The following is a 57,671-nucleotide window of genomic DNA, read 5'->3' on the forward strand; positions in this document are numbered from 1 at the left end:
TACAATATCCGTGGCATGGGCAAATCCCACATCGGCAAGCCCGTTAAGAAAGACCCAGTCCGCACGCGCCGTATCGTTTTTATCGCCGAATCCGTGTGCAGCAAAAAAGCTGTCGTCATCCCATTCGTTGGGACCCACGCGTAACCGGGCAAATAAATTGTAATGTCCCGAGTCCTCAAAGGTTACCTGGTAGGTTATCATACTGCTGGTGTCTTCCGGACTGGTTTGACCCAAATAATCGCTTGTCGTGGTCACATAGGTTATGGTATCGCTCTGTTGAACTGAAAAACTGCTGCCGATGATACCGGATTCTGCTTCAACCACAACAGGCGTTTTACCAAAATTAACATCCGTGATCTGCAGATTATCCAGATAAATGGCATTTCCTGCATTTGCTGCATAACTGAAATGAATAGGCGCCCGGATATAGGTTTGATTGTCACTGACTGTAAACTGCATGGTAAATTTCTTCCATTGGGTGGTAAGCGTTGCGGGGCGAATGACATTGTATTCCGAATAGGAATAATTGCCTACCGTAAAATTCACCTGCGCGCCGGCTTTTTCAGCTTTTGCCCATACCGAGTAATTATAAGTTGCGCCCTGAGTGACCGGAATACTATCGGCAACAACCTGGATATCCCATTGATTACTACCCAGACCGTTCACGGTCGTTTTCAAGGCGTGATTTCCTTCTGCAACCGGTTCGTTCACAATCTCGAAAACAGGCGGAGTTATATCGTCTCCGAAAATCATTAACCATCCTGGTGTACCGGTTTCAGTCATGCCACCGACATCCGAATTTTCAAAACCACCATTGGTCACAAGTTGAGCCGATACCGGGCCCGATATAAAAATAAGAATGGAAAAAATCAGAGCAATTGCCAATCGATTGCAGCCATGATACATGGGAGACTCCTGTTTGAGTTTATGAGATAGTTTTGATGTTCAGATTTATCTTTTTTGCATTTGTATTTTAATCTGTGCTATTTGAGATTTGATTTCATTTCCTCACCTGAATACAGGATCGTTTTACCGACTGATGTTGCCATACCGGCGCCTTTGTTTTTGTTGACCACTACAATATTAAACATACGCTCATCCAGCATGCCGGGAAAGGACCCTTTTCTTTTATAAATGGTCAATACGTTTTTTGAATCATTCCAGTTGAAGGTTATCGTAGAATAAGCGCCTTTTTCGTAATTATAATTATCGTATCTCTGATCAAACATATCATTTTATTGAATCGTTATTGTGGTTATCTTTAAATCGTTATCAGCTGAACTATGACCATAATACACCATGTACTTTCCCGGGTTGACCGCCATTTTAAGCTGATTCCAGTCGTAAAATTCAAAAGAACAAGGCGGCAGGTCTATCGTTACTTGCCGTGTTTTGCCGGCTTTAACAAATACTCGCTGGAACCCCCTCAGAGTTTTCAGAGGACCGTCGGGATCATTCTCTTTTCGTACATAAATTTGTACAATCTCGGTACCGTCACGGTGGCCGCAATTCGTTACGGGAATTGTCAATCGAATGGTTTCATCAGCGGTGATCGACGTTTTGTTTGAACAAGCAGCACCAATTTCAAATCGGGTATAGCATAGTCCGTATCCAAACGGAAAAAGTGCATTGTCCATATAACGATAAGTCCGTCCTTGCATTGAATAATCTTCAAAACCAGGGAGCTGCTCTGAATTTTTATAAAATGTGACGGGCAGTTTTCCCGATGGATTGTAATCGCCAAAAAGCACATCGGCCACAGCTTGTCCGCCCGATTCACCGGCGTACCAGGCCTGAAGAATGGCGTCACAGGTTTCAGTTTCGGGTTTAAGTGCGACGGCTGAACCGGAACAATTTACGAAAACAACTTTTTTACCCGCCTGTTTGAGTGCTTTTAAACAATTGCGTTGCACAGGCGGGAGTTCGATATGGGTGCGGTCGCCCCCTTTGAATCCAGGATAGGAAACCGGCATTTCTTCACCCTCGAGCTGCCCGGAGAGGCCGCCTGCAAACACCACCAAATTGATACCCTCAAGTTTTTTTAAAAGATGAGTGTAATCTACATCTACTTCTTTACCAAAATTAAATTCGAGGTTTGCCTGCCAATTGTGCATCTGGGCGTAACGGATTTCGATCTTGTATGTTTTCCCGGCTTTGACCTCGAATGGATGTCGTGACGGCAGTGTCCGCCAATTGTCATATTTTGTCAAGGATTCGCCATTTACCAGCAATTCAAAGTGTCCTGTCGCTCCGCCTTTAAATACAATTTCTTCATCTTTTTCGGGTACAAATTCGGTTTCGTATTTGGCCGAGAACCCTTCGAGCTTAACCCCCGGCGCAAATTCGTGTTGCCCAGCCGTGGTTAATTGAATTGGATTTACAATTTGCTGCGTGGTAACAATGTCACCGGTGAGTTCAGGGTTGTTCCAGTAGGTCGCCTTGAAGCCTTTTCGGCCTTTGAACGAACACTGATCAAAATAGCTTTGCGTCACTTTGTCCTCAACCAGATCACAGCCTTTATCATATAGAATCTTGTCGGATGCAAGCTTTGAGGAAATCCCGTCGAGAATGCTAATCGTCCGTATCGGTGTGCCGTTGTAATTTCCCCACAACATGGGTTCATCATCGGCATTGGGTCCGATCACAGCCAGCTTTTCGATCGATTTCTGTAGAGGGAGAATCTCGTTTTTATTCTGCAGAAGCGTCATCGATTCCCGGGCCATCGTCAGGGCAAGGTTCCGGTGCTCCTCGTTATTCACCACCGACATGGGAATGTGGGCCCAGGGCACAATCGAATCGTCGTCCATTTCCCCCAGATCAAATCGTCCGGTCAACACCCGCATCAAACTTTTATCTATTTTTTCTTCTTTGATCAGATCTCTTTTAACCGCTTCTGATAAGGTTTTAAAAGGATAATTTTCCCAAACGCATTCGATATCCGTTCCGGCAAGAACAGCCTTGGACGCGGCATGGACCGCATCGGATGACACATGATGACTGTTGAAAAAGTCGGTAATGGCGCCGCAGTCGGAAACAACAAGGTACTCATATCCCCACTCATCACGCAGAATACGTTGCAGCAGCCGTGTATTGCCACAACAGGGATCGTCATCCAGACGCTGATAGGCGCACATCACCTGGCGGACATCGGCCTGTTGTACCAGAGCTTTAAAGGCCGGCAGATAGGTTTCATATAAATCGCGAGGATTAATAGTATTGAGATTAATTTCATGCCGACTCCATTCGGGCCCGGAATGAACCGCATAATGCTTGGCGCAGGCCAATAATTTTCTGTATTTTGCATCCTGGGACCTTGCAGACCTTTGACAACCGAAACGCCCATTCGCGACATCAAGTAGGGATCTTCGCCGTATGTCTCCTGGCCGCGTCCCCAGCGGGGATCACGAAAAATATTAATATTGGGCGTCCACACCGAAAGACTCAGAAAGCGGCGATTTTCCAATCCCTTGCGTCGGGATTCATTGTACTTGGCTCGGATTTCATCGGAAACCGCATCGAAAATACGATAAACCAGTTCATCATCGAATGAGGCCGCCATACCAATAGGCTCTGGAAATACCGTAACACTGTCATTATTGGCGAGACCGTGCAGAGCCTCACTCCACCAATTGAACGTCTTGATGCCCAAACGCGGAATGGCATCCGACTGGTCACACATTAAAGAAACCTTTTCGTCAAGCGTTAAGCGCGAAATCAAATCTCTGGCCCGCTCTTTGGAATCCAGGTTGGGGTCCTGAAAAGGATATTGCTGTTGTCCCCATAGACTCGTGATTAAAAACAAAATCGTTATTACTTTTCTCATATGATAAAATTTCCTATAATAATGAACAGTTAATTTTACAGCTCAATATGTGTTTTATTCTTTTACCTCTTTAAAAATCATTTTGTCAAGATTAAAGTAATCGCCATCAACGACCAGTTTCAATACATGCTGACCAGCATCCAGCTTTACGGTCTTTTTTACTGGTTTCCAATTTTGATAACCGGCAGTATTCGGGATTGAAATAATCCCCGTTTTGTTTACCCCATCACATTCAAGATGCAGCTTTCCACTTTCGGAAGCGGACGCGATATAGAACGAAATCCGATATGTCGCGGTTTGATTCACAGTAACTGTATAGGCCAGCCATTCTCCGGCACGAGTCCAGCCCAACGCATAGCCGCCTGCAGAGCAATTATCAATATCCACACCTTCATGATAACGATATTGTCCGCCTTCATTTATCTCATCGGTATCGTAATACGCATCGCCGGAACAGCCGGTATCGTAATCTTCAGCTTCAATGGTTCCCGGAATAGTATGTGGTTTGAAAGCTTTTTGCTCAATTTCGCAGACTTCTAACAGCTTCCATCCGAAAGAGAAACCATCCTCGGAATTGACCAACTCGACTCTTTCACCTTCGGTCAAGTCATTATTTATCGCTAGTACATACGAAGGAAATTGTTTGTAAAAGATGGCAAGTAATCCATTATACGAATGTTCGATTTTCCATAATTGACTGTCTTTGTCGGAAACATCTGAAATAAATAGTTCATGACTGGATGATCCGGAAACACGACACGCCAATACTTTTTCATGGTTCTGACGGTTCAGAATTCTATAAAATCCTTTTCCCAATGCTTCCAATTTCCATTGGTTGGCATGATCTTTTCTTTTACCTGCCAGTCTCAAATCCGAACCAAGAATCAAACGACCTGTATTTTCACCTGGAACAATATAATAATGCGGAGTACAATTGACATCTGCATAAAGGTCAATAGGCGGAATCGTGCGGTCAAAGCTGAGTTTCAAAACATAGGCCGGTTCTTTAAAAGGGCGTTCGGGCAATCTAACCTCCAACCCTTCCGTATTCTGATTATAATCTAATGTTAGGTATTTTCCAGCTTTGCCATTGATGAGTTCGACCGAATTCAGGTTCTTAATGTCAATTCTGTCAGAAGATAATGATTTAAGTATAACATTTTTTTGATCTCGTTCCCAGCCAAGCAGAATGGCGTAAAGTGTCGTATTATCTTTGGACCGTGTATAGCGAACATCTTGTGCACTCCCTTCCGCCGGAGCGGTAAATACACCGTGACCCGACCCCATTTTTGTCGGACCTTCTCCATATTTTTGCCACGCCCGTGTGCTATACACCGCTTCGCCGTATTTTTTAAGCCATGAACCCATTGCAAGCAAAAGGTCTTTTTGTTCCTGGGGGATTGTCCCATCTGCTTTGGGTGATATATTCAACAGTAAATTGCCGTTTTTGCTTATTCTGTCAATAAAACCATGAAGCACTTGTTTTTTCGGAATAATATCCAATCCCCTCGGTGTAGCACCAGCTTGAGGAACTGATCGCATCATCGGTAAGCCAGTAATTTTCAGTTATATCGACGGGTCCGCCGCGTTCATAATCGAGAACAGCGCAATCGGGATTCAGACCATCCTTGTAGGTAGCCACCACATTTTTATTCCATTCGGCTGACTGATTGTAATAGTAAGATAAGAACTGGAGAAGAACAGATTGAGAGATCACATGCAGATTAAAATCCTGCCAGATAATATCGGGTTTATATTGACTTATTATTTCCTTATGTTTACTCAGCCACATGGCTTCATTCGCCTCTTTTCCCTGCTGTCCGTAAAGCTTTTGGAGTTTTGGATCGTCTGTTTGCGGTACCGCTTGATAAAATCCGGTAATGTTGTACGCATGGTGCATGGAGAGGATAACCCTCATATCTTGCTTGCGGATGGCATCCGTCAATAAACCAACCAGATCCAGTTTCGGTCCCATGTCCTTGGCGTTCCATGGATTCACCTCGCTGGCCCACATGGAAAACCCGTCGTGGTGCTCAGCCACCGGACCGGCAAATTTTGCTCCGGCATCCGCAAAGAGCTGAGCCCATTCGTCAGGATCGAATGATCCGCCGTTTGATTTGAGCCTGGGCGAGAACTGAACAAAATTTCCCTGCTTGTCCTTGTCACCGGTAATAAAGTGATCGTATGGCCACTGAGAAACATCGCCATAAACTTTTGTGTGGTGTTTGTTTTCCGCTGATCCTTTTATATACATATTCCGGGGATACCATTCGTTGGCATAGGCAGGAACAGAATAAACACCCCAATGGAAATAGATACCGAACTTGGCGTCCTTGAACCATTCCGGAACAGGATTGGCTTTCTCAAGAGATTCAAACGTGGGCTCATAAACATATTTTTGGGGTTGAGACAAGATTTCAGAATATCCTGCTTTAACGATCACAATAAATGCAAACACGAGAAAAAAAATATAACTTTTCAAAAGTAGTTACTCCTAATTTCTAATTGATATGGACAAGCCATTTTTCATGCTACAATTACAGAATATTTAGGATATAGAAAATTTTGTCTGCTCATATCTTTAATATTCAACAATTTGTTCTGTCCATCTGGGGCCGTCGATATAAAGTCTGCCATTTTTATAGTACACCGGTTCATATCCCATTTGAGGGGTTAATTCCCATGATTTAAAGGTTTGACTGTACGGATAAGGCCGTTTTTCATACATCATGTAATGACAGGAACTCCAAATTTGGCCATCCGGTCCTTCGAACAAGGCATTATGCCCGGTTTCACAATAAGGGTCTTCCGTGTCCTCAAACTTTAAATGATCATATCCCCCACTCATGGCCAATTCACGACGATATCCTTTTTTTCGGGTGCCAAAGATCGGTTCCCGTGATACCAGTTCCCAGGGACCAAGCGGTTTTTTGGATTTCAGCAAGCCCACCTCATATCCTCGGGTCCAGGTTGAAAAGAACATAAAGTAGGTATCATCGCGTTTTATGACAAAAGGCCCTTCTATTCCTCCCATCATCCACTCGGGATAACCGGGTTCACGTTTGTCAAGAAACTTATCAATAGGCGTTGTCAGTGTTCCGGTTTTTAAATCTATTTTTGCCTGAAAAAGACCATTACCGCTGCAATAAAAATAAACCTGTCCATCGTCGTCTTTAAAAAGGGTCGCGTCGTTATTGTATTGACCCGTCAACGGTCCGTTTACCAGTATATAAGGACCGGTGACCTCATCGGACGAAAAAAGCCAAACACTGTGCGCACTCATGCCTTTGGGGTCTTGTTCGGTGACTTTGCCGCTATTGATCGTCAGCCAATATTTGTTTTGTATATAGTGAATCTCAGGGGCCCAGAAACGACCGTTGTAAGGACAATCTTCCGGTAGTTTACCCGCATCGATCAACCAGGAATGGTGCTCCCAGTGTAACAAATCATCAGAAACCAACAGCCGTACTCCCGGATTGGGTCCAGTCCAAACAGGCCTGGATGTTCCCGTGCAATACCACTTTTCTCCTACTTTAATAATACAATAATCGCGCATTGAGATGGATGTGTTCCTGGTAATTGGATTTGTATATCGGAAAGTATGTGTCGTATGATCCTCTGACAATGTTCCAGTATTTGAGTTGACCTGTGCAAAACAGGCAGAGGCCATCAAGATTGATAAAAATAACCATAATTTATAATACATGACAATTAATTCTCCACAATATGTGACGGTTTAACATATGGACGTGCATGCTGAGCCGGGCTTGCTGATAGGCACCGTCATTAATGATCATTTTAGAGTACAACTTTCAGGTTCATCTGTCGAATATTTAAAACAATAAAACATAAACTCGGCTCATTATATACTCTTATTATTATCCAATGGAATAAAAAAATCGGCACTTTGGCAGGATAATATCCGGCGGATGAGCCGAAAACGGAAAATTACAGCAATCCCGATGGAATATGCTTTGGCCAATCCGTCAAAGTCAGTCTGACAAAACGACACCTTACCGGAGTTATGTCCTCAAAAATCATATGACACAGAACGGTATTTTTTATTTGATCAAGCGCCGTCCTGTACGTCTCACCGTCTGTGAACATATCGTTCTTGTATTGATAAACAAAATTCAAAGATTCATCACCTGAGACCGCCACCCTCTCCGGCGTCCGCCGTTGGACATCAGACGGACACCATCGACGGTGAACAACTGCGCCACATCAAAACGTGTATCCGGTGAAAGCTCAATCGTCAAAACCGGTTGAAAATCTGCCGGGGCGGGTTGCCACCAGGTACCGCTGGGGTTGTCCACGGCATAGGCCGTGTCACGCCCCGGCTGATGAGAGGAGGATGATGAGAGAGCGTTCATTTTTTTGATCGTCACCGATATCGAACCGCTGTTGCCTCGCTCAGGATCGCAGACCGCTCCCGGAGCCCATTGCGGCGTTTCGATAACCTCGATCTCTATATATTTCCGTTCTGATCAAAGATAAAACGATTCATTCACATAGATTAAATGACTGATAAATAAAAGTCATAAACTTAATCCTGAAACAAAAGCGGCGCCAATTCGTTCAGACTGCGCCGCCAGCTTTGCCATTCATGAGCCGTATTCGGAGATACATAGAAATGCGCATTAATACCTGCGTCCTTGATCGCTTTGGTATTTTCCCGGGGATCGCCTCCCCAGCCGCGTCCGCGGTCCAGTTCACGGCTGCCATAGCTGACAAATACGAGTTTGACTTTTTCTTTAAAATCCGGCGTATTTTCGACATCCTCCGGACTGATACTTCCGCCACTGAACAGACCGATATGGGAGAAAAGATCGAGATTTTTCAAAGTGATTAATCGGGTTTCAAAGCCGCCCATCGAAAGACCAGCCATAGCGCGATGGGACTGATCGGCAAGCGTGCGGAAATTCGAATCAATATACGGTATCAACTCGTCGATGAGAACCGTTTGAAACGGTTTGATATCGAAATTTCGCAAACCACCCATCTTGACTTCATTCGTCATGCCATAGGCCATGACAATGATAAAAGGATTGGCCTTGTCCTCCGCGATCAAGTTATCCATAATGAGATTAACTTTGCCCTGATTGGGCCAGCTGGTTTCATTCTCACCCCAGCCGTGCTGCAGGTACAATACCGGATATCGTTTGGTCAGATCCTGGTCATAACCAGGCGGGGTGTAGACAAAAGCTCGGCGTACAGTATCGGTGCTTTCCGAGTAAAAAAGAATCTTTCGAATTTGACCGTGCGGCACATTCTTGAGGGCGTAAAATTCCTGATCATGGGCCGGAATTTCAATGCCGCTGCCCCAGCGCATGGCGCCATAAAAGTACAAGCTGTTGGGATCGGGAACCGCGGCCCCGTCAATCCAAAGCTGATAGTAGTGAAACCCTTCGTCCTGCGGATTCGAGTCCCCGATCCAGACGCCATTTTCATCCTGAGTCAGGTCGTATTTGACAGCACTGATATCCAATTGAACTCGCCTGGCTTCCGGCGCCAAAATTCTGGCACGCACCCGGCCTTCAGAATTAACTTTGGGAAATTCCTTACCCGGCTGATTGGTAGAGGCAGGTTTAAAGTCTTCGACCGCGCCGGAATCAGCAGCATTCATTGGAACAGGACAAATTCCGTAGGTTATGAAAATCGCCAATAGTAGAAAAACATAAAAATTCTTCATGTGTGGGTCTCCCTTGATGGTTTGATCTGAAAACGCTTGATGCAAAAATAAATCACATTCATCTCGCTGTAAGCTCGGGGATAATCAGATCAATTTTGACTCTAATTCGAAAGTTAGTTCTTTAGCGCAATGGTCACAACGGACTTTGCCGGCAAGTCAACTTTAAGTACATTATTTTGCACGCTAAAAGACGAGAACTCCTGAATATTCACTTTTTCGGGTTTTCCAAAATCATTATAATCATTTTTATTCGGCGCCGCGATAATCTCACCGGCGAAATCGGACCATTGATTCGAACCTCGCAAATCAATCTCTATGCTTCTGTCATTGTGCAGATCTATGTTGCAAAGAGATATGTGGATAACTCCGTTTTGATCTTTGGAAGCGGAGGCGCTTATGCTCGGCAAGGACATACCGTCGTATGAATAATCTTTGCAAACCACATCAATCGGTAAAAGCGTGGCATCATGATGCACTTTGTACATTTTGAAAACGTAAAAAGTCGGAGTTTTTACGATCTGTTCCTCTTTGGTGAGCAGCATGGCCTGCAGAACATTGATCATCTGGGCAATATTTGCCATCTTGATCCGTCTGGCGTGGTTGTTATAAATATTAAGATAAAGAGCGGCGGTTACAGCATCGCGCAGCGTGTTCTGTTGATACAAAAAGCCCGGATTCGTTCCCGGCTCAACATCGAACCAGTTTCCCCATTCATCTGCCATGATGCCGATTTTATTTTCCGGATCATATTCATCCATTAATGCAATGTGTTTTTCAAGACGCTCTTCCATGATCAACGTATTTTTCATGGTATAGAACCAGTCGTTTTCATCGAACTGTGTGGCGGAACTTTTGTCATCCCAGCCATGACAAAACGTATAGTAATGAAAAGAGTATCCCTGAATTAAATTTGTATAATTTTGTGTCTTTTTTAGAATGGTTTCCGTCCATTCAAAATCCGGATCTGTTCCGCCGCTGGCGACCCGAAACGGACGCCCGGAACGCATATATGTGGAAAATCTTTTATACAAATCCGCATAATAATCCGGAGTCATATGGCCGCCGCAGCCCCAGCTCTCATTACCGACTGCCCAGTATTTCACATTCCAGGGCTCTGCTCTTCCGTTTTGCTTTCGCAATTCCGTCATTGGACTTTTTGCATCGGAATTTACATATTCCACCCAATCCGCGGCTTCCTGAACCGTCCCGCTGCCCACATTCACACAAATGAACGGCTCGGCACCGATCAGTTCGCAAAAATCCAAAAATTCGTGCGTTCCAAAACTGTTATCCTCGGTTACACCACCCCAATGCGTATTCACGATGGAAGGTCGTTCCTCCTTTGGCCCGATACCGTCTTTCCAGTGATATGTGTCCGCAAAACATCCGCCTGGCCACCGCACAACGCTGGGACCAATTTCCTTAAGCGCTTCTACAACATCATTCCTAATACCGCGTGTATTTGGAATATCAGAATCTTCCCCAACATAAATCCCACCATAAATACATCGACCCAAATGTTCGGCAAAATGACCATAAATAAATTTGCTGATAGTTTCTTTACCAAGATCAGCATTCACAACAATCCGATTTGTTTTTTTATTTTGGCTATCCTCAGCATTCAGTAAACCTGTAGCCAATGCGAATACTACCAAAAACAAACACTTGATAAATTTCATTTTCTTCTCCTGGTTTATTTCTGAGTTCAAGTAACAAGTGCAACAGTATTTCTGGCATCATTCAGTGCATAGCACTAATCGAACTTACGGCCAAAATATTGAAATCTATTCAATTAAATTCACTTTAAAAGTATACATTTTTTCATATCTGTAAAAAGTTCTCCACTCTTGCTAACAACCTGAATGTTATAAAAATAAATTCCTGTACTCAGGTTTTCCGCGTTCCACCTCATTTCATGATATCCGGAAGATTTAAATTCATCCAGTAGCGTAAAGATCTCCTGGCCAAGCATATTATATATTTTTATGCTCACCTGGCCATCAACCGATAATTGATATCCGATTCGTGTTTCCATATTAAACGGATTGGGATAATTATTATACAGATTGAATTCCACAGGTACCTCTGCAACTTTTTCAACTGTAACAGTTGCTAAATCCAAACTATCCAAATAGTGCCGCATCCATTCCAATGCAGGACGCTCCGTGCCATCTTGATTAAGCAGGTAAGCACCCTGATCATCGCGCCACAATCCACGTCTCCAGCCCCACAAGGTAATTCCTTCGACTCCTGGATGTTCATAAAGAGCCGGAAAAATGCGCTGATAACTTGAAAGTTGTATGGCATCGGATGGGCCATCAATATCCAACTCTGTAACTTGAACAGGCAATCCTGTCGTTGCTAAAGAATCAAGATTCCGTTTCATAATGACCGTTGATGCATTGGTCGAAAAAGCGTGCCCCTGAACACCTATAATATCAACCAATTCTTCTCTTTGAAGTAATCTTACAAGACTCAGATATTGGGCCGTACTGCTTGTGCTATTGATTATGCCAAAATCATTGATCATCAGTTCTGTTGTAGATGGAAAAACCTCTCGAGCCAGCTTGAATGCATTGACCACCCAATCCCAACCCGTATCTCCATTTCCTCCCAAAGCAGCTTTGTAATTCGCACGCCCGCTGGTGCCGTCAGGGGGATTATGACCCGGCAATGGTTCATTGACAACCTCTAAATAATCAATGTCATCATACCGCTCCGCCACCGCTTCAAACCATTCCCGTATCTCCGCAAGCTGCTCTTCGGAGGACAGAGAATCCAGCCAGTTCGGCTGCTGTGCTCCCCAAACAAGAACGTGAAAATGGAATGGAAAATCATTATCCTTTGCAAGATTATAAGCGGCATCCAGGCCGCTCCAATTCATATTGTCACGGTTACCTTCAACACTCCCCCATTTACCCGCATTCTCAGGCGTTACCTGGTTCCAGTAGGATTCAAAATTAGCCACCTGAGGGGAACTGTAAACATTCCCGACAAATTTTGGCTGATCGGAAGCCAAAGGCGGACCTTGCCACACATCTCAGCCGGAATCTCTGCGGACCCTATTTCCCTGTTGTCCAGATTTTCGACTGTATAATACAAGTACGACTTTCCGAACGCCAGCTTGTCAATATCCAAACCGTCTTCCCGTGCGCCAATCTGAAATGTTTGTGTTAAACTGTCATTAACAACAGTGAACGCAATACTCGTATCCCCTTGATAGGCATTCCGGGAAAGATTGACCCATTTCCACATCCCGGCACCCAGGCCCCCAGGATCACGCACCACATCATTCGGTTCCGAAAATCCCGCCGTAGCCAGACCATTGATAAATATCCAGTCCGCATTCTCTGAACTGTCCTTTTCTCCAAATCCGTTGCCGTAGAAAAAACTGTCATCATCATCAGTGTTCGGTCCAACACGCAATCGAGCAAACAAATCATAGGTTCCTGTGTCCGGAAACGTAACCTCATAGGAAATCATACGGGCGCCACTGACTGGATTGAAAGCAGTGGCATTGGATTCTATCATCACATAACCAACACTATCATCCTGCAATACACTGAAATCACTCCCCATATTGCCAGATTCCGCCTCGACAACAACGGGTTTTAAGGCTTCCTCTCCAACCCAATGAAAAGTGTTCTTTCCATTTTCAAAAAGATAAAGGACATTATCCGCTGTTAACGCCTTGTTATAGATATTAAACTCGTGTATATAGCCTCTCCAGGTTGGATCGCTATCATACAAACTTTTTGCCAAATAAGCATAAAGGGGACTGATCTCTGAAATGCGATTATTGGAATCCAGAGGCGTAGTCGTTTGCAACTCTCCATCGATATATAAAGTAATACTCGTCGAATCAAGTGTACTCACCATGTGATGCACCGTACCATCATCGTATTCAACACCATTTGCCCCGGTTTCACTGCTCCAGGGAGTATTCGCATCTCCACAAGAAATGGCCGTGCGACTGACGTCATCTGCACGTGCAGCTGTCATAAAAAAATAATCGGTACCAAATGTATTTTGTGTGTTCCCAAACGATACCAGCATAGTAAATCCGGTATTCCCATTCGGAACAGATTGAAACCAGGTCTCAATTGTAACCTCAGCATAAGTGTTAATTGCAATCGAATCAGCAGGCAAAGACAGCCAAGAGTCCGATTCAGTTGTATTAAGGGCACCTTGTAAAATTTGGGCTGATCCCATTGTGTTTCCCTCTGCACCAACCATATCTGTAGCGGTGCCATCATCAAATGTCCAGGAATGAGTTAAATTCTCATCTCCCGGATCGATCTGTGAGAATACATTCATACATGCGATCAATATGATCCCAAATATAAAGTCAAGTTTTATTATCATATCTCGCTCCTCAATTAAAAGCATAGAAATATAAGCTGACCAGTGCCAGCAGCTAAAGCCGTTTCAATTTCTGAATCAGATGAGTAGAGTGATTAATTTTAAGCTCAGGACTAAACAAAAAAACGGGCTTGCAAAATAATTGGCAATTTTTGTTAACAATAGATCCGAATGAACACCCCCGAATATCAGGATTCATACAGATGTCAATAAAATTAAATTGTCCATACTCAAGATATAATATAAATCTAAAAAAATCCTGTAAATATTGCATATTTTTTCTCCAACATGAAAAACTGGATTATACTGCAAAAACCAAAAAATTAAATAATAAGGCTCAAGTAAGATTTGCAACCTTTTGAAATGTATAACTATAAATATTAAAAAAAAAGCCACTTTAAATAAAATATTAACCAAATAGCGTCAGGGAAAAGCAAATCAGCGGGGTTGATAACGTTTGCGAAATTCTCTCAAACTCAAACCTTTTTCAATTTTAAAATAGCGGGAAATATGCTCCAAATCAGTAAAATCAAAAATTGAAGAAATTTGAGAGACGGGCAGATCAGTTTCAATTAACATTTTTGCAATCAATTCAATGCGCATTCTACGAATTTCACTATATATGGTTCTGTGAATTGACTCTTTAAATCTCCTCTCCAATGTTCTCCTGCTAAGACAGGTTGTTTTGACAACATCTTTTACAAAAAGTTTATTCTTTGCATTTTTTCTGATAAAGGCTATTGCACGGGCTACTTCCGGATCATTTACCGCAAGAATATCTGACGACTGCCTTTGTACAACATGTGTAGGAGATACTATAATTTTTTTCCTGATAATTTTACCACTATTTATCATTTCATCCATCAAACCAGCAGCCTGATAGCCGGCAGATTGAATATTTAGTGCAATACTTGTAAGTGGAGGGTCACCAATATCACAAACCAGGGGATCATTATCTACCCCGATAACAAGAACTTCTTCAGGCACTTTAATTTTCATCATCTTGCATACTTCCAGTACATGCTGCCCACGGTCATCATTACATGTAAAAATACCAACGGGTTTAGGCAAAGATCGAATCCAGTCGGCTACATGTTCCTGTTCTATGTCCCAATCATTCTTTGTATTATTTCTAAGAGAACGATAATTAAACACCTTGAAACCGGCTTTATTAATATACTTGTTAAAATGTAACTTGCGCCCCTCTGACCACTTGTAATTATCAAAACCACAAAAGGCATAATTTGTCAATCCTTTTTCAATTAAATGACTGCTTGCCATTTTTGCAATAGAATCAGAATCTGTGCTTATAACAGGTAATTTTGGGGGATAATTGGAATCATGCACAGCAAGAATGGTAGATATATTTAATTTCAATAATTCGTCTGTGATTAAAGAATCGCGCATAATAATTCCATCAGGCTTCCAACTCGTTAAATGCGGAATGGACGACTTGAGATCGATGGGTTCTTTATAGAAGGACCAGGGACCGTGCATTCTTGAGTAACGAGCAATGCCAATAATCAACTCTCTGCCAAAGGCACGAGATGTTTCTAAAAGCAGAATAACTCTTTTCATAAGCAGCCACTTTAAGCTATCAGGAATGAATTTCTGTGAATTACCAGCTGATGCAAGGTATTGGATTTAATAATTTGATTTATTTTTTTGACATTTTTTTACATTTATTTACGTTTTTACTTTTTTTACTTGACTTTTTGGAGCAAATTTTCGTATTATTGAAAGGTGCTGATATTGTATGAAACGATTCAATATATGAAATTCTTTGATAAAATTCAAAACATTCACTGTAATTATTATTAAAATTAATCCCTGCACCATCATTATTGTGCAGACCGTTACTATAAATATTCATATCGGACTCGTAATTTTTTAGAATAAGCAATGGACTATAATTTACTTTTAAACAAAAATAAAGGATTCCGCTCATGAGAAAACTGCTAAACTGTTTTATGCCGCTTTTTAGATCGGATATGGATCATAATGGTCCTCTACCCGGTACTCGAGCGCTTTTGCTCGTGGGATTTGTCTGTGTACTCCTGACAGGCCAGGCACAACCATTAATAGCAAAAGCAACCATCAAAGGTCAGGTTATCGACAACATCACCGGTGAAGCACTGCCTGCTGCAAATGTTGTAATACAAGGCACCAACTTCGGAGCAGCAGCCGATTTTAATGGATTCTATACTATTACTAACGCACCCTCTGGAGAACAGACCCTGTTAGTCTCGTATATCGGTTATGAAAGCACAGAGATTAGTGTGGATGTTCCTGAGAGCGGTAGCGTAACCAAAGATATACTGCTAAAAGCTGTTGCCGTAGAAGGTGAAGAAATTACAATTACTGCCCAGGCCAGAGGTCAGAGAGAGGCAATCAATCAGCAAATCAGGGCTGACGCCATTAAGAATGTCGTATCATCCACTAAAATTCATGAACTCCCTGACGCAAGTGCTGCTGAAGCTCTAAGCAGATTGCCGGGAGTATCATTAATGGAAGGGGATAAAGTTGTTATCCGCGGTGTCGAATCTAAACTTAACCAGGTATTAATAAATGGTATAGAACTTCCTTCTACTGACATGGAAGACCGTTCGACGAACCTGGGGTTTATTTCATCAAATCTTTTATCAGGCATTGAAGTGACCAAAGCTATAACACCGGATATGGATGCCAATACAATCGGTGGTGTTATTAACTTGAGGTTAAGAGAAGCCCCTTCCGGTTTGCACTTTGATGTCTTTACACAAGGCGCTTTGAATACTCAGGATAGAACCTACGATAATTATAAAGCCTGGGCCAGCATCAGCAACCGGTTCCTGGACGACAAATTGGGTGTTTTTCTTCAGGGAAATGCCACACGTTTTGACGGAGGACAAGATCGGGTTGGCTCTGATTGGGAAATTGCGCAGGATCTGCCCTACGGAGAAGCACCTTATATGATGAATTCTATTACGCTTAATGATCAATGGAATGTGAACAATGATCGCGGCGGAAGTCTTATTCTGGATTATAAATTACCTGACGGTAAAATCGTTCTTCAAAATACGATTGCAAACAATGTGAGTGATAATACTGCATTCAGAACTATTTATGCCTTTAATGAAACACTGGCAGAATATGCCATAACCCGGGATAAGTATAAAAAAGATTTAATGATTAACGCGTTACAGGCGGAATATAATTTCGGCAACTTGAACACACGACTTTCAGCTTCACACTCTTCTACAAATAAAGCGACCGATATTCGCTATGGAGATGTGGGGCAATTCATGAGCTTTCAGAATACGAATTCCCATCCCTATGGCTATGATGATGAAGGAAACAGGATACAATTTTTAAATGAACGACGGTTTTTTACCATTGAAGATGCCTTGGACATACCCAAAGACGAGACTGATGCCAATAACGCCACGATACAAGGCTGGGTTGTCGCTCGGGATGAAGAATTCGAACAGCATTTATACAATTATACTCTGGATTTTACCCTGCCGGTCGCCATCTCTGACAATATTCAATCCGAGTTTAAATTCGGCGGGAAAATAAAAACATCCGAGCGTACGAACGATGTTGAATCTTATTTTAGCGGGTCTTATGATACTGATTATTATAACGCGACTTCTGATTTTTTCCCGGACCACCCGAATCTCTCACCTACTAATCCTGTTATGTATACGGATTTGCGGGACCCTGATTACAAACGAGGGGAATACTTTTTAGAGGGAGAACACGAGTTTAAATTCGCATATGATCGGGATTTGATGGATGATTATATGAAGACCTCTATCAAAGGCTGGACTCCTGCAAGACATATGCCCTATTCGGAACGAGATGATTTTAGCGGCTCTGAAACCTTTTCAGCCGGTTATTTCATGGGCAATTTCAATATTGGTCCCCGGTTGACACTGATTGGCGGATTGCGATATGAACATTATAATATGGATTATAATGCCAATTTTGTTTATTGTACACACTCTGTGTATGGAGACGGCGCTATATTTGATACACTCAATACGGTTGATCGTAACGACGAGGACATTTTCCCCAATTTCCATATTCGTTACAAGGTTACCGATTGGTCTGATATCAGACTTGCTTATACTGAGGGCATTTCCCGTCCGGATTATCGCGCCATTATGCCAAGCATTTATTTTGAGCCGGGCGGCTATGCCTTGGCTGGAAATCCAAAACTAAAACCGGCAAGATCCGCAAACTATGACGCCTATTGGTCTGTTTATAATAATGAGATCGGTCTGTTTACATTAGGAGGGTTTTATAAAAAAATCGATAACACATTCTTTCAAACCGGTATTTTTTATCCGAACCTGAATCATTATGATGCATCATTTCCGGGAGATGATGTCTGGGATACTTTGGGTGCTCAGTCGCCGACTGGATCACAGACCGTAACCACCTATATTAATAATCCAAACCCTGCCCATGTCCGCGGTCTGGAGGTGGAATGGCAGACAAATTTCTGGTATTTGCCAAAACCACTGAATTCGATGGTACTGAATATCAATTACACCCGATCATGGTCTGAAATGGATTATCAGCAATTAAGGAATATTGATTCCACCTATAAAGATCCGGACAATCCCAGATTCCTGAAACATAAATATATCACCAGAGATACAGCCCGTACTGCAAGGCTGCTGCACCAGGGTAATCATAATCTGAATGTTGTCCTTGGAGCGGATTATAAAGATTTTAGCGGGCGTATTTCGTTTAGAATGCAGGGCGATGTGATTACCAGTGTGGGGGCAAGACCCGAGGAAGATGCGTTTACCGGGAATTTTTACAGATGGGATTTTACTCTCAAGCAAAAATTGCCATTTCTGGACGGTTTGAGTGTGGCTTTAAACGGTGTAAATGTCTTTCATAATCCGCTTTACGAATATCGAAGATTTAGAAGAACGGTTGACGGAAACATTAAAGACAACCAGACATCAATTGCCTATTCACCCAGAATTTTTGAACTCAATTTAAGATATAATTTTTAAAGTATCTAATATTTCGCTGCATGGATTATACAACAAAGGATCGCAAATCTGCTTCTCATTGAGAATCGTCCAAAACAATCTAATCCATGCGGCTTGTTTAAAAATTCTATACATACACAAAATCAGAAAGGAGGAGGATAATTCAAGAAAAACTGCCAATCATAAGGGTTGAATGAGAACATTTATTGAACAGGAAAGGAGGCAGACAAAAGAAAAAAGGGTTTTAAAAAATTTTTGTAAACTAATCTTAAAAAAATTTGAGGAGCTACACTATGAGAAAGTTACAGTTTATTTTACCCATGCTTCTTCTGTTAATGACCTCTTTGGTTTTTTCACAAACTTTGGACGACTTTGTCGATCAAGTGCGCGGAGATACGCTGGTCATTAAAGATTTCTTTGATATGGGAGAAGAACAGAACTCTTTATATCAGGCGCTGACTCTGGATACTGATGCTCCCGAGGGCCGTGTTTATATGCTGAAAACAAACGGCTATTATCCGCTTGTCAACAGCCCGACCACACAAATGCCCACTGTTATCGTCGGAGAAGATGATACGAGATTGGTGCAAAATGACGATGCTGCTGCTGCTCCTCCACTTGTATGCGGCGCTGCATGGGAGGGTGGTTCAAATACGGGTTCCATATCTCATCCTTATGATTTGACCCTCAAGAATATTAACATTGTTCCCGCATCAGCAAAAGCCGACTTGGGCTGGAGCTTTTCTGGCCCCGGAGCCGATGGTGTTACTCTGGATATTGAAAATTGTATGTTTGAGCGTACACGATGGGTATTTATGAATACCGGTTCCAAAGATGTCTCGTTCAAAATCAAAGACAGTTATTTTGTCAATATGGTTGGTCAGCCGTGCCGCCGTAATGGTGGTGTCATGGATGTATTTAATACTGAAGACACTCTTTTGGTTGAAAATCCCAGCCACACGTTATGGCTCAGGGCTACATGTACAAGTTCCGTCAATACCGGTTTAACCGAGTGATGATTAACCATAGTACCTTCATTAACATCAGCGGGTATGTATTCCTCGATTTGGGATACCAGGGTGATTTTAGCACGACCAACAACATCTTTGTGAACAGCAATGTGCAGGCTTATCATGGTGTACCTGAAATCGACGCCGGTGAGCAGGATCCTGATGGACTTCCCATGGGTCTTGTTAATGTGATTGAATTGCCGGATAGCGTGGATTATCCGAGAAAATACCTGTTTGAAGGAAATGTGGTGTACTGGGATGACCGGCTCTCGGATATCGCATCGACACTGAGCGCGGATGAAGTTAATGGAATCAGTGACTGGAAAGACCAGCAGATTGTCATGAATGAACGAACCCAGCAAATGTTCGATAACGATGCTGAATATCCTTATCTGACATTGGGCACGAATTATATGGATGTTCTTCCCAATTTTACCGATCCTGCAGATCTCTTGACTGATCAGGTTGATGCATTAAAAGAATACAGTATTGCATCTGCAGATACCGCGGGTACCGCTGTTATGGATGCCTGGCGCCTGGTCAATGTGGGTGAGGATTATTACATTTATCCGGATTGGCCGATTCCTGTGGATCTTTCTTATGATGACACGAATTTGCTTTCAGGCGCTACGGGTGGTTTCCCGGTTGGTGACTTGAACTGGTTCCCGGATGAAAAAGCTGCCTGGAATGCTCAAAGATCCGCTGAATACGCCGCGATTCATGAAGCTTTGAATTCCGGCACGACAACTGTTGGTGTTGAGGAAATGAATGTACCGGAAGCTTTCGATCTCCAGCAAAATTATCCAAACCCGTTCAACCCGACAACAGAGATTAAATATTCAATTCCGACTTCAGGCAATGTGACGCTAACAGTTTATAACACTCTGGGTCAAGAAATCGCTACTTTGGTAGATGGTTATAAAACGGCTAACCACATGCACAAAGTGACATTTAATGCTTCAAATCTGACCAGTGGTGTTTATTTCTATTCACTGCAGACTGAAGATTTTTCACAGACAAAGAAAATGCTCCTGGTAAAATAAAAAGTCGGAACTTTAACAGAAATTGCTTGTACTTTAACCAAACCCTGATATTTTACTATCAGGGTTTGGTTTATTAAATCAGATTGTTCCTGACGTGTCGATTTTAGCACGTATTTTTAAACTTGAATCATAAAATTGTTTGTCATGATTTTTAAATATTGTATATTTGGTTTCTTGCTAACTGCTTTAGGGGATATAATATATCAAAAAAGTATATTGCTGGTATGATATAATATTTTTACACATTCATCGAAAGGCAGGCTATGAGGTTATATAATTTATTATTTTTTCTGTTGATTGGCATCGTTACTGTCTGCATGACAAGTTGTGCAGAGCATCCCCGAAAAGCTTCGAATGTCGTGGCTAAAATTGATAATGATTATACGATTACCTTTAAGGATTTGCAGGATTATGTATATGATTGGTTTTATGATAAAAGATATCGGGATATGACAAGAGCCTATCATGACGCCCTTGATGCCATGGTAACGAATCAGCTGAAACGATTCGACTTTTTTGAAAAAGAATTACACAAAGATAAAGAATTGATTCAAAGCATTCGACGTATTATTAATGAGCAACTTGTAAACGAATATTACACCAGGCAATACGTGAATAAATACGCGAATAAAGACAGCGCCAGAAAAGTGTATGATATGATGGACAAACAGGTTGGCTACCGGGAAATTTTTCTCAACATACCTGAAAAATCCACAAAGCAACAGATCAAATCAATTAAACAAAAAGCATTGGAAATTAAAACTGAAATTGAGAATGGAAAAGATTTTGGCAAATTGGCAAAATTGTACTCTCAGGATACCACATCATTCAGTGGATATACCCGGCATATCGGATGGGAACAAGCCATTTCTAATCCAATCCATAGAGTTATATTTAAACTTGATGCCGGTGATGTTCGTGTTCTAATTGCGAATGACGGATTTCACATAGTCAAGGTGACAAATATTGGTAAAATCAAAGTTAAACCCTTTAACGACATTAAGAATGAAATAATAAACAAATTAAAGAACGCCTATTATAACAAGACGTTGGAAGAATATGAGCATGATAAAAATAAATTGATTGATGAAAACAGGTTAACCTGGAACGAAAAAGCTTTACAGCAAATTGTCAAATGGTCAAAGAACCCCCAATTTTATGAAAAAATGTATAAAGACACCTTGCCGAATGCTATTGCTCATAATAATTTTACAATCTTGACATATTCTGAAGGCAATATCGATTTGAAAGAATATTTCCGTTTGTTAAACAATGTTCTGATTCCAAAATCAGCCGATAATACAACGGACGAGGACATTAAACGATTTATCCTGGAAGCGATTCGCACCGATAAAATCGTCAAAAAAGCTAAAACACTTGGACTCGAAAACAATATCTTTCATGCCCGGACTGCTAATCCGGTATTACAAAATAAAATTGCATACTTGTATAATGTCGCTGTGATTGACTCACAAATTCCAGGGCCAACGGATGAGATGCTGCATACATTTTACAAGCAGCAAAAAGATTCTCTATATTATCAGTTGAAAAAAGTCAATATATACGCAATGATTTTTTCTGAGGAACAAAAGGCAAAAGATGTCATGCAGCGGATCAAAAATGGTACTCCTTTTGAAGAAATAACCGGGAGATACCTGGTCAAAACATTTATACGAGATCGGGACGGTAACATTAAAACCTTCAAGAGCGCCGAGAACGCCCTTTTTAGGCAAAGCTGCATTTGAATTAAAGCTACATGAAACAGCCGGGCCGGTGAAAGTTGTTGATCCCGAGAAAGGTGATCAATATGCAATCATCAAATGCGCGCATATTCGGCCTGAAAAACAGCTGTTATTTGATGATGTGAAAAATTCCATCGCTAAAGATTACAGGAATCATCATAAAGAAAAATTGATGAATAAAGTGAAAGAACAGCTGTGGAAAAAATATGATGTTAAAATTTATGAGAATATTCTGTCCAATAAATTAGAATTAATCAAATGATTAAAACTTCAGTTCTCTATTTTGCTATATTGATCATATCAGCAAGCATTGTTTGTTTTGAAATAATTTCTACACGAATTTCATCGGTAATTTTTGTTAATAATTATGCCTATATCATTCTTTCACTGGCTATTCTCGGCCTGGGAATGGGGGGAATTTATTCGCATTATAAAATAAAATCCAATAAAAACACCGGCGTATCCAGTATAATTTTAAAAACTGTCCTTCTCTTGGGAATTTCACTCTCTTTTTTTTTAGTTACCATCATTTTATTCAACGTTACGAATACGTTCCTATACTTTATTCTTCTCTTTTTCCCGTTTTTTCTTGCCGGAATTGTCTATGCACAACTATTTAAATTTTATGCAAAAAAGAGCTTTTAATCTATGCTTTTGACCTGACCGGCGCTGCTTTGGGTTCAGTGCTGTCCATTTTTCTATTGAATTATCTGGGAGCTCCCAACAGTGTCCTGTTTCTCTCTATCCTGATTTTCTGCTCCTTGATATTATTTTTACGGCAAAGATTGAAAACAGCACAAAAGATCGGGTCATATGCTATTCTGGTGATATTTGCTGCAGCACTCATGATAAACGGAGACGCCGATATTTTAGGAAGAATTTCAATAGGACGCTTTCCTGAAAAGGATTTTTATCATGTCTATCCAAATGCTGAAAAAATATCCAACATTGCCGATAGCCGTTGGAGTATTTACGGAAGATCAGACCTTGTAAAGTATAGTAACCAGGACAGGGTTCGGCAGCTTTTTATTGATGGCGCTGCCGGTACCCAGATGTTCCGGTTTAACGGTAATATAAGAAATCCGGATTTGATGCTCCAGAATCTTTTAATGAGTCAGAGCAGTTCAATCCCATTCCTGTTTTTATCCAAAGCCGAACGAAACAATATGATGGTTATTGGCCCGGGAGGAGGTAAAGAAGTATTGACCGGCCTTTGGGCCGGCGTCGAACAAATCACCGGTGTTGAAATTAATCCGGACTTTGTCAGGATCGTTAAAAAATATAGAGATTTTAACGGCGGTATTTACACGGATTTCCCCAATGTTCAAATTCATGTTGCAGAAGGAAGACACTATATTAAAAACACCTCTGAGTATTTTGATTTGATCGTCATGGCTCTTCCGTCAACAGAGCAGCTTCAGAGTATTGATCATTTTGCTGCAAGCGAAAACTATCTTTTAACCGTAGAAGCATTACAAGATTATTTAAAAATACTGACACCGGAGGGGCGTTTAATCTTTACGGTGCATAACAGATGGGAGTTAATGCGTCTCATTACGACCACGATAAAGGCATTTGACCAACGGGGTATGGATATGCGTCAAATCCTCAATCATTTTATCGTTTTAGAACAGGATTACGCGCCGACCGTGGTCATTAAAAAGAATATTTTTACGAATGAGGACATAAACCGCATTCAAAGCGTCATCAATACGATTCCAAAGGAGCTCCCTCAAGTCACTTATCTTCCTTACCATTTAGACGAAATACCGGATACACCGATCAATAATTTGTTAAAACAAATTCAAAACGATGCGGCAAATTTCCAAAATTATATTGATCAGCATCAATATAATATTTCACCTTGCTTTGATAATAGTCCATATTTTTATAAAATAAAAAAGGGAGTACCTGCAGATTATCTATGGTTATTAGCTGGTATCAGTTTTGTTAATGTAGTGGTCGTTGCGTTGCCTTTTTCCGGTATTCGAAAAACATTAAAAAAAGACAAAATGAATCCGCTTTTAATGTCCTTGATGATTTTTATCTGTATTGGATTGGGATTTATGATTCTTGAAATTTCTCTATTTCAAAAACTTGTTCTTTATCTCGGCTCTCCGACTGTTTCATTGTCCATTCTTCTGGGGTCGCTGTTAATCGGTATGGGAACAGGAAGTTATTATGGCAGGCGTTTTTATGCAGGCCATACAATAAAACGATTGTACGTTACCAGTTTGTCTATTGTTGGGTCGGGTATAATATTGTTTATTTTTTATCCGTTAATTTTAAATTATCTATTAAGCTACAGTCAACTTTTACGTTCAATCATATGTTTTTTTATGTTGGTTCCTTTTGGCTTTCTGTTGGGTATTCCCTTCCCCTCGGCTATTCAGATGTTGGAAAAAAGCGGCTTGAAACAATATATTCCCTGGATGTATGGCGTTAATGGAACCATGTCAATTTTGGGTTCTATTCTTGCCGTCATTTTTTCTATCACATTTGGATTCACGGTTTCTTTTTTTGTCGGCTTGACCTTCTATGCGCTTGTTTTTTTCCTGACACGTTTATGGGCGCAGCGATAACAGCCCATGCGCTATGCTGCATCTCGAATATGATATGATAAAGCCGACATCCCCCCTTTCCGAGTTGAGTTTTTTGCCAATTTTTACATGGATACAAAGCTTTGCCAGTTACCGAATCTCTTTATGACAATATCCACAGCAAACCGGAAACACCAAAGCCGTAAATTGTATATCGCTTACTCGGATTTCCCAAGCAGACCTTCATAATCCTGCACCGATCCGTTATCCAGACAACACTGAATAATCCGATTCCCCAGCTCTGTCAAATCCGGCTGCAGGAAATCTTTTAAATGCTTGTCAAAAAATTCTTTGAGTATCGCCGCGCCCTTGTCGTATCCGTCATCGCCGACTTCGGGCTGGGTGTTGACTTCTAAAAACCAGTGTGATAGTCGGTTGCCTTCAATGCGCATGGAGCTCAGGGCATAGCCCAGCAGAGAACAACGCGCCGGAACAATCTGATCTTTTCTGAACTTTGCGCTGCCGCGGCGTGCCAGATAGTCACGGGCCAGCCATTCCGTGCTGAAACCGACTTTCCAGGCGCCAACATGCTGATTGGGAATCAAAATATAGCGGGTACGCGGTGTCTGTTGAATTTGCTCCAGCAAAAGATTGGCCTGATTGACCATGCGTCCGGGTGCAAACGGCCAATAACTGCCCACGCCCTCACTGCTCATCTTTTGGGTGCCGACAATACTGGGATTGCCATATCCGCGCGGCGCCACCAGCCGCCACAGCCAGGCCAGCGCCGGAGGCAGCACATGAAACATGCCCATAATCCCGTAGCCCGGATGTTCCCGGGTGCTGGGCGGTGTGCGCACACCAAAACTCCGAATGTCAACGCTCATGGGTTCATTCACCACATCCGGGACAATAGACCGCGGGATGATCACGCGTGGATTGGGACAGGGGGTGCCGGGTTCGTCTTCCACATGTTCCCAGATCAATGCCCGGCTTCCCGGCACAGCATCAATATTCCAGAACACCAGCGGACGCGGTGGCAGCGCCGTTAATTTTTCCAGATTAGGATCGGTTCCATACTCGGTAATATGATCAACCCGAACAAACCAGCCGTTCTCACCATCCATAATCCATAACTTGCCGTTCTCCTTCTGGATATCGGGATGACACAATGCGATATCATCGCACACCGGCTCCAGATCACAAGTGCGCGGAAGCTCAACATAACGATCTTCTCCGGTCACCAGATTGCGTCCAATCAGCAGGGTTCCGTCCGGCAAACGGTGCGGCTGCTCCAGCATTTCACTCTTGCCGCCGCCGCTGGCCCCCTCGTGCATGATGGAGACGATATTATCGTACGGCGTCACAACCTTGACCGCTGAACAATGCGCCGCCACCCAGCCTTCGTATTCACCCAGATTAATGATGGAACTGTAAACACCCTTTTTGGCGCTGGGCCCGGGATACAGATTGTAGGAAAAGATTTCATACATGGAATCCTGGCGGTGATGCACCACCACCTGCTTTCCTTTAAAAAACGTCTGACGAAACGGCGGTGCCACATAAATGACCACCTCTGGAGAAAACTCTTTGGAAATCTGATCCAGGGAAAGAATACCCTGCAGCATGGCCAGACCCAGCGCGAAAAACGCGGCATTCGCCGGAGCCACTGCCAGCGCGTCCACACCCAGTTCTTTCCAGCCGGTTTTAAACGCAAAAACCGCCAGTTCCTGGTCCGCCAGCCAATCCAGTGTCTCCTGACGCAGATTTGTAAACTCTTGACCAAACTGTTCATGAAAGCGCGTTTTGTCAGAGGGTTCTTCATCCGCAATCACCATACTCTCCGGATCCCGCCGGCGCATATAGGGCTCGGGATAATTAACAGCAATTCCGTTGCGCACTTTGGCAACCGTGGCATCGACAAATCGTTTCCCATCAGGCAAATCATAAGCCACTTCCATATAATCCCGGTCCGGGCTGCCGCAGGCCAGTTCAAACAGCTCTTTGGTATCACCGGCGACATGCACTCGCGGAGAGTTCTCTAAAATCTTTTTCAATTCATCAGGAGGATTAAAACAGGTCCAGGATCGGTTTTGCATTTGTATTGACTCCATTGATAATGTAAGAGATTGAATCTATTCGCCGTTTGACTGACGGAAATCCCAAAAGCCGACCCGTCAATCGTTACTGAAATATTAATTTGCCGGCTGCGTTATAAAACAATTGTATATGCAATTCCGGACGTAATAACAGAACAGGCGGTCCTATTATTATTTAAAAGAGGGTATATAGGTTTTAGAACTTTAAATTTACAAATTTAAAAACATATTTCCAAATTGAAAATACCCCCTATTTATCCCACGGTTATAAAATTTGTTTTTTTTACGTAAAAGTACTCTATACCATATCAGATGTGATGGAATTTTTTTTCTTTTTCCGTTTATTCAACAGAAAATGCGTCAAATATCCGAGAAGGAACGAAATGACAATAACCACCAGCAGCAGAACAATCCTGGACATACTGACCGTCCAAAACAACAAACGCACATTAACAATCTGAGTGTTCTGGAGCAACACAATTAACAATAAAACAGCAAATACGGAAATAACAACAGCTCTGACTTTCATAAAACAGACCTCCTCATTAATTTTAATTTTTAACAATATAGCAATTATATATTATAACAACAAACCCCTGGATTATTACCAACGGTTAACAAGTTTACCAAAGCCAACGGAATAATACTTTACCACCTAAAGTGGAGCACATAGATTCTCTTACAAGACTCTGTAAAAAAAACAGTTCTTTGGCATAAAATATCAATTATATTTTTATATTTTTAAAATGAAACCAGATTACTATTTATTTTTCTGTCGATAAGATGGTCCTTCCATCAGTATAATCTCCGAGTTTTTAACGAGCCGGTCTGCGATGGCTTGAGCGATTACAGCACTTTGAAAGATCTCTCCCCAGCGGCCAAAGGGCAGATTGGTGGTCACGATTGTACTCACACGTTCATGCCTGGCACTGAGCACCTGGAAAAAAAGATTTGATGACTGTTCGTCAAGCGAAAGAAAACCCAACTCGTCACAAACAAGCAGACTTGGAGTTTGATAAAATTTTAGTTTTTTTAACAACGACTGATCAGCTTGAGCGGCAATGAGGTGATTAATCATATCAATAGCTGTTGTGAAGAGTACACGTTCATTTTTCAAACAGGCTTGATAAGCTATGGTTTTTGCTAATCGGGTTTTTCCGGTTCCGGGGGCGCCAATAAAGATCACGTCTTGTTTTTTATGAATAAAATCACATTCGGACAAACGCAAAACAAGGGATCGGTTCTGTTGTCGGGAGACATGGAATTTAAAATCAAAGTCACTTGGCAAGCATTTATCAATCAAATGCGACGCTTTGATTCTGTTTTCAACAGAGCGTTTCCAGCGTGATTCGTTTTCCAGGTCAAGCAAATAATCGAGCAGCCACAGAAAGCCGTTGTTCTGCTCTTTTTCTTTTTCAAAGGCATCTTCGAGATATTCGGCCATGGTATTGAGTCGCAACTGCTGCAATTTGTGGATTGTATTTTCAATTTTTGTCATCATTGTTCCTGCTTTTTTTCAAAGTAATGGCATCATAGATTAACAGATCGGGTTCCTGTAATTGTAACTGATTGAGCGTTTCATCTTTGAGGGTAACTTTGGGGTAATATGTTTTAATATGCATTTTTTGATGCAGGATATTCTCAACATAATCGACGCCATAGGCTTTGTATTTGAGGGTTATTTCAACGGCCTCCACAACTGCTTTGGCTCCATATTGTTCTCTTAATTCCAGGAGATGACTGGATGCCCGGGAAAGGCTTTTCCCGGCCTTGGCCAAATTTTCGATGAATAGTTTGATGGGTTCACCCATTGAAAACAAGAGTTGTTCTTGTCTGGTTAACCTTGCCTTTTTACGTGTTTTCAAAAGTTCTGAAATATGGTTCGGATTTTCAATAACAGCCCGGCGTTTCCAGCTTCGCGTGTGTACAGCAACAATTTTGTTTTTATGGCCTGCCCAAATTGTATGGTTATCCGCTTTGACACTGACTGTTTTACCGGCCATCCACCAAGGCGCTGAATAATAATTTGCATCAAATTTAAACCGGCAATCGGAATGGACTTTAGCTTCTGAATGATCTCTGGTATCCGGCAATACATCCGGCAATGGACGCAGGGCTTTCGGCTGAAAACGTTCAACCGGTTTTTCATTCGTTGTTGCGTGAATACGTGTATTTGCAATGTGATCGCGCCATTTGCAGGCTTGCACATTTACATCATCCAGATCGGCAAAGGTGCGGCACGGCCAAAAGTTATAGCGAACGTAATGAACACCGCCTTTTTCTATCTTGCCTTTTGCGGATGCGTCCCTTATGCCGCACGCGTAAGGTCTGATATGAAAAGGGCGCAAGAAATGCAAATAATCTTCGTTGAACCGGATAATATCGCCGATTCGTTCAATGACCGCTGTTTTCAAATTATCGTGCACCAGTTCTTTGGGAGCGCCACCAAAGAATAAAAAGAATTCAACAGGGTGCGCATCACAGCTTCTTTGTTTTGACTATGTGTGAACTCGATGTAGAGCATTCTGGAATGGCATTCTATCACCGTCATGCAGTACAGTTTTCTGGAGGTGTTGCCATAAATGAGACTGCCGAAATGCCCCAATCAAACTGACATTGTTCACCAGGGCTGCTTTCAAACCGAATGTAGGCTTTGGATCGTTTCTTACCTCCTCGTTTAGCAAGGAGGTAATCGCGCAAAATCGTAATCCCTCCGGTATAGCCTTTTTCGTCGATACGTTGTTTAATAACAACAGCGCTGGCGTTCGGCCAACCTTCCAGCAGTTCATCAATATAATTATAGAACGGTTCCAATTTACCTGGCTTTGGACGTCTGGGAGGTGTGGCAATATCCGGGGAGTTGAGATATTTTTGCACAGTTGGTCTTGAAATACATAACTTTCTGGCAATTTGGCGTTGTTTCATGCCCATATCAGCCAATTTGTGAATTTCAAAGATGATTCGTTTATTCATCATGACTTTTGGCCCTTTCAAGAGATTCAGTTACAAGTTTACGGATCGTCATGGGGTCCCAGTTTTCAAAATCGGAGCGGGTAGTCAAGGGTTTTGAAGGCAGTGCAACCGGCTTTTTCGGCAAAGAAAGCACCTGAAACATAAACCCGTCAAAGGCAATCAGGGATTTTTTGATCAAAGCGTTTCTGGCAGTGATAAAATCATCAAGACTTATCCTCAGCATCGTGCAGAGCCGGTCCTGACTGTAATAAGACAGCCCGTGCCGATCTCCGACAAGCACGAGCAAAAAGTAAATCAAAAGCTCGTGTTGATTCAAACTGGTAAAAAAATGGTCTGTGATAAACCGGTGTGGAATAAAACTAAATCCCCCATCAATGTTACGCACCCGGTCGGGAATAAGGGGTTTTTTGGTGATTTTCATCATTCTGCCTCCCGAATAATAGATCACGTACAAATTCAACTGAAATCTACTATACCACAAGGCAAATAGCAATAGCGTCCATTTTTACAATTAAATTCTTAAAGACAAAAAAAGGTCAATATTTTTATGTAAATCAGCCAGTTGCACGATTAACGCGTCCATTTTTACAATTTTCCCGGATGAATCAATTTTATAAGGATTCATTACACAAGTGTATAATTTTTCTGACTGCTTTTTTAACGCGTCCATTTTTACAATTTTAATCAGCTCCGCTTTTTTTGACTGGTTCGCATTGCGTTTTTTCTGAAGGTCTCGGTTTCTTTTCACATAGTCTGGATGCTTTTTACGATACTCTTTTTGATATTTATCTAATGGATAGGTCTTGCGCCATTTCTTTAAACATGCGACTTGCTGTTCGTGATACTGAGAATCCTGAATCATTTTTTGTTTTTGCCAGGCACGTTTGCGGGCTCTTTGGCAGTTGGGGGCACTGCAGTATAACTGATTGCCTTTGAGCCGGGGATTAGCAGGTTTTTGCTTACAGCAATTCTTGCAAATAATGGTTTTCTTCATCACAGACACTCGTATTGGTGGAAGGATAGTTAGGGCTGAGAACCAACATACAGCCAAAAACAAGCCCAATAATCTAAAGTGCCATAAAAATTAATTTGTGAAAAGGGGGGGAAAAAGAGAATAAAACGAATGATATGAAAATAAGAGAAAATTAGATGGAATTTTTATGAATATTTATGAAAATGAATTAAATGAAAGAAAATGTATGGTAAAGTTTTAGACCGGTGAAAATGGTAAAGAATTAAAGTGGTGGTAATACTGGATTCTAATCCTGATCAATTCATACGTTCAGAATAGCGCTTTCACGATGACAGGTTCGCTGCAAGCGTACAACAATCTTTAAACGCATTCACTGTTTCTGAAACACAAATATATTGGCCGTATCCCTGACCTCATACGCAGCATCCGTAAACTCACAGCAATGCTTTCTGAGCTTGATCCCCTCCTTTGCATGCAGCTGCACATACTCGTCCAAGGTCATCGGGTACAGCCATACCGAACTTGAAAAAGCTATGTGCACCCGGCCCTTCAGCTGTGTGGTAGGGATCATCATAAATACGCGAGCCTGGCAGCACGTTTCCCATGCCGTATTGAATGGGGAGTGATATTTCACGGAACAGCGTTGTGGCAGGCGCTGAATAGGCTGGTCACAGATACTGCCAAACAGCAGTGCTGCACTCCATACTTGTCCTCGTCGTAAAATTTCCCATTGTGCGACGAGTGGAAGCGGCACAATTTTGAAAAGGTATAGAAATGAGTTCCGGGTCCCCTGAAATATTCAACTCTCTCGTCGGCTGAGGCACAAAGTGTTCTTTCTGCATTCCGCCAGTGGACAGGCGGAACGATGGAACAGGATGCGATATCGGGTCAGGCGGCCTTGATCCTCTTTCGTTTCTGAGCCCGGTGGGTTCACCCCCGGGCGGTGCGCGGGACAGTGACAGCCGTGTTGCCGCGCTCAATCGCCCCGAATGAAATTGCCAAGGGGCGAACACAATCCACCAGTGGGCGAAGGTACTCCGGCAGCTCAGAAACGAAAGCATCCGTCTGGGCCGGAATCGCGCATTCCGGGCACGTCGTTTGACAGCAGCAACTCACCTGCAGGCGATACGCTGCACGGACCACCCGGCTCTGTCAGATGTCGGACTGCGTCCGCCTCTGACAAAGCGTCCCTCCTTGGAAAAGGAGGGAAAAGAAAAAGCAACGCTCGGAGGTGAATCAGCCGGTAGGTTGTAAACCGTAGCCGCAACGCTGTACCTATGCAAAACCCAGTCCGCATGATTACCTACAAGTATTGCTTTTGATTACGTATAAATTTTTCGCATCTGGGCAAACACCGCGCCTTCCGGGTACGGTGTTTGACGGCAGCAACTCACCTGCAGGCGATACGCTGCACGGACCACCCGACTCTGACAAAGCGTCCCTCCTTGGAAAAGGAGGGAAAAGAAAAAGCGTCATTAATGATGCTATTGCTGAGGATGAACCCGGACTAATTTTTTAAGACAACCTCATATATCGCCCTCCGTATGTCGGGCCCGATGTCCCTGCACGACGGCATCGCGGGTGCTGTGCGCCATACTTGTCCTCGTCGTAAAATTGCAAAATTGTGCGACGAATAACAGCGGCATAATAAAGCAGCAAACAAAACGAACGACACGAACTGAAATTATAAAAAGCCACTATTAGAATTGTTGGCGCCCTTGGAATGCCGATCTTTGACATTCAGGCATGTATTGGTGAATGATTTAGAGCTGCATTTTTCATTTTTATCAGAAACTGATAAATTAACTATCCTGGGTTTATTTATTTGTTCGTCTTGTTCGTATCGTTCGTTGCTGATTTTCTTTGAACAGTTGTTTTGTGTGCCGCGTTCTACAATAATTGAACCTCTCCGAGGTTCCGCTATTGATTCTCACCGACACCTCTGCCGCTCGTATTTGTCGCACAACGAAAGAGTTCCACGACATGAACTCTGCCTCCTCTGGACGCCATATAACGGATTTCAATCACGATTCCTGCTTTGACTCTTGTCCATCACATGCACAGGCGCCTCTCCCCTGGCCCGTTCTGTATCGATCCACTTTTCGGCCTGTTCCCGACATTCCGGGCAGACACGGCGCGGAATGTCCACGCAGACACTCTGGTCCGAGCGGCTGGTCTCGCTTTCAATCATCAGGGCGCCGCGGCATTGTCCACACACGCGCAGCGTTTCGGTTTGATATTCCATTATTCCTTCAGTATCATAAAACACGCGTTTGTCCCGGGTGACCAGATCACCTTCGTCATGCGGCGGATCGCCGGGATCGAAATAAACCGGCAGCGCCTGATCCGGCAGCTGTTTGATAGTCTTCATGATCCGATCATCCTGACGCCAGGTCCCGGATTCATAGCCGGGTTCTTTGATACCCGAATAATCATATCCGGCCATGGCCAGAATGATCCCCAGATTCATATACGGCAGGGCGCTCTGAATGGAATAACCGCCTTCCAGCACACAGATATCCGGATTCAGTTTTTCGTTCAGCTGCGCATATCCCAGAGCCGACATGGCCATATGGGTGATGGGATCGGAAAAATGGTTGTCCTGTCCCGCGGAATTGATAATCAGATCCGGTTGAAAGTCTTTTAACACGGGCAGCACCACCTCGTCCACGAGCCACAGCACGCCTTCATCCGAAGTGCCCGGCGGCAGCGGCAGGTTCAGAGTGCGTCCGCGCGCCATCGGTCCGCCGGTTTCATCCGCAAATCCGCTGCCCGGGAAAATGGTGCGGCCGTCCTGGTGCATGGAAATGAACAGCACATCCGGATCGTGCCAGTAAATATCCTGGGTGCCGTCGCCGTGATGACAGTCCGTGTCCACCACCGCGATCTTTTGCACATCATAATGATCGCGCAGAACCTCGATCATCACCGCCTCGTTATTGATGCTGCAGAATCCGCGATTGCCGTTCACCACTTTCATGGCGTGATGGCCCGGCGGACGTACAATGGCAAAGGATTTGTCACAGATGCCGTCCATGACCAGTCGGGCTGCTTTTACAGCGCCGCCGGCCGCCACCCGGTGAGACGGGGTGATAACCCGCTCGACCGTTGGAATGCAAAAATGCGCGCGCAGTATATCCGCATCCGCTGCAATTTCCGGCTTGTATTCGTGAATATACGGCAGATCAAATACACCTTCCTCTAACAGCTGATCGCGGGTGTACAGCAGCCGCTCCTGACGTTCGGGATGCGTGGGCGAAATCGCCCAGTCGAATGCCGGGAAAAAAATCAATCCTGTATGGTTTTGACTCATGATAATCCTTTCAAAGACCCGGTTAACCCCGGACGTATCTGGCTTTTCACCCGCAACGTGCGACCGATCACAGAAGCGCCGGCCACTTGATTGAATTCCTCGGCCTGATGCACATCAATGCGGGCCTGATCCGGACTCGCGCCCATGCGCTGCGCGTACTGCAGCAGATAGCGGCGCGCGTCTTTTTTAGCCTGACGCAAATTGTACCGCGACGACACAGAATCGCGCACATTCAGCTGCGCAACGCTGCGGATGCCTTTGACCGTATCCGCAAACAGATCGACATTCAGGGTCACCCGGCAAAGCGCCGCACCCACCGCATTGGCCACACCCGACCAGGGCAGCACATCCACCGGCAGGGAAAATCGGTCAATCAGGCTTTTCTGAAACGCATCTGCGGGGCCTCCCATCAGCAAGATCTGCGTCGGCTTGATCGGATCGGGATGAAACATTTCGTACAGCGTATACACCGGTTTGCTGTTGATCTCGCGCAGCATTTCGGTCACGGCATCGACCAAAATATCTGCAGCCGCATGCACGGCGCTGCTTGCCGCTTCCATCACGGAACAATCAAGTGATTCAGTGAGATGTTCAATGCCGCGCTTTGACTTTTGCATATCGCCGAATTCAGCATACCCGAGAACGTTCAAAGCATCCATGAGCGCCGGTTCGGGACCGCCGGCAGCCAGACAGGGTCCCTGGCGCTGCGGTCCCACCTGCAATGAGCCGTTTTTGATCTGAAGCGCCGAATCACCGCCGATTCCGACTGAATGAGACTGGATGGCGCGCACCAGCGTGTCGTATCCCGCCATACGGATGCCGGAGCGTTCCAGTACCGGCGCGCCGCGCGCAAACAGCGCCACATCCGTGGTGGTGCCGCCCATATCCATACAGATCACATCCTGCTGCATCGGACGCAGCGCCAGGGCGCCCATCACACTGGCGGCCGGTCCCGAATGCACGGTCTCCACCGGCACATCCCGGGAGGCCGGGAACGGCAGAGTGCCGCCGTCCGCCTTGAGTACGTTGACGTGCGCCTGGATATTCAGGCACTTTAGGGTGTCGGTTACAGCCGAATAAAAAGTCTGATAATGCGGCCACACAGACGAATTCATGGCTGCGGTGCGAATGCGGCGGGGAAAATTCAAATACCCGGAAACCATATGTCCCCGGGTGGTAAAGTTGGAATAGGGTTGAACGGCGTCAAACATCTGATTTTCATGTTCGGGATTGCGGGTGGAAAACTTGCCGATCACGGCAAAATGTTGAATCTCCTCTGCCGCCCAGTCGGACAGCAGAGCGTCCAGTCCATCTGTATTCAGCGGACGCACCTCGGTGCCGCGGTGATCAATGAATCCGTCCAGGACGTGATAATAATCGCCGTACCGGTTGACCTCCGGCGCGATTCCCGGCCCGGCGCTTACCAGCACCCCGACCGGCGCCGCTCTGCCCTCCACCAGCGCGTTGGTGGACAAGGTGGTGCTCAGATTCAGCGAATCAATGTCTGCGTTGATCTCGCGTTGAATGCGCTCCAGAGCGTCCGTGACGCTGTCGACCAGATGTTCCGGATCGGTGACGGTTTTGACATGTGCAATGATCTCACGGCCGCGAATGGCAGCCACATCCGTATGCGTGCCGCCAACGTCAAGGCCGACGGCTATGGGTTCGGGATTGGGCAGAGGTCGCTCCTTTTTGGTTTGGATGTTTGTTTCAAAACAAAAGAGACAGGATGAACAGAATCAGCCGGATTGACAGGATGCTCTTTGAATTTAAATATTCATTTATCTATACCGGTTAACAATATCATCCATTGGTATCAAATTTACTTTTCCTTCCCTTGATGCATGATAGCGTTTTTCCGCTTTCTTGTACGGTTTCCCCAAACTTTCAATTCTTTCCATGGGCAATAATGGCAAAGCTATTTAAACATAAGAAATTAATCTCAATTTCGTGATGTGGGGAATTGCACACAACGGTCGAGTGTATGTGCCGTAAGGGATTGCGGAGCAGTTTCCTGTCCACCGACACGAAAGTTTGAGCGGGCTACAGCGCTTGAATACCCACTGAAACCCTTATGGCATATACACTTTGTTGGCGGTTCGTGCTTTTTCATTTCATTTTTTCTCAGACTTATTTTTTTCAACTTGTTCCTTAAACGCAAGATTCATTTGATGATAACCAATTTCAGTTTTTTTTATCATATTACCCATAAATAAAACTATTGGACCTCTAAATCTTTCAATTTGCCGAAACCTGGTTTTTCCATCTTGTATCGGTTCTAGTAAAAAAGCATGGTCACCGCGATATATGATTTTAAGAAAACTACCTCCCCAGAGAATTTTTTCGTAAGGTATTACTTCGTAAACTTCAGGTTTAAATTTCATTGGTTTCGAATCAGGTGGAACTACCTTAATGCGCATTCGTTCACCAACTTTTAGATTTCCTTCAACCAATGGAATAAAAGAGTTCCATGATTCCCATGATTTAAAGTCAACGAGTACCTCCCATGCTTCTTCAGGAGTAGCATCAATATCTATCCATGCATTTATTTTACGATACATTTTTTTTGTTTTATTTTTCTCTTTCATACCCGTATTCTTACTCACAGCACAACTTGTTAATATAATCGCTGTTGCAAAAACGAAAACAATTGGGCTTAGAAATTTTATTGTCATGTACTATTCCTTATTTCAAATTATTGCATAATAACCAGAAGTTAGCAGTTCCGTCTTTCAGCATGACCGCCAACGTTTGACAATATGGTGTCGGCGGGGTTTTGAAAAACATCTCTTACGCAAACCAAAAATACTAAAAAACAGAGATGAAATGTTGATTTCAAAACGTACCGACCCCGCTGCACTATATTGTGTGTTGGGCGGTCGTTAATTATTTTCTCCTGTTTCAAAATCTTGTAATGTTTTTCCCGATTTCATTTTCCATTCAGTCAAACCGTTTGCACTGCGACCCATAATTATCATTGCAGCAGAAGATGAACTGCTGAATAAATAATCTCGTTTCATTATCAGCTTGTCATTTTCTTTAACAATCACTCCTTCTGAAATCAAAGTATCTCGAAGTTTTTGCATTGTCTTAGGATAAGAATTGGTTATTGGGTCAGCGACTTGTGAATTTTCAAAAACCACAAAACCCTCGCTTGTTGTTTTTCCAATTCCATTTGCTCCTCTTGTAGCAGAAATATAAAATAAATCTTCTTCTTTATCAGGTTGCACTTTAGTATCAGCTTGTCTAATTTGCTCAAATGCATTGTATCCAAGAGTGCTTACCAAAGTCAAAATATTTGCTAGAAACTCCTCCATTTCTGCTTTATCAGACTCCGAAATGCTTGATTGTGTTGGTTTATGATTATTAATCAATTCGTATCGGTTTGCAGAACATGCAATATCATGAAGTCTGTTTTCCAAATATTTTATGTGTGCTTTATTTAAGTTATCGTCCTTGCTAATAAATACAATCGCCTCATTCCAAAAATCTTTCTCTTTTACATGCTGTGTAAGTCGATTAAAAATATTTTCCGCTTCTCCGATATATAATTGTCCTTTTTCAGACAAATCCGCACTCTTATTTAGCAACATATAAACTCCAGTTGTCTGTATTTCTGGTCTATCCGTGCAAATCTTAATCAAATTGCGTGGAAGTTTATATGCCTTACCAGTCCAATTTGATAATTCACAAGTCAGTCTCCCGTTTGTGTCACCATCAATCAAGAATAGTTTTATGGTTTTTCCAAATTTCATGTCAGTGTCGTAGTGTCTGTTTTAATGCCGCCCAACGGTAAGTATAAGAATAGTAGCCGACTGCGTGGCACTTTCCTGTCAAGTTACAAGAAAGCTGAAGCGGGCTATAACCCTTGAATTTACTACTTTCTCGGCTATTATTTTTATACATTGTTACAGGGCGTTTTGATTTATTTTTTGTTTTATTTCTTCAATTCCAAATGTCGGGTCTCCGCGATGTAACATTCGATGACAGTTACTACAAACGAGTGCAATATCTTCCCGTTTAGTCTTTGCTTTTCCATTCCTTTCTGATAATGGATTTTTGTGATGTGCTTCAATAAAGCCTTCTCCAATTTCTCCATATTTTTCAAAAAACGAAAACCCACAAATTTGACAATTCAGCATTTTATTTTCAGCTATCGCTTGTTTCTTAATTCTTTGAATAAATGCATTATTCCTTTCATATCTCATATGTTGAGCTAAAACTGAATTGCCTTCTATTACTGTTGGTTCAACCTCTTCAGCAACTTGAATCGTTTTATTCTTTGGTTTGTATAAATCAAGAATTTGTCTGTGGACGAACAAATGAAAGTCTTGTACCATCCAAACTTTATCTATTAATAAGAGTTCTGTTTTAATCAGTAACGTCCGGTTAGGTTTTTGCACGTAAGTAATTTCGTCGATTTTTTCGATGAGATTTTCTACGATTTTTCTTGTCGGAATCTCGCACTTCATTTTGAATTTGAATACGGAGTTCTCGCACTCTTTCGATGTTAACTTTTTCGTTATAATTTTCATGACAATAGATTGCCAGTAGCAAATATGTAATGAGGCCGCCGAGAATTTGAACCATAAGTCCGTACTGACTTCGAGCTATGAGATGATAGACTTTGAGATGGCGTTTCCACCAAGCGAAGAAATTTTCAATTTCCCAACGAAGTTTGTATGCCTGAGCAACATCTTCTGCAGAGAGGTCATAACGATTTGTCGCGATCCAGTATTTTACATTGCCGATTTTATAACCGACAAGTCGTATCGACTTTTTTGTTTGATTGGTGCCCGGCGTCCCCAAATAAAACTATAGCATCATAAAAAACAATGCTTTCTGGTTTTATGTCATGTGCATAAAGACATTTTTTTCGTCGATGCTTTGATGCGGCAGAAAAATTGACGACCGTCCTCCTGCCATTGGTCAAAGCGTTTATGGCATTGATAGCCCCGATCAAGAACGCCGGACTGGTCAGAAGAGAGTATTTGATCGACAAATGGTCGTTCACCGGCTAAACCGCCTGTGAGATATAGTTTTGTTGGAATGGACCGATTAATATCAAAACCGAGATGAACTTTTGCCTTTTTAGAGCCGTTTCTATAATCAGCCCAAGTCATTGAAAGAACAGCATCAATCAAAGAACCGTCGATGGCAACAAGCTCCCCCAAATGTTCAAATTGCTTTGGGATAGTGGTCGCAGCTTTGGCTTGAAGTTCATTGAAAACAACAGCTAGTTGTTCGAGGCCGCGATTGTTGATAGCCTCAAAAAAGCTACTTTTTTTGATTCCTTCTTTCGGGGCAATATGCTCCCGAGCAAATGTATCTTCTTGAAGAACCTGGACAAGATGAGTCCCTGATTCATGCTCTTCAAGATGATAAAACACGAGGGCATTGAGTTGATCTTCAAATGTCATTTGCAGAGGTCGATCTCCTCGTGAAACTAATGGTGGTACCTTGGACAAGATAGCCTTGATCGGTTCCATTAGTCTTTTGAATGTTTTAGATTTTTGTCGAGGCTTAAACTTTTTGAATTTACGTCGCATTTCCATAACACCTTATATTTATTAATGTTATGAAAATCGACTTCAAAATTTTTGACGTAATGTCAAGTGTTTTTTTGTGTTATGTCATATTTTTTTGTATAATCTGAGCGTTGCAATTACCTAACCGGACGTTACTGTGTTTTAATGGGAATATTCAATTCTGGGTTGTCATTGTAAAATTTGTTCCATTCTGTTAAACACAAATCTTCAATTGGGTATTGAGCCAAATTATTCCATGTTTCTTGCATAAACGATTGGCATTCCAATAAATATTCATGTCCGACTTTTGGGAATTTCTCTTTCTCATAATTAAATAAGTATTTAACAGTCTGGTCAAAACCTTTCATTGGAATAGGATAGAATTTTTCAGGGAACAAAGATGCTAACCATGCAGAAAGAGCTGTAAAACTCATAGTTCTTTCTGTCCAGTCAATTTGCTCAAAATCCTTAGTTCTAAATTCACGAAATAATTTGATGTCGCTTAAGGAAACAAAATCTTTTAAATCAACTCTGCCGCTTTTTTGGATAAATTGAATTCCTCTTACGTCTGTAGTATATTTTATTTTTTGAGATTGTTGAAGAATTTGAAGTATTTCTGAATCGGAATTAGAATCCCAGTCAACATTACAATTTACATAATTTGCATATTCAAATTTATATGCTTCTTCTTCAATCCAGTTTTCGTTTTTACAGAATCGAATGTATTTGTCAATCGAATTTTTAAAAGGATCATTCATCTTATGTAGTGTCTTTCTTTAAATGCCCTGTAACGTTCTGCGTGTATGTGCTGTTGCGAAGCAATGGCATATACACGCTGTTATGGGATGTTTATTGGTCACCACTCTTCCTTTTTCAAATTTTCTGACACTTCATAGTTTAAGGTTGCCATTTCTTCCCAGACATGTTGAGCCAGTTTTTTTAGTCTTTCAAAATTGTAGTTCTGGCTGTTTGATTCGAACGCTTGAAGACAAGGCTTGATATATTTTTCTTTGTCGACAAGGGATCCCTGATATGCGTTCATTTCTTTATCAAAGTTTGTCCAGCGTATCGTTGGGATGTCGTTTTCATTGTTTTGGTCTAGAAACATCTCTATGGCAACCGCCCTAGTATTTACATTTTCAAAAGCTTCTCCTGATGGCCCAATTGTGCGAAAATTATCAAAGTCAGATAACACTGGTAAAGTTGTGCATCTGATGTATTTGTCGTTTACTATTTCGCACTTGTTTTTGGCTTTGTTGCCTTCTGTGTCGTTGTCAAATATGAATAAAATCTTCCTTTTGACTCCAATTTTACAGAGGCCTAAATAGAAGTTTGCGATATTTCCAGTTCCAGTAAAGGGATAGTTTTCCTTCATATCAATGAATTCAATTGACTTGGATTCGGAGGGATAATATTTTTCAAATGCCCTTTTTATGATCTCTGAGTCACTCTTGCCTTCTGTTACAATCAATATCTCCGCTTTCCTTTGATTGAATAAATTGTAGAGTTCTATTTCTGATGACCAACCAGACTCAATCAAGTCATGAGTTTCCCAAACAATCCTTTGATCGAGCCAGGAATCCACCGTTGATAACATAGCTATAATTTCATACTCATGTAAACCATTCAAAATACTTGAAATTGATTCGGCATTTTTATTCCTTATTTCAGGATATTGTTTTTTAATCAGGTAGCATGAATAATTGCCAAAATCGCAATCTCCATGAAAACCTTCTACAAAATCACGATTTTTGAAAATTGAGGGGCCATACCTCTCAAACAATTCAGTGAGAATTGAATATGAAATGGGGATTCCTTCATCATGGAATTTTTTGTTTAATTCAAATTCAACTTTGGCGGCGTCATATCCAAAAAACTTTAAGACTGAAGTACAATCAGAAAGATTCTTCTGGTACCCAGGCATTTGTATTACTTCATCGTCGGCAAAATAATAATCAACGATTCCTCTATCGGCGTTTTCAAAAATTGTTGTGTGATCCATTTGAAAATTTTTTGACCAGCTAACAACAAGTTTATTTATTCGGAGATGACTATAAGTTCCCATGGTTTTCTAATCCGGGTCTAGTGACCAATTAATTTCCCATAACGGTCGGCGGTAAGAAATCGTTGCGCATTTCGGAGCACAAACCTATCGAGCCGCTACGCCGTTTGTTAAATGTTATGTCTTTCAAATTTAGCACTTTCCGAGCAATGTTTTTTACCGCATGTTATAGCGCGTTATTATTTTTTTCGTATATATTCAATCGCATAATCCAATACTCTGTCTACTTGATTCTGAATATCCGACCTTGTATTAATAATCGACGAATCGGGTATTAATCCAATATCTTCTACAACATTATCAGTCCAATCGTTGGTTTTTCTAATTGACAAGCGATATTCCCAACCATTTGGAAGTTTGCCAATATGAGTATCACCAAATATTCCTGATGTTGTATCTCCGATAATTCTGACACTTGGCATAGTTTTCATCATAAGAGTAAATAATTCAGCTGCACTTTGAGTATTTGCATTTGTTAACAATGAAATCGGCTGATTGTCATAATTGCTATTTTCATTTGGCTTTAATTCCCAATAATTAGGTTCTTGGAATTTGTATATACTATCAGGACTTCTTAGTCTTGATATGGCATAAGTTTGTTTTTTTGTTGCAAAATATTCGGCTAATTCTTTTACTGGCAGAGAATACCCACCTATATTGTCCCTAATATCTATTACAAATCCTGTTGCATTTTGATATTTTTCTAAAAAAGAGTTTATTGATTTCTGGACTTCATCTGATTTATTGCTCATTTCTGTCATATGGATATAAGCAATTGAATCCGTTAACCAACCAGTTGTAAATACTTTTCTAATTCCAATAGGTGGCAAAAATGACTTTACTTTTAACGATTTTTCATAATCGATGAGATAGTTGTTTTCAATTAGTTTTAATGAGAAGTCATTTGTCGGCAATCTGAAGTCAAATGATGTTAAGTCAAGATAATTTAAGGACGGAAGTCCAAAACCCGAAAAATATATCTCATTGAACCGATAAATGTAACAATGTTTGTCGTCTAACTTTCCCAATATCTTCTGGAAAATATTGAATAATTCATCATCTGTAGTTTCTTCATTTATTCTCTCTGAGTAAAAAACGTATTCTTTGTTCCAATCGACCCCTTTTACATCAAAAAGTGCATAGTTTTCCTTGAATATTTTGAAGAATGCATCAAAATTTTCCACAGGTTGTCCTTTATCTCTGGTCAAATAAATCCAACCACAGATTAAAACTATCAGGACAATAATTGCATATGTAAGTAGCTTCTTCATTTTTTATGCGCTATAACGGTTGATGGTATGGTGTCGTGCGGGATTACGAAGCGATTTCCTATCAGTTTACACCGACCTTTTTTACGAGCCACGAACCTTCGAAAACCTCTGAAACCCGCATGCACTATACCATGTGTTGTGCCGTCGTGCTTTATTAACATTCAAAATCAATATATCTTTTTAAAATCAATGTCTTTTTGTCTTTAAGAACAACCTTTGCAATACATAACATCGGCGCATATGCTGAAACGCCTAATGCATAATCATCTTGTTCGTTTCTCTTAATCACTGGATTTTTGAAGAACTTTCTGCCCAATTCATATTCAACATAATCTATTTGATTCATAGTCAATGGTCCTTGTCGATGCTGGTAAACGCTAATTCTAATATCAGCAACTTGTCCTTTTAATTTCGATGGACGCCATATATGTATTAGAAATAATCCTGCATTATTCTGATATTCTGAAATTCTTTGAGTTTCCAATGACGAGTCATCTATGTTATCAATTGGCTTATCAGTTAAATTTTCAGGTGAAAATCCTTGGAACTTTTTATCTACAAACTCTAAGTATTCTTTACCCGAAAGCATTTCTGGACGATATTTTGTCTGCATTAGAAAAATCAATACGATAAATATAAATACCAATAAAATACCAGAAATCACAAGTAATGGACTTATCCATTTTGGTTCATGAATTTGAGATGCTGCTGTAAAAAAAGCACTTGTCAACAATAAAAGGGCGATAAACCAAACAGCCAATAATTGTATCGGGGTCGTAACTTTCTCTGGATTTATTTTATGGCTATTTACATCCATTATTATCAATATTTATCTTGCTCATTATTACTTTCTTGTTTTTCTAATTTTAAAATGGTAAATCTTTTGTATCCTCATTATCAGGACAATCGAATTCTTCTCTATTTTGGTCAATTCCATGGTTATTAGAATCTTTTTCGCTACTCATTAACTCATAATCTCCATTCAAATAGAAATCCAAGTCAGTTGCATTTTTCTCATAAAATTCATCAGCTGGTATGCCATCAATTACATAAATTCTATGGAATTTCATTTTTCCACCGACAAAGTAGGACTCCTTTATGAATTCACGTCCGTTTTTATCCCTATGAATCTTTTTCTTCTTTTTATTCTTCACTTATCCTTAATCTTAATTTAGTTGCACTACGGTTTCTTGCATGCGGCACAACGTCTGTATATATTCATTGTTCTTATACCACAAATTGGGTTGCATAAACACAATTGTTCATATTTTTTTATGCACAGTGCATCTAACTCGTGCTATGTGCAATATACAAAATCACTTTTTCCCAGTCAATATGAATGTATTTTCAATGAGGGCTTTTGCCAAGGCATATACTGTTGTAATTTAACCAATGCATAGCGTACAAACATAAAGATTAATTTTCCCCTGAATGTTTAGACATCTATTTCTGCATCTTGAAGATCATCACAGAAAGCATCAACCGTGTCTGTAAACCTTTCGATATCTATTTTTTGAACCGCAGCGGCAAATTCCACTCGATTTTTGTCCATAAAAAGGATATTCCGCATCTTTTCTATGTATTCCTCGACAACTGCTAAAGGAATACCCACTCGACGCAATTGCTCAGTGATGCTGTTTGACCAAACGCATAACTCGGCTTTTGTAGTAATGAAAAATAGCGATACTTGTTGTCCTGAATTTTGAATATTAAAACGGACAACGAGCGCACTCTCAGCCGGATCTATTGTAATTCCATCTTTTTCCCGAAAATATTCTACTAAATCATACGTTTTTTTATAGACATCAGCATTTCGTTTCTGTAATAATTCCCAAAAAGCTTCTTCTGTTAATGTAACCCGTTTTCTCGTTTGTTTTGAATCAGCTTTTTCCTGATGAACATTAATTTCGTAATCGCCGTCTTTATGCAAATGAATTTGAACAATAGACCTCTCAACAATCTCTGTTTTTGTCTCTATTCTAGGGATAACCAGTAAAGGCCAATCTTCGTTACCATGCAAATGATAAAATTTCAGCTGAATCAAGGCTATATCTGTGGAAAGGTGGGGATATCGGTTTGCTGAGTAGTTGAGCATCTCTTTCATGGATTGTCGAATTTTATCACCAACAATAAGGGTTAGGAATCGACCCAACCTTAGATTCTTGCTAACAATTTCCTCGAAATAATCCCGCCCCTCCCGTATAGGTCCGCATTGATTTTGCACATAGTCAAAAAGTTCGACTTCTTTCTGCATGTATTTGTTCGTATACTCTTTTGTCACCTCGTTAAGCTTCTGATAATTCCATTTTGACATCGAAGACGCATAATCAATTGCCTGGGCAATCACTTCCCGTTTTGCTTCCCGGTTCTTCCAAAGCTTTGTTTCTACTAGAACTGGATAACCATGTTGACTAATAAAAAGATTATCAATGGCACCCACGTTTGTTGTAACCTCCCGACCAATCGAAACCAGCGGATAGAAAATGGGTTCAATCTCAGAGGTGGGTAATATGCCTGGAAAAAGACGGAGCAGTTCCTGCAACCAGGATTCGTCATAGAACCCGGATTTAAAATCCAAAGCTCGTAACGGACTACCGGATGAATCGCTTTTAATAATAAAGGGATTTGTATTCATTATTTCTCAATTGTTTATTTTAATTTTGAGGATAACCCGTATCAAGCCTGTTTGCCGCTTCCTGCAGCCGTTTGTCCAGTGTCCATAACGGTATGCTTGATAATACAGATGAAGCAAGCAAGGCAATGTCAATATATCCCAACCCCCTGCCCATCAGTTTGTGGTTTTCAATAAACTGCAGGATTTCATCATGACTGGCATCTTTGGTTTTGGAAAGACTGCAGCGATAAGAGTATTTCAAATCGATTTTTCAAGTTTCCACAGGCCAATTCACCCACAATGAAATCATGACAAAAGACCTCCTCATTATCCAAGATAGTTACAAGCCTGTCATTTCCATTTCGGAAATGGTCTACCCAGATTGATGTATCGACCAGTACCATACTCTGCTATCGCCGGTTTATATCATTCAATTGTTTTTCTTTACCGCCGAGTTGAGCCAGTCGTTTTGCGTTTTCTTTGGCGATTAATGATTTCAGACCAAGCCGGACCAGAGATGTTTTTTCATTGATCCCGGTTAATTCGGCTGCTTTTTTAATTAAATCATCTTCTATGTTGATTGTAGTTCTCATTTAAAACTCCATACATTATAATCATATGTATAAATATGCAAATTTATATGCATACTGTCAATACATTTTTACAATAAACAAAAAAACAAACATTAATCCAACATCTGCCGAACGATGTCATGATTACCCGCGATGTGCTGCGGATCAGAGACTATGGCGATGATCAGGCCATCAAGACTCCCAATGCCGTTTGGGCCCGATTGAACGGGCAATACCAGGAGTATTTCAATTTCAATGACCTGATTCTGCATCCCTCAAGGGAAAATCGCGACGATGCATATTACACACAACCGTTTTTATCTTTTGATAAAACCCACCTTCTGTTTGAATTTAACGATAAAATATACAAAATAAAACTCATTCGTCAAGCGTCCCGACAGCAAACGGTGGGTTGATCTGACCCGTATCTCCAAAACAGTTAGAATATACTTTTAAATCAGGATTGAAATTTTTATTTTACAAGGTGATCGTGCTGTCTCGATCATCGATAATCTCAAATCCGAAACTCACACCCAACCCGACAGGACTATTATGAATACCAATGCTTTCAAATCCGTTCTCCTATTTGTTCTCATGTCCGTTTTTTTTGCCTGTCAGCAAACTCCGGTACACCGGCAGAGTCTCGACCTTGCCGGAGAATGGCAATTCCGCATGGACACCTCGAATGTCGGCATTCAGCAACAATGGTATCTGCAGGAACTGACTGATACCATTGAACTGCCGGGCACCATGGACCGAAATCAAAAAGGATTTGCGAACACAGATACGACCACCGCGCATCTGAATCGACTTTACACATACAAAGGACCCGCCTGGTACCGAAAAACCGTTAATATCCCCGAGGAATTTGCGGACAAACACATCCAACTGATTCTGGAGCGCACAAAAGCTGCTAAAATCTGGATCGATGATCAATATATCGGCGAATCGCATTTGCTGCAGTCGCCGCAGCGCTATGATGTATCGGCACACCTGTCCCCCGGCGAGCATAGCATCAGCATCCGCGTTAACAATGATCTGAAACTGACGCCCTACGGCAATGTGCATATCTATACAGACGACACCCAGACCAACTGGAACGGCATCATCGGGGATATCAAACTTGAGGCCTCCCCTCTGACCCGCATCTCTAATCTGCAGATTTTCCCCGACATTGACAATCGTAACATCAAGGTGCGCCTCGGTATTGTCAATGATCTGAATCTGGATTCTCTCGACATCTTCCTCCAGGTTGTACGCCTCCGGGACGGCAAATCCAAAAAACTGAAATCCGCGCGCTATCATATAGCCTGCGATTCGGTTATCGAGTGCGACTACAATCTCGGCAAACAGCTGCAACTCTGGGATGACTACCAGCAGCCAAGATACACCCTGACCGCGGTGCTGAATCAGGGGCTGGACGCGGTATCCGCGCCGTTCGGCATGCGTTCTTTTAAAGCCGGCGACAATCAGTTCCGCATCAACGGACGCAGCACGTTTCTGCGCGGCAAGCATGACGCCTGCGTGTTTCCACTCACCGGCCATCCGCCTATGGACGTTGACGGCTGGAAGCGGGTATACGACATTGCCAAATCCTACGGCATCAATCACTACCGCTTTCACAGCTACTGTCCGCCGGAAGCGGCATTTACTGCCGCGGACGAGCTGGGCATTTTCCTGCAGCCGGAGCTGCCGTTTTGGGGCGGACTGGAATCGGACAGCGTGGCCGCCAAACTGCAGGCAGAGGGGCTGGCCATGTTGAAAGAATACGCCAATCACCCGTCATTCGTCATGTTGGGTCCCGGCAATGAAATCTGGAGCGGTCATAACCGGGTGGAAGACATGATCAATACTCTAAAAACATATGACAGTCGGCCGCTGTACAGCATGGGCGCCAACAACAATATCGGCTATGTGGGACCGCGCGACGGTTCCGAGTTTTTCATCGCTGCACGCACACCATCGGACGGCGACACCCTGCTGACGCATACGCGCCTCGCTCACGGATTCGTCGATTCCCCGCAGGGCGGTATCCTGAATTCACAGGAACCGTCTACAACGGTCAATTACGACTATCCGGTTGAACAAATTGATGTCCCGTTGATCAGTCACGAAATCGGCCAGTACCAGATTTACCCGGATTATGACGAAATCGACAAATACACCGGTGTGGTGCGCGCCTGGAATCTAATGGTGTTCCGCAATCGCCTGAAACAAGCGGGCATGCTGGATCAGAACTTTGACTTTCACCTGGCGTCCGGCGCCTGGTCGGCACGCTGCTACAAAGCGGAAATGGAAGCCGCCCTGCGCACAAGCAAATTTGCCGGATTCCAGTTGCTCGATCTGCAGGATTTTCCCGGACAGGGCACGGCGCTGGTCGGGATTCTGGACGCATTCATGGACAGCAAAGACGTGGTGGAACGCAAAACCTGGCTGCAGTCGTGTAACGACGTGACTCTGCTGCTGGAATTCCCGCGCTACTGCTGGCAGTCCGACGAATCGTTTCAGGCCACCCTCAAAATCGCCAATTATTCCAACCGCGCTTTGGTTGACGATATCACCTGGAGCATTGGAGACCAGCACGGCAATATCATTCATGCCGGTACTTTTGAGAATTTGAACATCCCGCACGGTGGACTGCATATTGCAGGCAGGCTTGAGACCCGCCTGGATCAGGTTGAACAGGCGGACAAACTCAGCATCCGGATGGCGTGTGTCAAGAACCGGTACTCTAACATCTATCCCATCTGGGTCTATCCGGTTACGGATAAACAAATTCCGCATCAGGACATCACGGTTGCCGAACAGCTGAACGAGTCGGTTCTAAACAAACTCGAACAGGGTGACAAGGTGCTGCTGTTTCCCGAACACAAATCCGTTGCGGACAAGAGTGTCGGCGGGTTGTTTCACCCGGATTTCTGGAATTACGGCATGTTCAAATCGATCAGCGAATCCGTGAACAAACCGGTTTCACCCGGCACTTTGAGTCTGCTGATGGACCCCGATCATCCTCTGTTCAGCAGTTTCCCGACCGAGTTTCACACCAACTGGCAATGGTGGTCGATTATCCGCGCCGGACGGCCGCTGATATTGGACGATACACCGCATGATTATCGTCCGCTTGTGCAGATGATCGACAATCTGCAGCGCAATCACAAACTGGGATTCATCTTTGAATTCGCAGTGGGAAAAGGCAAACTGCTCGTCTGTATGTCGCGGTTAAACGAAATTTCCCACAAACCGGAAGCCGACCAGCTGTACAAATCCATTGTGCGCTATATGCAGTCCGAAGCATTTGCGCCGGAATACACCGCGGACAGGGCATTGTTAAAAAATCTGCTATAGCATGTCATTTTCATAAAAAGGAACCCGCATCCAAATACACTGAACAACGATTGACAGGCAAAACGTAAAACCGGCAGCACACGGATGATTCTGTCAGACTCTTGCAGAATGCCGGTGATCAAATTACAAACAAACTTTTTTTAAATTTATAAGCTATTATTATTATATATTTTAAACAACTCGCAAACAGTACGTACTACAGTACATACTGTTTTCAACTGTTGCAGCGTTAAATCTGCAGATCATGTATAGCGGCATGGGAGAATATGATGTACAGGAAGCGTTTATGAAGATCACTTTTCTCGGGATGGGCCTGATGCTGTTTTTATGTTTCGTATCAGCAGGCGTTCCCGCGTACACAGAACAGCAAATCGGCCGGATGCTCATCATCGGATTCCGGGGCACGAGTATCCAGGACACATCTTATATCACCAGGGTCATCAGAGACCTGAACATCGGCGGCGTGGTGCTCTATGATTACGACGTGCCGTCGCAAAGCCACCCGCGCAATATCATTGATTCAACCCAGGTGGCGCTGCTGACACGCGGATTGAAACGCCTGTCTCCTTCTCTGCTCATTGCCGTGGATGCCGAAGGCGGTCAGGTGAACCGGTTGAAACCGCAATACGGCTTTGCTGAAATACCCGGTCATCAAAAACTGGGGCAGCTCAATGACCCGGACTCGACCCGCGCAGCAGCCGCCCGATTGGCGGAACAGCTGTCCGGGCTGGGGATCAATACCAATTTTGCGCCGGTCGTGGATGTCAATCGCAACCCGGACAATCCCATTATTGCGGGAAAAGGACGGTCTTTCTCGGATAACCCGGACACGGTGGTGCAGCATGCCGGAGCCTTTATCCGGGCGCATCGGCGTCACGGCATTCTGACCGCTCTGAAGCACTTTCCGGGGCACGGCAGTTCCGCCGGCGATACGCATATTGGTCTGGTCGACGTTACAGACACCTACAGTCGCATTGAACTGCAGCCGTTCCGTGAGCTTGTTCAGGCCGGACTGGCGGATATGATCATGACCGCGCATATTATGAACCGGGACATTGATCCGGTTTATCCGGTCACAGTGTCGCGGCATTATATTCAACCGCTGCTGCGGGAGCAGTACGGTTTTAACGGCGTTGTGGTATCGGATGACATGCAAATGGGCGCGATGACCGGGCATTTTACGTTCAAAGAATCGGTGATCCGCGCTGTGAATGCCGGCTGTGATATGCTGATCATTTCCAACAATGCCGGTACATACAATGAGCAGGCGCCGTACACTGCTGTACAGATCATAAAACACGCATTGAATACCGGGAAGATTGCCCCGGAACAAATTAAAGAGTCGCTTTTCCGGATTCATAAATTAAAAACAGGCTTGCCGCCGGACACCTATTTAAAAATGCAGAGATTCAGGAAAGCGTTAAATCACGTCCGAACCGGAGCACAGGAAACAATAGTTTCCGGTGTAAACGTTCATGCTTTGCATTTGACAATAGAGTTATGTATTTTTAATTTTCACATGACTTGAATTCAATGAGGCAAAATTCCTGGCGTTCAAATCCAGATATTACCGCTCAGACCTTAAACAAAAGAATTTTTATAACGGGCCGATAAAATCAATATTGAATGAGCCAATCATCTGTTTTAAACATATCAAGGAGACCACTGTTGAAAACGAAATTATTATTTCTAGCCCTCCTGTGCCTTGCTACTCTGGTATTGGCACAGGACATGCAGCCGCCGGTCCAGGCGCCGTTCACCAAACTGGACCTGTACTGTGTCAATGACTGGTGGAATGTTGCGGAAAAAATGGCAGATGATCCACAGCGCATTATCGATGTTGATGTGCCGCGCGATGAGGTTATCTGTTTCGGAATCTATACCGTTCAGAACAACGTCCTCAAACTATCGGCGCAACTCTTTCCCTTATATCCGGACGAAAACCGCGCGGTGAGCCTGGAGCTCAAGCGGGACGGTAAATGGATAAAAACAGCTACGCAAACGGTGAATGATATCGGCTGGTCGGCTTTGTTCCGTATTGAAAACTGGGACCACACAAAGGATGTACCTTATCGTCTGACACACAACAAAGGCTCTGTGTTCGAGGGTCTGATCCGCAAAGATCCGCTGGACAAAACAGAAATCGTTGTGGCGTCCCTGAACTGCAATTCCAACAAGGATCGCGGGCCTCGCAGCGAGTACATTCGCAATCTAAAACATTTTGATCCGGATTTGCTGTTTTTCAGCGGCGACCAGAGCTATGATCACACCGAGCACACAGCGGCCTGGTTGTTGTGGGGATTGCATTTCCGCGATATCCTGCGCGACCGTCCCTGTATCACTATTCCGGATGATCATGATATCGGACACGGCAATCTTTGGGGAGAAGGCGGCAAAACCGCCAGTTCGCCGGCAGGCGATGACGGCGGTTATTTTTATCATTCGGACTATATAAAAATGGTGGAACGCTGCCAGACCTCGCATTTACCAGATCCGTATGATCCCACACCCGTCAAACAGGGGATTGGTGTGTACTATACCCATCTGACCGTCGGCGGCGTTGATTTTGCCATTATTGAAGACCGCAAATTTAAAACCGGTCCGGCCGGCAAAATCCCGCAAATGGGTCCGCGTCCCGATCATATCCGTGATGTCAATTACGACCCGGCTTCTGTGGACGTGGAAGGGCTGAATTTGCTGGGCGAACGCCAGTTGACATTCCTGCGAGACTGGGGTCAGAGAGACGGGGTTGAACTGCGGGCTGTGCTGTCTCAAACCGGATTTTGCGGCGCCGCGCATCGACACGGCAATTTCAAAAACTATCTGCACGCGGATCTGGACTGCAACGGTTGGCCGCAAACCGGACGTAAAAAAGCGCTTCGTCTGATCCAAAAAGCCGGCGCCGTGCATCTCGCGGGTGATCAGCATCTGGCCACCCTGGTTCAGCACGGAATCAAGGAATTCCGCGATGGACCATTTGCGTTTATCGCCCCGGCCATTGTCAATAATTACTACAGCCGCTGGTGGCATCCTCTAAATGAACAGCCGGGTGCCAACCGGGATCCGGATAATCCCTTGCCGTTCACCGGCGATTATCACGACGGACTGGGCAACAAGATCACCATGCTGGCGTACGCCAATATCGAAGGCGAAACCCGCCGCGACGGATTCGGGCTGATCCGCTTTAATAAAACGGACAAAAGCGTCACATTCGAAAGCTGGGACCGCTATGAGGATGTGACAAAACCGGATGCAGAACAAATGCCGGGCTGGCCCCGGACAATACGCCAGGTTCAAAAGTCGGGCGAACCGGTGGTCTGGAAACTGGATCCGATCAAATAAGAATGTGGTATGAAAAAACAATGGCCCGTCATATTCATTGCCTTTTTGATTATTACCGGATTGTATCTGCTGGAGCTGAGCAAGATCCGCAGCAGCGGCAATTCCGACATGGCCACTCTGGATGAACTGGACATCGATAAATCGGCTGCCGCCTGGGAGCCGTTTTATCGGGTCCGGGCCACGCTCATTGACGGACAATCCGCGCGCTTTTCCATACCCGGGCAGATGAAAAAAGCACAGGGGCAATATTACAAGCTCACCGGCGCCTGTGTGTTTTACGGCAACGGCTGTTCACGCAGAGGTGATACGGTAACCGTATCAGAGTTTTATCTACTCCCTTCACTGGGTCTGGCCAACGCCTGCGTGATCGAACCCGACATTGAGATGCGCTGGACCGTGCGCGTGATGCTCAGTGAGGACTGGATCCTGCACCGCGATGACATGATCAACAGTATGGCCCGGGTGAGCGGCACGTTCAGGATCGACACCTCTCACCCGTATGAAGGTGTCTTTTTTCTGGACCAGGCAGCCGCACATCTCATCACAGACCCGGATACCCTGTAATGTTCACCACTCTCGTCAATATACTGCTCGAATCCGCACCGTACGTGATCCTGGGATTTTTAATCGCCGGTATCCTGCGATTCTATGTACCACAGGATATTATGCAACGGCATCTGGGCGGCAGATCGCCCGGCACCTTGCTGAAATCTCTGGGAATGGGTTGTCTTTTGCCGCTGTGCTCCTGCGGCGCCATTCCCCTGGGCATCGGACTGTACCGCAGCGGCGCCTCGACCGGTAATATGCTGGCATTTATGACGTCTACCCCGGTTCTCTCTCCCATTCTGATCGCCTTGTCACTCAAGCTGCTGGGTCTCACCCTCACCCTCACCCTGCTGCTTTCCGTCATCACAGGCGGTCTGATCATCGGATTGATCGGCAATCGACTTTTTGGTCCGTCAGAGCAGCCTTGTAAAAACAGCGCTACACAACGGCAATATACACCGACAGCCGAAAACGCTCTTTCATCAAAACAGCCGAAAACCCTGCACACTTTGAAATGGTCCTTTTTAGAACTGGGCGCGGATGTCAGCGTTGATATTTTTATCGGGCTCGCCATGGCTTCGCTGCTGCTCACGTTTCTGCCATTGGAATGGATTTCGCGCTGGCTGGGTCAACAGGACCTGTACACGCTTGTTTACGTTATTCTGCTGGGACTGCCTGTTTACGCGTGCAGCATCCCGTCCATTGCCGTGGTCCAGGGTCTGCTGCTGCTCGGCGCCACACCCGGCGCCGCCGTCGCCTATATGATTGCGGGTCCGGCCACCAATCTGGGCGAACTCAACGCTATCCGTCGATCCATGGGCGGCAAACCGGCTGTCTTTTACGCTCTGGCGCTGATCGTCATTGCGCTGTCCGCCGGCATGATCACGGATCATCTGGTGTTTCCGGATTATCAGTATCACGCCTACCGCGTTCAGGGAGAGCTGGTGGTCAGTCAATGCTGTGTGCCGCTGATCTTTGGCGACGGCATTGATTCCGCCGTCGCCAACCGTACGAGTCCCGTCTGGCACTGGCCGTTTGCCCTTTTGCTGGCTGCGGTGATTTTGTTCGGAATTTTTAAAAAATTGCGTTATTTTTTCATCAATCCCTGCCTGTCCTGTTCGTGGCGGGCGTACGGCGCAGACGGGGTCTGCGGTTCTAAATGCCATGTGCGCCGAAAATATGAGTTTTTACGCAATTGCGGTCGTATGTTAAAACGCAGAGATTAAGGCCTTGTGGCGTGCATCTGACCCTGAACTGCGAATGGCAGCATTACAAATGGGGGCCGGTGACGGATGCCAAAACCCTGATGGATGAAAACAATTATTTTTATTCCAGAGCCGGGCAATTGTATGAAAAAGAGGTGGACCTTGCGGAGGTTGAACAGGAACTGCGGGCGCAAATCGAAACGGCGCTGCAGCAGATTCCGCAGCTCTCCCATTTGTCTTTTCACATGGGGACAAGTGTCGGCAAACCCAGGTACAAGCGTATTGTTAAAAAATTGTCTACGGAATTTGATCTGCCCATGTATTTGGGACGGCTTTTGCCACCTGCTTTTGGTGCACAATTCGATTTTGAAACAGAGGCTCAACCGTATATTGCAAAAGTTTTAGACTATGAATCTCACCTTAAAACATGAGGACATCCGATGCTGAACAGCAAACACAGGGTTTCTTACCTACAAACCATACGCACGTTTCTTAAAGTCGGCACCTGCTCGGAAACAGCCTGCCTTATGATCAACCGCGGTTTCGATCAATCCCTGATCCCCGAAGAACAAGCTGCTATGCCGATGGCCGGTGGTATTCTGCAGCACGGCTATCAATGCGGACTGCTCTGGGGTGCGGCGCTGGCGGCGGGGGCGCGTGCCTATCAGCTCTATGGTGCAGGCCCGGAAGCCGAAACTCGTGCCGTCCTGGCGGCGCAGCAGGCTGTAAAAAATTTTCGAACCTGTAATAAGCACAAAACCATCGACTGCGGCGATTTGACCGATCTGGATGAAACATCCTCACCGGTAAAACTAATTCAATATTTCCTTCTCAAAGGCGGCGTGGTCAGCTGTTTGCGTATGGCCGGTCGTTATGCGCCGCGCGCCTACACGACCATCAACGATTCATTTGCCGAACATCAGATGCCCGTCCACCCTGCTCCGGTCAGCTGCACGGCTGTGTTGTGCAAAAAAGCCGGCGCGACCGAACAGCAGGCGGTCATGGCATCCGGACTCGCCGGCGGAATCGGTCTGTGCGGCGGTGGATGCGGCGCCCTGGGAGCGGCAATCTGGCTGCTTGCCCTGAGAACCAACAAAACGGATCAAAAAATGATGTTTAACAGTCCGGAGGCACAAAACATTATGAATACATTTGTAAAATGCACCGGGGCTGAATTTGAATGTTCTGAAATTGTCGGACGGAAATTTGAGGATATTCAGGATCATGCGATATATCTACAAAACGGGGGCTGTTCTCAGCTTTTAAACGCACTGGCAGATGACCAAGAGTCAAGCTATTGAAAATTAATGCAATATACCAATCAGAAATATCAGTATCCCAAGCCGCGTTTAAAAGTTTATAGCATGAAATCATAGTGTTCACCGGGACGCATGTCTCTGATTATCCAACGCCCCGGATAAATATCCGGAGCGATCTGAATCTTTTATGCACAATACCCATCCCGTCCCGGACGGCATATCTATAACAGCAAACAGGTTCTACTCGAGCATATACTGATTTGGGTAAAAGAACACAATCAACGGACGTGACCGTTTAAACACTTCAACCCTTCAACTGTGTTCATTTCAGGTTCTTGACAATGCTGTCCACAGCCTGCTCGACGTCCTCACGGTGACCGAATGCGGAGAGCCGGAAAAAGCCTTCGCCGCTGGGACCGAATCCGGAGCCCGGGGTGCCGACCACGTGTGCGTTGTTAAGCAGCTGATCGAAAAACTCCCAGGATGTGGTGCCCGGCGGGGTTTTCAGCCAGATGTACGGCGCATTGTCGCCGCCGTAACAGGTCAGGCCGATGTTTTCCAATCCCTGTTTGATGATGCGGGCGTTCTGCATATAGTAATTCACCAGTTCCATGCATTCCTTAGTGCCGGTGTCCGACAGCACGGCCGTCCCGCCGGCCTGCACAATATTGGAGGCGCCGTTAAAAAATGTGTTCTGGCGGCGCGCCCACAGACGGTTCACCTGCTCGGGCTCGGAATCTTCCACCTCCAGCTCCTTGGGGACAATGGCCCAGCCCAGACGCACACCGGTGAATCCGGCCATTTTGGAAAAACTGTTGATCTCAATGGCGCATTCGCGGGCGCCGGCAATTTCGTAAATGCTGCGCGGCAGACTGTCATCCTGAATAAATGCGGCATAGGCGGCATCGAAAATAATCACGGACTTTTGTTCGCGCGCATAATCAATGAACTTTTTCAACTGCTCGCGCGATGCCACGGCGCCGGTGGGATTGTTGGGACTGCAGATATAGATCAGATCCACTTTATCCTGCGGCACCTCGGGGAAAAAACCGTTTTCCTCGGTGCACGGCATATAGTGAATGCCGGTGTACTGGCCGGATGCTTTGTCAAATTTACCGGTGCGTCCGGCAATCACATTGGTATCTACGTAAACCGGATAGGCCGGGTCCTGTACAGCGACCACGTTATCGGTTCCGAAAATCGACTGAATGTTGCCGGTATCCGGTTTGGCCCCGTCACTGACAAAGATTTCAGCGGCATCCAGCACCACACCATAGGATTCGTACAGATTGATCAGCGCTTCCTTCATTTCCGGTTCACCGGTGGAATCATCCGAATAGCCGCGATAGGTGGTCACGTTGGC

The 57,671-nt window shown here is 43.7% G+C and carries 47 protein-coding genes and 2 pseudogenes (2 of these 49 cut by a window edge); 14 read left to right on the forward strand and 35 right to left on the reverse strand.

Annotated elements, in window-relative coordinates; genetic code table 11:
- The 12 genes and pseudogenes from U5R06_14045 to U5R06_14100 all read right to left on the reverse strand — a co-directional run.
- On the reverse strand, nt 1–906 hold the 5' portion of the coding sequence (locus U5R06_14045) for an endo-1,4-beta-xylanase (protein MDZ7723889.1). Its footprint begins 1,491 nt before the window's first position; only the first 906 of its 2,397 coding nucleotides appear in the window; its start codon is at nt 904–906; the stop codon falls past the left edge of the window.
- 77 nt (nt 907–983) lie between these two features.
- Entirely contained in the window at nt 984–1,229 is a 246-nt protein-coding gene (locus U5R06_14050) for a DUF5110 domain-containing protein (GenBank protein MDZ7723890.1), read from the reverse strand.
- Nucleotides 1,230–1,235: 6 nt separating this feature from the next.
- Nucleotides 1,236–3,823, reverse strand: a pseudogene (xyl3A, locus tag U5R06_14055) (xylan 1,4-beta-xylosidase).
- A 54-nt stretch (nt 3,824–3,877) separates the two neighbouring features.
- Nucleotides 3,878–5,368 (reverse strand): carbohydrate-binding protein, encoded by a 1,491-nt coding sequence (locus tag U5R06_14060; protein ID MDZ7723891.1) that lies wholly within the window; start codon nt 5,366–5,368, stop codon nt 3,878–3,880.
- On the reverse strand, nt 5,283–6,305 hold the full coding sequence (locus tag U5R06_14065; protein ID MDZ7723892.1) for an alpha-L-fucosidase: 1,023 nt from the start codon (nt 6,303–6,305) through the stop codon (nt 5,283–5,285). Before U5R06_14065 ends, U5R06_14060 begins: the two co-directional genes overlap by 86 nt.
- Before the next feature lie 99 nt (nt 6,306–6,404).
- Nucleotides 6,405–7,529, reverse strand: coding sequence for a family 43 glycosylhydrolase (locus U5R06_14070; GenBank protein MDZ7723893.1), 1,125 nt, complete (start codon nt 7,527–7,529; stop codon nt 6,405–6,407).
- A 427-nt stretch (nt 7,530–7,956) separates the two neighbouring features.
- Nucleotides 7,957–8,196: a hypothetical protein gene (locus U5R06_14075; GenBank protein MDZ7723894.1), complete on the reverse strand. Its 240-nt coding sequence runs from the start codon at nt 8,194–8,196 to the stop codon at nt 7,957–7,959.
- Between the two features lie 173 nt (nt 8,197–8,369).
- Nucleotides 8,370–9,515 carry an alpha/beta hydrolase-fold protein gene (locus tag U5R06_14080; GenBank protein MDZ7723895.1) on the reverse strand — a complete coding sequence of 382 codons (1,146 nt, stop codon included), beginning with the start codon at nt 9,513–9,515 and terminating at the stop codon, nt 8,370–8,372.
- A gap of 113 nt (nt 9,516–9,628) precedes the next feature.
- A complete protein-coding gene (locus U5R06_14085; GenBank protein MDZ7723896.1) occupies nt 9,629–11,194 on the reverse strand; it encodes an alpha-N-arabinofuranosidase in 1,566 nt (521 codons plus the stop codon).
- A 119-nt stretch (nt 11,195–11,313) separates the two neighbouring features.
- On the reverse strand, nt 11,314–12,483 hold the full coding sequence (locus U5R06_14090; GenBank protein MDZ7723897.1) for an endo-1,4-beta-xylanase: 1,170 nt from the start codon (nt 12,481–12,483) through the stop codon (nt 11,314–11,316).
- The gene (locus U5R06_14095; protein MDZ7723898.1) at nt 12,450–13,880 is read right to left on the reverse strand and encodes a LamG domain-containing protein; all 1,431 of its coding nucleotides are present in this window, start codon (nt 13,878–13,880) and stop codon (nt 12,450–12,452) included. Before U5R06_14095 ends, U5R06_14090 begins: the two co-directional genes overlap by 34 nt.
- A 435-nt stretch (nt 13,881–14,315) precedes the next feature.
- The gene (locus U5R06_14100) at nt 14,316–15,455 is read right to left on the reverse strand and encodes a DNA-binding transcriptional regulator (GenBank protein MDZ7723899.1); all 1,140 of its coding nucleotides are present in this window, start codon (nt 15,453–15,455) and stop codon (nt 14,316–14,318) included.
- Nucleotides 15,456–15,823: 368 nt separating this feature from the next.
- Here U5R06_14100 and U5R06_14105 point away from each other — a divergent pair, with 368 nt between their 5' ends.
- The 6 genes from U5R06_14105 to U5R06_14130 all read left to right on the forward strand — a co-directional run bounded on the left by U5R06_14105 (nt 15,824) and on the right by U5R06_14130 (nt 25,248).
- Nucleotides 15,824–18,892 carry a TonB-dependent receptor gene (locus U5R06_14105; protein ID MDZ7723900.1) on the forward strand — a complete coding sequence of 1,023 codons (3,069 nt, stop codon included), beginning with the start codon at nt 15,824–15,826 and terminating at the stop codon, nt 18,890–18,892.
- A gap of 272 nt (nt 18,893–19,164) precedes the next feature.
- Nucleotides 19,165–19,887 (forward strand): hypothetical protein, encoded by a 723-nt coding sequence (locus U5R06_14110; GenBank protein ID MDZ7723901.1) that lies wholly within the window; start codon nt 19,165–19,167, stop codon nt 19,885–19,887.
- The gene (locus U5R06_14115; GenBank protein MDZ7723902.1) at nt 19,887–20,924 is read left to right on the forward strand and encodes a T9SS type A sorting domain-containing protein; all 1,038 of its coding nucleotides are present in this window, start codon (nt 19,887–19,889) and stop codon (nt 20,922–20,924) included. The genes U5R06_14110 and U5R06_14115 overlap by 1 nt, the downstream gene beginning before the upstream one ends.
- 359 nt (nt 20,925–21,283) lie before the next feature.
- On the forward strand, nt 21,284–22,669 hold the full coding sequence (locus U5R06_14120) for a peptidylprolyl isomerase (protein MDZ7723903.1): 1,386 nt from the start codon (nt 21,284–21,286) through the stop codon (nt 22,667–22,669).
- 28 nt (nt 22,670–22,697) lie between these two features.
- Nucleotides 22,698–22,928, forward strand: coding sequence for a hypothetical protein (locus U5R06_14125; protein ID MDZ7723904.1), 231 nt, complete (start codon nt 22,698–22,700; stop codon nt 22,926–22,928).
- Nucleotides 22,929–23,451: 523 nt separating this feature from the next.
- Nucleotides 23,452–25,248: a hypothetical protein gene (locus U5R06_14130; GenBank protein ID MDZ7723905.1), complete on the forward strand. Its 1,797-nt coding sequence runs from the start codon at nt 23,452–23,454 to the stop codon at nt 25,246–25,248.
- Nucleotides 25,249–25,424: 176 nt separating this feature from the next.
- On the opposite strand, the gene U5R06_14135 is transcribed toward U5R06_14130, so the two are convergent.
- From U5R06_14135 to U5R06_14240, 22 genes and pseudogenes are all read right to left on the reverse strand, one after another.
- The gene (locus U5R06_14135; protein MDZ7723906.1) at nt 25,425–27,305 is read right to left on the reverse strand and encodes a DUF4914 family protein; all 1,881 of its coding nucleotides are present in this window, start codon (nt 27,303–27,305) and stop codon (nt 25,425–25,427) included.
- A 298-nt stretch (nt 27,306–27,603) separates the two neighbouring features.
- Nucleotides 27,604–27,834 (reverse strand): lipopolysaccharide assembly protein LapA domain-containing protein, encoded by a 231-nt coding sequence (locus U5R06_14140; GenBank protein ID MDZ7723907.1) that lies wholly within the window; start codon nt 27,832–27,834, stop codon nt 27,604–27,606.
- A 231-nt stretch (nt 27,835–28,065) separates the two neighbouring features.
- Nucleotides 28,066–28,806: an IS21-like element helper ATPase IstB gene (gene istB, locus U5R06_14145; GenBank protein MDZ7723908.1), complete on the reverse strand. Its 741-nt coding sequence runs from the start codon at nt 28,804–28,806 to the stop codon at nt 28,066–28,068.
- A complete protein-coding gene (locus U5R06_14150; GenBank protein ID MDZ7723909.1) occupies nt 28,790–29,719 on the reverse strand; it encodes a hypothetical protein in 930 nt (309 codons plus the stop codon). The genes istB and U5R06_14150 overlap by 17 nt, the downstream gene beginning before the upstream one ends.
- Before the next feature lie 133 nt (nt 29,720–29,852).
- Nucleotides 29,853–30,281 carry a helix-turn-helix domain-containing protein gene (locus U5R06_14155; protein ID MDZ7723910.1) on the reverse strand — a complete coding sequence of 143 codons (429 nt, stop codon included), beginning with the start codon at nt 30,279–30,281 and terminating at the stop codon, nt 29,853–29,855.
- On the reverse strand, nt 30,271–30,702 hold the full coding sequence (locus U5R06_14160) for a hypothetical protein (protein MDZ7723911.1): 432 nt from the start codon (nt 30,700–30,702) through the stop codon (nt 30,271–30,273). The genes U5R06_14155 and U5R06_14160 overlap by 11 nt, the downstream gene beginning before the upstream one ends.
- Before the next feature lie 87 nt (nt 30,703–30,789).
- Complete coding sequence (locus tag U5R06_14165; GenBank protein MDZ7723912.1) at nt 30,790–31,275, reverse strand: hypothetical protein; 486 nt, start codon at nt 31,273–31,275, stop codon at nt 30,790–30,792.
- Between the two features lie 346 nt (nt 31,276–31,621).
- Entirely contained in the window at nt 31,622–31,825 is a 204-nt protein-coding gene (locus U5R06_14170) for a hypothetical protein (GenBank protein MDZ7723913.1), read from the reverse strand.
- A gap of 1,446 nt (nt 31,826–33,271) precedes the next feature.
- A complete protein-coding gene (locus U5R06_14175; protein ID MDZ7723914.1) occupies nt 33,272–34,570 on the reverse strand; it encodes a histone deacetylase in 1,299 nt (432 codons plus the stop codon).
- On the reverse strand, nt 34,561–36,267 hold the full coding sequence (locus U5R06_14180; protein MDZ7723915.1) for a hydantoinase/oxoprolinase family protein: 1,707 nt from the start codon (nt 36,265–36,267) through the stop codon (nt 34,561–34,563). Before U5R06_14180 ends, U5R06_14175 begins: the two co-directional genes overlap by 10 nt.
- 411 nt (nt 36,268–36,678) lie before the next feature.
- The gene (locus U5R06_14185; protein ID MDZ7723916.1) at nt 36,679–37,239 is read right to left on the reverse strand and encodes an SRPBCC domain-containing protein; all 561 of its coding nucleotides are present in this window, start codon (nt 37,237–37,239) and stop codon (nt 36,679–36,681) included.
- 207 nt (nt 37,240–37,446) lie between these two features.
- A complete protein-coding gene (locus U5R06_14190; protein MDZ7723917.1) occupies nt 37,447–38,319 on the reverse strand; it encodes a GIY-YIG nuclease family protein in 873 nt (290 codons plus the stop codon).
- Between the two features lie 153 nt (nt 38,320–38,472).
- Nucleotides 38,473–38,967 (reverse strand): HNH endonuclease, encoded by a 495-nt coding sequence (locus U5R06_14195; protein ID MDZ7723918.1) that lies wholly within the window; start codon nt 38,965–38,967, stop codon nt 38,473–38,475.
- Nucleotides 38,954–40,113: pseudogene (locus U5R06_14200) on the reverse strand (IS4 family transposase). Before U5R06_14200 ends, U5R06_14195 begins: the two are co-directional and overlap by 14 nt.
- Before the next feature lie 131 nt (nt 40,114–40,244).
- Nucleotides 40,245–40,850, reverse strand: a complete 606-nt coding sequence (locus U5R06_14205) for a hypothetical protein (protein ID MDZ7723919.1) — start codon at nt 40,848–40,850, stop codon at nt 40,245–40,247.
- Nucleotides 40,851–40,948: 98 nt separating this feature from the next.
- Nucleotides 40,949–42,157 carry a HEPN/Toprim-associated domain-containing protein gene (locus U5R06_14210; GenBank protein MDZ7723920.1) on the reverse strand — a complete coding sequence of 403 codons (1,209 nt, stop codon included), beginning with the start codon at nt 42,155–42,157 and terminating at the stop codon, nt 40,949–40,951.
- A 176-nt stretch (nt 42,158–42,333) separates the two neighbouring features.
- Nucleotides 42,334–43,425 (reverse strand): S41 family peptidase, encoded by a 1,092-nt coding sequence (locus U5R06_14215; GenBank protein ID MDZ7723921.1) that lies wholly within the window; start codon nt 43,423–43,425, stop codon nt 42,334–42,336.
- Nucleotides 43,426–43,579: 154 nt separating this feature from the next.
- A complete protein-coding gene (locus U5R06_14220) occupies nt 43,580–44,242 on the reverse strand; it encodes a pYEATS domain-containing protein (GenBank protein MDZ7723922.1) in 663 nt (220 codons plus the stop codon).
- 49 nt (nt 44,243–44,291) lie between these two features.
- Complete coding sequence (locus tag U5R06_14225) at nt 44,292–44,579, reverse strand: hypothetical protein (protein ID MDZ7723923.1); 288 nt, start codon at nt 44,577–44,579, stop codon at nt 44,292–44,294.
- A gap of 281 nt (nt 44,580–44,860) precedes the next feature.
- Nucleotides 44,861–46,060 (reverse strand): hypothetical protein, encoded by a 1,200-nt coding sequence (locus tag U5R06_14230; protein MDZ7723924.1) that lies wholly within the window; start codon nt 46,058–46,060, stop codon nt 44,861–44,863.
- 19 nt (nt 46,061–46,079) lie between these two features.
- The gene (locus U5R06_14235; protein ID MDZ7723925.1) at nt 46,080–46,301 is read right to left on the reverse strand and encodes a hypothetical protein; all 222 of its coding nucleotides are present in this window, start codon (nt 46,299–46,301) and stop codon (nt 46,080–46,082) included.
- A gap of 148 nt (nt 46,302–46,449) precedes the next feature.
- Nucleotides 46,450–46,632 (reverse strand): type II toxin-antitoxin system VapB family antitoxin, encoded by a 183-nt coding sequence (locus U5R06_14240; GenBank protein ID MDZ7723926.1) that lies wholly within the window; start codon nt 46,630–46,632, stop codon nt 46,450–46,452.
- A 119-nt stretch (nt 46,633–46,751) separates the two neighbouring features.
- On the opposite strand from U5R06_14240, the gene U5R06_14245 reads away from it, so the two are divergent.
- From U5R06_14245 to U5R06_14280, 8 genes are all read left to right on the forward strand, one after another.
- A complete protein-coding gene (locus U5R06_14245; protein MDZ7723927.1) occupies nt 46,752–47,027 on the forward strand; it encodes a hypothetical protein in 276 nt (91 codons plus the stop codon).
- Nucleotides 47,028–47,163: 136 nt separating this feature from the next.
- Nucleotides 47,164–49,956, forward strand: a complete 2,793-nt coding sequence (locus U5R06_14250) for a beta-galactosidase (GenBank protein MDZ7723928.1) — start codon at nt 47,164–47,166, stop codon at nt 49,954–49,956.
- 244 nt (nt 49,957–50,200) lie between these two features.
- Complete coding sequence (locus U5R06_14255) at nt 50,201–51,484, forward strand: glycoside hydrolase family 3 protein (GenBank protein MDZ7723929.1); 1,284 nt, start codon at nt 50,201–50,203, stop codon at nt 51,482–51,484.
- A 140-nt stretch (nt 51,485–51,624) separates the two neighbouring features.
- A complete protein-coding gene (locus U5R06_14260) occupies nt 51,625–53,298 on the forward strand; it encodes a hypothetical protein (protein ID MDZ7723930.1) in 1,674 nt (557 codons plus the stop codon).
- 9 nt (nt 53,299–53,307) lie between these two features.
- Entirely contained in the window at nt 53,308–53,862 is a 555-nt protein-coding gene (locus U5R06_14265; GenBank protein MDZ7723931.1) for a hypothetical protein, read from the forward strand.
- A complete protein-coding gene (locus tag U5R06_14270) occupies nt 53,862–55,070 on the forward strand; it encodes a permease (GenBank protein MDZ7723932.1) in 1,209 nt (402 codons plus the stop codon). The genes U5R06_14265 and U5R06_14270 overlap by 1 nt, the downstream gene beginning before the upstream one ends.
- Before the next feature lie 11 nt (nt 55,071–55,081).
- Nucleotides 55,082–55,480: a ChbG/HpnK family deacetylase gene (locus tag U5R06_14275; GenBank protein MDZ7723933.1), complete on the forward strand. Its 399-nt coding sequence runs from the start codon at nt 55,082–55,084 to the stop codon at nt 55,478–55,480.
- Between the two features lie 9 nt (nt 55,481–55,489).
- Entirely contained in the window at nt 55,490–56,350 is an 861-nt protein-coding gene (locus U5R06_14280) for a C-GCAxxG-C-C family (seleno)protein (GenBank protein ID MDZ7723934.1), read from the forward strand.
- A gap of 280 nt (nt 56,351–56,630) precedes the next feature.
- Here U5R06_14280 and U5R06_14285 read toward each other — a convergent pair whose 3' ends face one another.
- Nucleotides 56,631–57,671: the 3' portion of an LL-diaminopimelate aminotransferase gene (locus U5R06_14285; protein ID MDZ7723935.1), read on the reverse strand. It continues 189 nt past the right edge of the window; the window shows 1,041 of its 1,230 coding nt (coding positions 190–1,230); its start codon lies beyond the right edge, outside the window; the stop codon is at nt 56,631–56,633.

The organism is candidate division KSB1 bacterium (assembly GCA_034521575.1).
Classification (GTDB): domain Bacteria; phylum Zhuqueibacterota; class Zhuqueibacteria; order Residuimicrobiales; family Krinioviventaceae; genus JAXHMJ01.

Excerpts from the sequence above, each read along its gene's own strand:
- U5R06_14050 (MDZ7723890.1), bottom strand. The coding sequence starts at position 1,229 with ATGTTTGATCAGAGATACGATAATTATAATTACGAAAAAGGCGCTTAT.
- U5R06_14060 (MDZ7723891.1), bottom strand. The coding sequence starts at position 5,368 with ATGATGCGATCAGTTCCTCAAGCTGGTGCTACACCGAGGGGATTGGAT.
- U5R06_14070 (MDZ7723893.1), bottom strand. The coding sequence starts at position 7,529 with ATGTATTATAAATTATGGTTATTTTTATCAATCTTGATGGCCTCTGCC.
- U5R06_14075 (MDZ7723894.1), bottom strand. The coding sequence starts at position 8,196 with ATGAACGCTCTCTCATCATCCTCCTCTCATCAGCCGGGGCGTGACACG.
- U5R06_14080 (MDZ7723895.1), bottom strand. The coding sequence starts at position 9,515 with ATGAAGAATTTTTATGTTTTTCTACTATTGGCGATTTTCATAACCTAC.
- U5R06_14085 (MDZ7723896.1), bottom strand. The coding sequence starts at position 11,194 with ATGAAATTTATCAAGTGTTTGTTTTTGGTAGTATTCGCATTGGCTACA.
- U5R06_14095 (MDZ7723898.1), bottom strand. The coding sequence starts at position 13,880 with ATGATAATAAAACTTGACTTTATATTTGGGATCATATTGATCGCATGT.
- U5R06_14100 (MDZ7723899.1), bottom strand. The coding sequence starts at position 15,455 with ATGAAAAGAGTTATTCTGCTTTTAGAAACATCTCGTGCCTTTGGCAGA.
- U5R06_14105 (MDZ7723900.1), top strand. The coding sequence starts at position 15,824 with ATGAGAAAACTGCTAAACTGTTTTATGCCGCTTTTTAGATCGGATATG.
- U5R06_14110 (MDZ7723901.1), top strand. The coding sequence starts at position 19,165 with ATGAGAAAGTTACAGTTTATTTTACCCATGCTTCTTCTGTTAATGACC.
- U5R06_14115 (MDZ7723902.1), top strand. The coding sequence starts at position 19,887 with ATGATTAACCATAGTACCTTCATTAACATCAGCGGGTATGTATTCCTC.
- U5R06_14135 (MDZ7723906.1), bottom strand. The coding sequence starts at position 27,305 with ATGCAAAACCGATCCTGGACCTGTTTTAATCCTCCTGATGAATTGAAA.
- U5R06_14140 (MDZ7723907.1), bottom strand. The coding sequence starts at position 27,834 with ATGAAAGTCAGAGCTGTTGTTATTTCCGTATTTGCTGTTTTATTGTTA.
- istB (MDZ7723908.1), bottom strand. The coding sequence starts at position 28,806 with ATGATGACAAAAATTGAAAATACAATCCACAAATTGCAGCAGTTGCGA.
- U5R06_14155 (MDZ7723910.1), bottom strand. The coding sequence starts at position 30,281 with ATGATGAATAAACGAATCATCTTTGAAATTCACAAATTGGCTGATATG.
- U5R06_14160 (MDZ7723911.1), bottom strand. The coding sequence starts at position 30,702 with ATGATGAAAATCACCAAAAAACCCCTTATTCCCGACCGGGTGCGTAAC.
- U5R06_14170 (MDZ7723913.1), bottom strand. The coding sequence starts at position 31,825 with ATGATGATCCCTACCACACAGCTGAAGGGCCGGGTGCACATAGCTTTT.
- U5R06_14185 (MDZ7723916.1), bottom strand. The coding sequence starts at position 37,239 with ATGACAATAAAATTTCTAAGCCCAATTGTTTTCGTTTTTGCAACAGCG.
- U5R06_14190 (MDZ7723917.1), bottom strand. The coding sequence starts at position 38,319 with ATGAAATTTGGAAAAACCATAAAACTATTCTTGATTGATGGTGACACA.
- U5R06_14205 (MDZ7723919.1), bottom strand. The coding sequence starts at position 40,850 with ATGAATGATCCTTTTAAAAATTCGATTGACAAATACATTCGATTCTGT.
- U5R06_14210 (MDZ7723920.1), bottom strand. The coding sequence starts at position 42,157 with ATGGGAACTTATAGTCATCTCCGAATAAATAAACTTGTTGTTAGCTGG.
- U5R06_14215 (MDZ7723921.1), bottom strand. The coding sequence starts at position 43,425 with ATGAAGAAGCTACTTACATATGCAATTATTGTCCTGATAGTTTTAATC.
- U5R06_14220 (MDZ7723922.1), bottom strand. The coding sequence starts at position 44,242 with ATGGATGTAAATAGCCATAAAATAAATCCAGAGAAAGTTACGACCCCG.
- U5R06_14230 (MDZ7723924.1), bottom strand. The coding sequence starts at position 46,060 with ATGAATACAAATCCCTTTATTATTAAAAGCGATTCATCCGGTAGTCCG.
- U5R06_14240 (MDZ7723926.1), bottom strand. The coding sequence starts at position 46,632 with ATGAGAACTACAATCAACATAGAAGATGATTTAATTAAAAAAGCAGCC.
- U5R06_14245 (MDZ7723927.1), top strand. The coding sequence starts at position 46,752 with ATGATTACCCGCGATGTGCTGCGGATCAGAGACTATGGCGATGATCAG.
- U5R06_14250 (MDZ7723928.1), top strand. The coding sequence starts at position 47,164 with ATGAATACCAATGCTTTCAAATCCGTTCTCCTATTTGTTCTCATGTCC.
- U5R06_14255 (MDZ7723929.1), top strand. The coding sequence starts at position 50,201 with ATGTATAGCGGCATGGGAGAATATGATGTACAGGAAGCGTTTATGAAG.
- U5R06_14265 (MDZ7723931.1), top strand. The coding sequence starts at position 53,308 with ATGAAAAAACAATGGCCCGTCATATTCATTGCCTTTTTGATTATTACC.
- U5R06_14270 (MDZ7723932.1), top strand. The coding sequence starts at position 53,862 with ATGTTCACCACTCTCGTCAATATACTGCTCGAATCCGCACCGTACGTG.
- U5R06_14280 (MDZ7723934.1), top strand. The coding sequence starts at position 55,490 with ATGCTGAACAGCAAACACAGGGTTTCTTACCTACAAACCATACGCACG.